The following is a 54,216-nucleotide window of genomic DNA, read 5'->3' on the forward strand; positions in this document are numbered from 1 at the left end:
GCGTAGGACGCCAAAGCCGGAGGCCGGGCGACGGGCGGCGAGGGCCCCGAGCGGACGCCGGACATCAAGGACCCCCAAAGCCGGAGGCCGGGCACCGGGCGTAGGACCCCCGAAGCCGGAGGCCGGGCGACGGGCGGCGAGCGCCCCGAGCCGGATGTCGAGCGCCGGGCGCCCTGATCCGGACGCCTAACGCCACCCCCGACCCTCCCCCCTCAGACCCTCAGGCCCTCAACCCCCGGACCACCAGGTCCACGACGGCCTCGAACTGGGCCTCGATGTCCGGCTGGTCCCAGTCCTGGGCGTAGCCGGGGTCGTGGAAGCGGGCGGTGGCGTGGAAGACGGCGCGGGCGGTGGTCGCCGGGTCGGTGGCGGTGAAGGCACCGGTGTCCGCCCCGTCGCGGATGATCCGGGTCAGCTGCCCGGTCAGGTCGGTGATGTGGGCGCCGACGGCCTCGACGTTCTCGCCGGTCAGCACCAGGTAGGTGGCGAACAGCTCGGGGTCGTCGCCCGCCTTGCGCCGCTTGGCCGTGAAGAGGGCGGCGAGCCAGTCGCGCAGCCGGGCCTCCGGGTCGCGTGCCTCGGCGGCGACGTCGGTCAGGGACGCGGACGTACGGTCCAGCCACCGCTTGGTGACCGCCTCCCGCAGCGCCGCCTTCGTCCGGAAGTGGCGGTAGACGCTGCCGTGGCTGACGCCGAGCGCGCGGGCCACGTCGACCACGGTGGCCTTGGCCGGGCCGTGGCGGCGCAGGACCTCCTCGGTCGCTTCGAGGATCCGCTCGGCGGTCAGGGTCTCGGTGCTGGGCGTCATATCCGGAACCGTACCCGGAGCCGGATTCAGCGCTCGCTGTCGAGGTGTGCCATCTGGGCCGACGGGTAGCGGTCGCCCGCCGCCGCGCCGACCGGGACGGCCTCCTCGATCGCCGCCAGGTCGGCCTGGTCCAGCCGCACCTCCAGCGCGCCCAGCGCCTCGGCCAGCCGGTCGCGGCGGCGGGCACCCACCAGCGGCACGATGTCCTCGCCGCGTGAGAGGACCCAGGCGATCGCGATCTGCGCGACGGTCACGCCCTTCTGCTCGGCGATCTTCCGCAGCGCCTCGACCAGGTCCAGGTTGTGCCGGAGGTTGTCGCCCTGGAAGCGGGGCGAGAAGGAGCGGAAGTCCCCGGCCGCGAGCTGCCGGTCGGGGGTGAAGTGGCCGGAGATCAGACCGCGGGAGAGGACCCCGTACGCCGTGACGGCGACGCCCAGTGCGCGGGCGGTGGGGAGGATCTCGTCCTCGATGCCGCGCGAGATGAGGGAGTACTCGATCTGGAGGTCGGTGATGGGGGCGGTGGCGGCGGCCCGGCGGAGCGTCTCCGCGCCGACCTCGCTGAGGCCGATGTGGCGGACGTAGCCCCGCTCGACGAGTTCGGCGATCGCGCCGACCGTCTCCTCGATCGGGACGTCGGGGTCGACGCGGGCGATCCGGTAGACGTCGATGTGGTCCGTGCCGAGCCGCTGGAGCGAGTAGGCGGCGAAGTTCTTCACGGCCGCGGGCCGGCCGTCGTAGCCGGCCCAGGCGCCGTCCGGGTCGCGCAGCGCCCCGAACTTGACGCTGATCAGGGCCTGTTCCCGGTGCGCGGCCGGCGCGGCGCGCAGGGCCTCGCCGATCAGCAGCTCGTTGTGGCCCATTCCGTAGAAGTCGCCGGTGTCGAGCAGGGTCACCCCGGCTTCGAGAGCCGCGTGGAGGGTGGCGATGGACTCGGCCCGGTCGGCCCCGCCGTACAGCGCGGACATACCCATGCAGCCGAGGCCGAGGGCGGAGACCTGGGGGCCGGTGGTTCCGAGGGTGCGTGTTCCTGTCGTCATGCCACCACCTTGACATGACAGCTGACAGATTTCAATATCTGTCAGCTGTCATTTGTCAGTCGCTGGTCCCACTCTCGGGAAACTCCCCGGCGCGCTCGCCCGCCCGGCCGGCAGGTCACCGTCGGGCCGCGGCCGGGGCGCGCTGCGGGTCGTCGAGGTCGGGGCGGAGGTTCTGCCCGATGTCGCCGATCACCCGGAGCCGGTCGGCTGCCGGGTCGAAGTCGACGCCGTACGAGCGGCCCGGAGGCCGCTGAGAGCCGCGAGACCTTGGCGGCCCCGGCACCCCCCTCGTGAGCCCGACAGCCTTCAGCCCGCCCGACACCCGCGCCACGACGACCACGCCGACCACGACCGCCGCGACGACCATGGTGAGTACGCCGATGACGGTCTGCCTGCGCATGGCCGACGTGCGTAGCCGACCGTCGGCGGGCGCCGGCGAGCCTCGGCGGGCGTCGGCAGGCATCGGCGTCGGGAACCGGTGGAAGTCGCCCTGACGTTCCGTTGGACACGGTTCGTCCGCTCTCCGACAATCGGACCATGCGAAGGGTCGGCGCGCGGTCTCGCGCCCGGCATCGGCCGCGCGGCTCCCTGGAGGGCGCATGACGATCCGCATCGCCACGTTCAACGCCGAGAACCTCTTCCGTCGGCCGAAGGTGTTCGGCCTCCAGGACCCCGAGCGGCGCAAGGAGATCCTGGACGACTTCAACGAACTGGTCGCCCTCCTCGACAAGGACATCTACCAGGAGGCGGACAAGGAGCGGATCGCCGAACTGATCGTGAATCACGGCGCCCACGACCCGTCCGGGAGCGGCGACCACCCGTTCCTCGTCAACCAGCCGCGGGGCGGCGCCAAGTTGTTCACGGTCGGACCGTCGGGCGGCTCAGGTATCCGGATCGTCGCCAAGGGCCGCTCGAAGTGGGCGGGTTGGGCGGAGATGACGCGCGGCGACCTCAGCTGGCAGGCCGTGGAGAACACCGCCCGGGTGATGGCGGAGGTCGACGCGGACATCCTCCTCACCGTCGAGGTGGAGGACCGCATCACCCTGGACCGCTTCAACTCCCGGGTCCTGGGCGGAGCGTTGGGCAACCGCCCCTACCCGTACAACCTGCTGGTCGACGGCAACGACAACCGGGGCATCGACGTGGGCGTCCTCAGCCGGTTCCCGATCACGTCCGTGCGGACGCACATCTTCGACCCGGGCGAGTCCGGGCAGCCGGTGTTCAGCCGGGACTGCCCCGAGTTCGAGATCGACGTCGTGGGCGAACCCCTGTGGGTCCTCGGCAACCACTTCAAGAGCAAGGGCTTCGGCCGCGCCTCGGAGAACGACAGGCGCCGCAAGGCCCAGGCCCGGCGCGTCCGGGAGATCTACGAGGCGGCGCTGGACCGTTCGCCCCGAGTCGTCGTCGCCGGTGACCTCAACGACTCCCTGGACAGCGCCCCCGTCAAGCTCCTCCTCGACGCGGGCCTGCGCGAGGCCATGACCCACGACAGCTACGAAGGGGTCCTGCCGGGCACCCACGGCACCGGCAAGAGTGACGAGCAGAAGCTCGACTACCTGCTGTTCTCCCCGGAGTTGTGGGACACAGTGACCCATGTGGACGTGGAACGCCGGGGCATCTGGGCCCCCAGGACCTTCCCGTCCTTCACCACGGTCACCTCGAAGATCGACCAGGCCTCGGACCACGCGGCCCTGTTCGCGGATCTGGACCTCTAGGACCTGGTGAAACGAACAGTTCCCCGGCCCCGGTAGGGGCGCGGGGAACTGCGCGGCCGGCCACGGGCGAACCCGCGGCCGGCCGAAGTCACGAGCCGGGCGGACGCCGACCCGCGGGAAACGACCTAGCAGCCGATGAGGCGCGCCGCGAGGTACCCCTCGATCTGGTCCAGCGACACCCGCTCCTGCTTCATCGAGTCACGCTCGCGCACCGTCACCGCGTTGTCGTCGAGCGTGTCGAAGTCCACGGTCACGCAGTACGGCGTACCGATCTCGTCCTGACGGCGGTAGCGGCGACCGATCGCACCCGCGTCGTCGAACTCGATGTTCCAGTGCTGCCGCAGCGCCTGCGCGAGCCCCTTGGCCTTCGGGGACAGCTCGGGGTTGCGGGACAGGGGCAGGACCGCGACCTTCACCGGGGCGATCCGGTGGTCGAGGCGGAGCACCGTCCGCTTCTCCATCTTGCCCTTGGCGTTGGGTGCCTCGTCCTCGGTGTACGCGTCGAGCAGGAACGCCAGCATCGTGCGGCCGACACCGGCGGCGGGCTCGATGACGTACGGGGTGTACTTCTCGCCGAGCTCCTGGTCGAAGTAGACGAGGTCCTGGCCGGAGGCCTTGGAGTGCGCGGTGAGGTCGTAGTCCGTGCGGTTGGCGACGCCCTCCAGCTCACCCCACTCGTTGCCGCCGAACTGGAAGCGATACTCGATGTCGGCGGTGCGCTTGGAGTAGTGGGAGAGCTTCTCCTTCGGGTGCTCGTACCACCGCATGTTCTCCTCACGCAGACCCAGGCCGGTGTACCAGTTCCACCGCTCCTGCATCCAGTACTCCTGCCACTTCTCGTCCTCGCCCGGCTTGACGAAGAACTCCATCTCCATCTGCTCGAACTCGCGGGTGCGGAAGATGAAGTTGCCGGGCGTGATCTCGTTGCGGAAGGACTTGCCCATCTGCGCGATGCCGAACGGGGGCTTCTTGCGCGAAGTGGTCTGCACCTGGGCGAAGTTGGTGAAGATGCCCTGGGCGGTCTCGGGGCGCAGGTACGCGATCGAGCCGGTGTCCTGGGTGGGGCCGAGGTGCGTGGAGAGCAGACCCGAGAACTGCTTGGGCTCGGTGAACTGGCCCTTGGTGCCGCAGTTCGGGCAGTTGATGTCCGCGAGGCCGTTCTCCGGCAGGCGGCCCTTCTTCGCCTCGAACGCCTCCTCCAGGTGGTCCGCGCGGAACCGCTTGTGACAGGAGGTGCACTCGGTGAGCGGGTCGGAGAAGGTGGCGACGTGGCCGGAGGCGACCCAGACCTCGGAGGCCAGGATGACGGACGAGTCGAGACCGACCACGTCCTCGCGCGACGTCACCATGTAGCGCCACCACTGGCGCTTGAGGTTCTCCTTGAGCTCGACACCCAGCGGTCCGTAGTCCCAGGCGGCACGCTGGCCGCCGTAGATCTCGCTGCACGGGAATACGAAGCCACGGCGCTTGCTCAGGCTGACGATGGTGTCGATCTTGTCGGCGGCCACGGTGCTCTCTTCATTACGACGACGGGCGACGAAGCGATGCGCTTCAGAGCGAATGCCTCAGGTTACCGGCGGAGACTGCCCTCCAATCAAATCGGTTCGGGGCCAGAACGGACATAGGCCTTACCCAGGGCTTACCAACAGGCTTGTTGACAATCGTTTCCAGAAAAGCTGAAAATGACTGTCATGAACGTAGTACGACGACGACTCCTGATACCCGCGGCGGCGACCGCGGCCGCCGCCCTGAGCCTCACGACCCTTTCGGCCTGCTCCACCGACAGCGCCGCCGCGGGCAACACGGACAAGTTCGACGTCGTCGCGTCGTTCTACCCGATGGCCTTCCTCGCCGAGCAGATCGGCGGGGAGTACGTGAACGTCACCAACCTCACCGAGCCCGGCCAGGAGCCCCACGACCTGGAGATCAGCGCGCGGCAGACCGCGCAGCTCCAGGAGTCGGACGCCGTCCTGTACCTCAAGGGCCTCCAGCCCGCCGTCGACGACGCCGTCGACCAGTCGGAGATCAAGACGAAGATCGACGCCGCCTCCCTGACCTCCCTGGAGGAGCACGGCGACGAGGTCGGCGGGCACGCCGCCGAGCACGACGACCACGAGCACGAGGAACTGTCCGGCAAGGACCCCCACGTCTGGCTCGACCCGGTGAAGTACGCCGAGATCGCCAAGGGCGTCGGCGCCGCCTTCGAGAAGGCCGACCCGGACCACGCCTCCACGTACAAGACCAACACCGAGGCCGTCGTCGAGAAGCTCGGCGCGCTGAACGACCAGTACGAGAACAGCCTGAAGAACACGAAGACCAAGGTGTTCATCACCACCCACGCCGCCTTCGGCTACCTCGCCGAGCGCTACGGCCTCGTCGAGGAGGCCATCTCCGGCCTCGACCCCGAGTCCGAGCCGAGCGGCGCCCGCGTCCGCGAACTGGAGAAGATGGCGAAGGCCGACGGCGTCACCACCGTCTTCTACGAGACACTGGTCAGCGACAAGACCGCGAAGACCATCGCCGCCGACGCCGGGCTGCGGACCGACGTCCTCGACCCGATCGAGGGCATCACCGAGAAGTCCCGCGGCAAGGACTACTTCTCGGTCCAGGAAGCCAATCTCAAGGCGCTCCAGACGGCCCTGGGAGCCAAGTGACCATCCGGAGGATGCAGGCATGACCGAGCCCGTCATCTCGCTGCGCGGGGTACGCGCCGAACTGGGCTCGCGCACGGTCCTGCGCGGCATCGACCTCACCGTGAACCGCGGTGAGGTCGTCGCCCTGCTCGGCGCCAACGGTTCCGGCAAGTCCACCGCCGTGCGCACCGTGATCGGCCAGGTACCCGTCACCGACGGCGAGATCGAACTGTTCGGCACCCCCCGGCGCCGCTTCCGCGACTGGCGGCGGCTCGGCTACGTACCGCAGCGCACCACCGCCGCGGGCGGCGTGCCCGCGACGGTGACGGAGGTCGTCGCCTCCGGCCGGCTCTCCCGCGCCCGCCTCGGCATCCTCCGCAGGGCCGACCACGAGGCGATCCGCCGGGCGATCGACCTCGTCGGCCTCGCCGACCGGGCCAAGGACTCGGTGAACGCCCTCTCCGGCGGCCAGCACCAGCGCGTCCTCATCGCCCGCGCCCTCGCCTCCGAACCCGAGCTGCTGATCATGGACGAGCCGATGGCGGGCGTCGACCTCGCCAGCCAGGAGGTGCTGGCGCGCACCCTGCGGGGCGAGGTCGCCCGCGGCACCACCGTGCTGCTCGTCCTGCACGAGCTCGGTCCGCTGGAGCCGCTGATCGACCGCGCGGTCGTCCTGCGCGACGGCTGTGTCCTGCACGACGGCCCGCCCCCGAAGGCGGTCGGTCAGCACGCGCTGCCCGGCCACGACCACGTACACCCGCACGCGGCGCCCGGCACCGAACCGGTCCGCACGGGTCTGCTGAGCTGAGAAGGCCCCATCATGGAATTCCTGAACTACGCCTTCATGCAGCGGGCCCTGCTCGCCGCCGTCCTCGTCGGCATCACCGCCCCCGCGATCGGCGTCTACCTCGTCCAGCGCCGCCAGGCCCTCATGGGCGACGGCATCGGCCATGTCGCGATGACCGGCGTCGGCCTCGGCTTCCTGCTGTCCTGGTCGCCGGTGTGGATGGCGACCCTGGTGTCCGTGCTGGGCGCGGTGCTGATGGAGCTGATCCGCTGGTACGGCAGGACCCGCGGCGACATCGCCCTCGCCATGCTCTTCTACGGCGGCATGGCCGGCGGTGTGATGCTCATCAACCTCGCGCCCGGCGGCACCAACGCCAACCTGATGTCGTTCCTGTTCGGCTCGCTGTCGACGGTGTCGCAGGAGGACATCACCGCGATCTGCGTCCTCGCCGCGTTCGTGATCGTGATGACGCTGGCGCTGCGCCGGCAGCTGTTCGCGGTGAGCCAGGACGAGGAGTTCGCGCGGGTCACCGGTCTGCCGGTGCGGGCCCTGAACCTGCTCACAGCGGTCACGGCGGCGGTGACCGTGACGGTCGCCATGCGCGTCGTCGGCCTGCTGCTGGTCTCCGCGCTGATGGTGGTGCCGGTCGCGGCCGCGCAGCAGCTCACCCGCAGCTTCGCGGCGACGTTCGCGCTCGCCGTGGCGATCGGGGTGACCGTGACGATCGGCGGCACCGTCACCTCGTACTACCAGGACGTGCCGCCCGGCGCGACGATCGTGCTGCTCGCCATCGCCGCGTTCATGCTGCTCACGGCGCTGGCGACACCGCTCGCCCGGCGGCGCGCGAAGGCGGCGGTGACGGCCGCGGCCGACCCCGCCGAGTGTGTGATCCCGGAGGCCGCCGAGGCCACCGGGGCGGGGGTCGCCAGGGACACGGTTCCGGCCAGCCGGGGCTCCGCCGAGGGGTCCGCCGGGTGACCGGCGTCTGACCGGGGTGCCGCCGGGCTGGCACAATGGCCCGGCAAGACCGCGACGTGAGGAGGCAACGGTGACGACCGCTGGACCTGTACGAGGTCGTTCCACCCGGCAGCGGGCCGCCGTGGCCGCGGCACTCGACGAGGTCGACGAGTTCCGCAGCGCGCAGGAACTCCACGACATGCTGAAGCACCGTGGCGACTCGGTGGGGCTCACCACCGTGTACCGCACGTTGCAGTCCCTCGCGGACGCGGGCGAGGTCGACGTCCTGCGGACGTCCGACGGGGAGTCCGTGTACCGGCGGTGCTCCACCGGCGAGCACCATCACCACCTGGTCTGCCGCATGTGCGGCAAGGCCGTCGAGGTCGAGGGGCCCGCGGTGGAGAAGTGGGCCGACGCGATCGCGGCGGAGCACGGGTTCGTGAACGTGGCCCACACGGTGGAGATCTTCGGCACGTGCGCGGAGTGCGCTCGCGCGTCCGCGGGTGCCGAGTGAGCAGCGTTCGCGTCGTGAGTGCCGAATAAGCACCGTTCGCGACCGCGGGTTCGTGGGGGCTGGGCGCGCAGTTCCCCGCGCCCCTGTCAGGTGGGCGAGCCGAGCCTCTGGTCCAGAAGTGCCCGGAGAGCCTCCACATCTCCTGTGACCCGCTTCGGGAGCAGGATGGGCGCCGGGGCGTACGCGTGCGCGTCCAGGAGGACGAAGGTGCCGCGGGTCTCCGCGTAGCGGGTGATCTCGCTCCAGCGGGACATACGGGGCGCGCCCCGGTCCTCCGTGGTGGTCGTCACGCCCCAGAGGTCCAGCACCGTGCGGTGCACGCCCCTGGCCGCCGCCCGGCGGTGCAGACGGCGGGCCTGGGCCCGGGGCAGGACGACCAGACCGACGAGGGCGGCGGCCAGGCCCACGAGGGCCTGGGCGCCCGGGGTGTCGCCGAGCGCCAGCGAGACCGCCGTGACGAGGGCGCCCGCGCCCGCCGCGAAGATCAGCAGTCCCCGCCCCCAGCGGCCGGCGGCCGAGGCGCGCGTGGCGACGCGCAGCGCCTCACGGAAGTCCCCGACCGTCGCGCGGTACACCAGCTCGACGTGCTCCCCACCGGCCTCGGCCACGGTCAGTCCTCCTGTCGCCCTTCCATGGCCAGCAGTTCCTCGTTCGGGATGGCACCGCCGAAGCGGCGGTCGCGGGAGGCGAACTCCACGCAGGCGCGCCACAGGTCGCGGCGGTCGAAGTCCGGCCACAGGACGTCCTGGAAGACCATCTCCGCATACGCGCTCTGCCAGAGCAGGTAGTTGGAGGTGCGCTGCTCGCCACTGGGCCGCAGGAACAGGTCGACGTCCGGCATGTCGGGGTAGTACAGGTACTTCGCGAAGGTCTTCTCGGTGACCTTGGAGGGGTCGAGGCGGCCGGCCCGGATGTCCTCGGCGAGGGCCTGCGCGGCGTCGGCGATCTCGGCGCGGCCGCCGTAGTTCATGCAGAAGTACAGGGTCAGCAGGTCGTTGCCCTTGGTCTGCTCCTGGGCGACCTGGAGTTCCTTGGCGACGGACTTCCACAGCTTGGGCATCCGGCCCACCCAGCGGACCCGGATGCCGAGTTCGTCGAGCTGGTCGCGGGTCTTGCGGATGAAGTCGCGGTTGAAGTTCATCAGGAAGCGGACCTCGTCGGGCGAGCGCTTCCAGTTCTCGGTGGAGAAGGCGTAGAGGGAGATGTTGCGCACACCGATCTCGATCGAGCCCTGGAGGACGTCGAGGACGCGCTCGGCGCCGACCTTGTGGCCCTCGGTGCGCGGCAGCCCCCGCTCCTTGGCCCAGCGGCCGTTGCCGTCCATGACGATCGCCACGTGCCGGGGGACGAGTTCGCCGGGGAGCTTGGGCGCGCGGGCACCGGACGGGTGCGGCTCGGGCGTCTTGTACTCGCGGCGCTGACGCCCCAGGAACCCGCGTACCACCATGTGCTTCTCGTCTCCTCCGTGATGCTTGCGGCGCTGTGGCCGCTCAGGACTTTTCCACGTACCGAAGGGAGCGCAGACCGCGCTCCAGATGCCAGTGCAGATAGGCGGACACCAGTCCGCTCCCCTCCCTGACGTACCGCGGCTCAGCGGCGTCCGCGGTCGCCCAGTCCCCCGTCAGCAGCGCGCCGAGGAGTTCCAGGGCCTGCGCAGAGGGTACGACGCTGCCGGGCACCCGGCAGTCCACGCAGACGGAGCCCCCGGCCCCCACCGAGAAGAACCGATTGGGTCCGGGCAGACCGCACTTGGCGCAGTCGCCGAAGGTGGGGGCGTAGCCGTTGACGGCGAGGGAGCGCAGCAGGAAGGCGTCGAGGACGAGATGCGGGGCGTGTTCGCCGCGGGCGAGGGTGCGCAGGCCGCCGACGAGCAGCAGGTACTGCTGCACGGCGGGCTCGCCCTCGTGGTCGGTGAACCGCTCGGCCGTCTCCAGCATGGCCGTCCCGGCGGTGTAGCGGGCGTAGTCGGTGACGATGCCGCCGCCGTAGGGGGCGATCGTCTCGCTCTGCGTGCACAGGGGCAGCCCGCGGCCGATCAGCTCGCTGCCCCGCGCGAAGAACTGCACGTCCACATGGGAGAACGGCTCCAGCCGCGCCCCGAACTTCGACTTGGTGCGCCGCACCCCCCGGGCCACGGCCCGTACGCGTCCGTGACCGCGGGTGAGCAGCGTGATGATCCGGTCCGCCTCGCCCAGCTTCTGGGTGCGCAGCACGATGCCGTCGTCGCGGAACAGACTCATGGGCCCATTCTCGCCTACGACGGCGCCGCGGCGGACCGCTCAGGGGCCGTACTTCAAGGGACCTCCCCACAGCTGCGGGCGTTCTCGTGGGCGGTCGCGGCGCACAGCCGCTCCATCGCCGTCGCGGCCCGTACGGACCGGGGCGGGCAGTCCCACTCCCGTCCGCCGCCCACGGGTCGCAGCTGGACATAGGGCCCCTCGTGGCCCATGACCAGGCCGACCTGCCCGGTGCGGGTGTCCACCGCGTAGGTGCCGATCGGCGGCTTCTTGCCGTTGCCGTTCACCGCGGGGCCGCCGCCGGATGCCGGGGCGCGGGCCGTGCTCCCGCGCTTCTCGCGGGTCCCCGCCGCAATTCCTCCACCGTGTCCTCCGCCTCACTCGACGCACCGCGCCGGGTCTCGTCCCCCGAGCCCTTCGCCCATTGCCTTCACGGTGCTACCCCCGCCGCATCGAGTTTCACTCTTCGCATCCTTCCGGTGACCTGCTGTGTCTAGACTCGGCAGGAGTCTGTGCCCCACGCCCGCGGGAGCCGTCGGCGAGGCATGATCGGCGCCGGGCGTGGCACCTCGTCCTCATGCAGACCTCGCGAGTCCGGCGCGACGAGCCCGTCACCACCGTGTTCACCTGGCAGGTCCGGCCGGGCAAGGAGAACGTCTTCGAGGAGTGGACCAAGGGCGTCACGCGCAGCGCCTCCCGGTTCCCCGGCAACGAGGGCGTCGCCTGGCTGCGGCCCGAGGAGGGGCACCGGTTCCACGCGGTGCTGCGCTTCTCCGACCCGCGGCGGCTGGGCGCCTGGCTGGCCTCCGACGAGCGGGCGCGCTGGCATGCGCGCATCGACGGCGTCGCCACGGAGGTGAGCAGTGAACGGCAGTCCACCACCGGCATGGAGACCTGGTTCGATCTGCCGGGCACGAACGGGCCGGCCCCGCCGCGCTGGAAGATGGCGCTGACGACGTTCCTGGGCGCGTATCCGTTCACGCTGCTCATCCAGTGGCTGGTGGCCCCGCACACCGCCGGCTGGCCGCTGCCGTTGCGCGCGGCGATCTTCCCCCTGATCCTGCTGCCGACGCTGACGTTCGTGGTCATGCCGTTCCTCAGTCGGCTGCTGCGCAGATGGCTGTATCCGTCGCCCCAGGGCTCTTCTGACGGATCTCCGCGGCGTCGCGACGCCGGCACGCACTCTCGCCGCACGAACGCCGCTCCTTCACCCACGGAGATCCGTCAGAAGGGCCCTAGTCCGCACGATGACGCACACTGGCCCGCGTGACCGCCGCCGATCCGCTGACCGTCGCCGCCGAGCCCGCCCTGCGGCCCCTGCCCGAGCGGGCCGCCGCCCTGCTGCGCGACCTCGGGGCGCCGCCCCGGCTCGCCGCGCACCTCCGGCTCGTGCACGATGTGGCGTTCGAGCTGGCCGACTGGGTGGAGCGGCGGTACACGGGGCTGCCGTTCGACCGGGCGGCCGTGCTGTTCGGGGCGGCCACGCACGACATCGGGAAGACGGCGCACGTCGAGGAGTTGTCCGGCCCCGGCTCCGCGCACGAGGAGGCCGGACGCCGGATGCTGCTGGAGCGCGGGGTCGAGCCGGAACTGGCCCGGTTCGCGGGGACCCATGCCGCGTGGGCGGCGGACCCGGACGTGGGGTTCGAGGACCTGCTGGTCGCCCTGGCCGACAAGGTGTGGAAGAACAAAAGGGTGTCCGGGCTGGAGGACCTGGTGGTCGGCCGGCTGGCCGGGGCGAGCGGGCGTCCCGTGTGGGAGGAGTTCCTGGCCCTCGACGACCTGCTCTCGGCCCTGGGCGCCGACGCGGAGCGGAGGCTCGCGTTCCAGGCGGCGTATCCCGTACGCCCGTAATCCCCGCCTCCGCCACATCACTCGCACAGCTCGCCCACGAGGACATGTCGAATCTCCGTGCCGTCCACCTAAGATTCCCTGTGCTCGCCCCGTTTTACGACAACTCTCTGGCGCATCATGCGTCCTGGGAAACCACTCGGCGTACATGAGCGTCGAACGTTGCGTGAGCAGCCGCTGTCCCGGCGGTCCGACGGCACGGAAGATGGGGACCCGTGGAGCTGGAATTCCGACTGCTCGGCCCGGTCGAGGCGTGGCATGCGGGGAGACCTCTGCGGCTGGGCGGCCCCAAGCCGCGTGCGCTGCTGGCCGTGCTGCTGCTGCGGGCCGGGCAGGTGGTGCCCGCGGACGTGCTGGTGGACGCGGTGTGGGGGGAGGACCCCCCGGACACCGCGCGGGCGCTGGTGCAGACGTATGTGTCGGCGCTGCGGCGGGCACTGCCCGCGGACGCGGCGGACGCGATCGAGACGCGGCCGCCCGGGTATCTGCTGCGGCTCGGGGTCGGGCGGGTCGACCTGGCGGAGTTCGAGGCGCTGACGGCGGAGGGCCGGCAGGCCGCCGCCGCGGGCGATCACGAGGGTGCGGCGCTGCTGCTGCGGGCGGCGGCGGCGCTGTGGCGCGGTCCGGCGCTCGGCGGGGTCGGGGACGCGCTGCGGGGTGAGGCCGGGCGGCTGGAGGAGGCCCGGCAGGCGGCGCTGGAGGAACGTATCGCCGCGGAGCTGGAGGCCGGGGGCCACGAGGCGGAGCTGGTCACCGAGCTGACCGCGCTGGTGGGGGCGCATCCGACATGGGAGCGGCTGCGCGGGCAGCTGATGCTGGGGCTGTACCGGCTGGGCCGGCAGGCGGACGCGCTGGCCGTCCACGCGGAGGGGCGGGCGGTGCTCGCCGAGGAGCTGGGCCTGGACCCCGGCCCGGAACTGACCGGGCTGTACGCGGCGATCCTGCGGGCCGATCCGGAGCTGTTGGCGCCCGGCACCACGGCCGCCGCCTCGCGGGGCGCCGCCGTGCCCCGGACGGTGTCCCTCCTGCCGCCCGCCATCGGGGACTTCACCGGGCGCGAGGAGGAACTGGCGGCGGTCGTCGCGGGGTTGTCCGGGGAGCGGGAGGCCATGCCCGTCGTGGTGGTGTCGGGGGCCGCCGGGGTCGGGAAGTCGGCGCTCGCGGTGCAGGCCGCGCACCGGGTGGCGGGCGCGTACCCCGACGGGCAGCTCTACGCCGAACTCCACGGTTTCAGCGAGCCCGTGCCGCCCGCCGAGGTGCTGGGCCGGCTGCTGCGGGCCCTCGGCGCCGATCCGCCGGAGGACACCGCGGAGCGCGGCGATCTGTTCCGCTCCCTGGTCGCCGGGCGGCGGATCCTGCTGGTGCTGGACGACGCGGGCGGCGAGGCGCAGGTCCGGCCGCTGCTGCCGGGCAGCGCGACCTGCGGGGTGCTGGTCACCTCGCGGGCCCGGCTCGGCGGCCTCATCGGGGCGCGGCGCACCGACCTAGGCGTGCTGGACGACGTGCGCGGCCTGGAGCTGCTGACCCGGGTGACCGGCCCGGAGCGCACGCCGGGCGAGCCCCGCGAGGAGGCCGCCGCCCGGCGCATCGTCGAGCTGTGCGGCGGGCTGCCGCTGGCGCTGCGGATCGCGGGCGCCCGGCTGGCGACGCGGCGGCACTGGACGCCCCGGGTGCTCGCCGAGCGTCTCGCCGACGAGCACCGCAGGCTCGACGAGCTCTCGGTCGGTGACCTGGCGGTACGGGCCAGCCTCGGCCTCAGCTACGAGGCGCTGGACGAGTACGCGCGCCGGGTGCTGCGGCGCATCGCCACGCTGGGCTCGGCCGATGTCGCCGTGTGGGCGGTGGCCGCGCTCGCCGACACTTCGGAGGACGAGGCGGAGGAGATCCTGGAGCGGCTCCTCGACGCCCAGTTGATCGACTGCCCCGGTACCGACCATGTCGGGCAGCCCCGTTATCGCCTCCACGATCTGGTCCGGGTCTACGCCGCCGAGCGCGCCGAGGCGGAGGATCCGCCGGGCGACCGCACGGCGGCGGTGGGCCGGGCGCTGTCCGCGGGGCTGTGGCTGATGGACCGGGTGACGAAGGCGGCGCCCTCGGGCGCGGTGGTCCTCCGGCAGAGCCTCGCCCTCAAGGGGCGTGGGACCGTCCCGTGCGCGACCCCGTCGCGGGGGCGCCCGCAACCCGGTGCCGGCGAGCAGGCCGAGGCGCCTCCCCCCGTGGGCGCCCGCACCACCCGGCTCGCCCTGGAGGACCCCTTCTCCTGGTTCGACGCGGAGGCCGACGCTCTGACCTCAGCGGTCGAGCGGGCGGCGGCGATGGGCCTGCACACCCTCGCCTGTGAGGCGGCGGCGGCCCTGTGCTCCTCCTCGTTCGCCATCAAGAACCGCTTCGACGCGTGGTGGCGCAGCCATGACGCCGCGCTCGCCGCGGCCCGCCGCGCCGAGGACCGCTCGGGCGAGGCCCTGCTGATCATCGGCCTCGGGCAACTGCGGTACGAGCAGGACCGGATCGCGGAGGCCCAGGAATACTTCCGCACCGCCGAGCGGATCTGCACCGAACTCGGCGATGTCCGGGGCCGGTCCGCCGCGCTCGCCGGGCTGGGCAGCGCCTGCCGTGAGGTCGGCGAACTCCGCGAGGCGGAACGCGCGTTGACCGACGCGGCCGACGGCTTCCGGCGGGTCGGCGACGACACCGGGGTCGGGGTCGCCTGCCGTTACGGCGGTTCCGTACGGCTCGAACTCGGCGACCAGGAAGGGGCGTTCCCGCTGCTCGACGAGTCGCTGCGGGCCTACCGGCGGCTCGGCAGCCGGCGCGGTGAGGCGCTGGCGCTGCGCACCCTCAGCCTGGTGCACCGCTCGCTCGGCGCGTACGAGGAGGCGGCGCGGGTGGCCGAGCGGGCGCTGGAGATCCTGCGTGCCCTCGGTGACCCGCACATGGCGGCGTACGCCCTGCGGGCCCGCGCCAAGGCCCGGCTGCGGCTGGGGCACACACGGGAGGCGGAGGCTCAGCTGCGGGAGATCCTGGAGGTCTGCCGGGTCCACGAGGACCGGTTCGGTGAGGCGCTGACACTGCGCACCCTCGGCGAGTGCGCGTTCGCCGAGGGCCGGGCGGCGGACGCGGACCCTCTGCTGACCGCCTCGGCGGCCCTCTGGGAGGTTCTCGCCCTGCCCCTGCCCCGAGCCCGCGCGCTGCGGAACCTGTCCACGGTGCGGGCGGCCCTCGGCGACCCGGAGGGCGCCGCCGCGCTGCGCGCGGAGGCCATGGCGGTCTTCGAGGCGTGCGAGGCCCGGGAGCGGTACGAGCCGTGGCCGGGGGCGCCGGCGTAGCCCCGTCAGGGCCGGTCGGGGCGGTGGCCGCGGGGCCGGGCGGCTGCTTCGGCGCGGCTTGAACTCGCTTGCGGCCGACTTGCAGAGAACTTCCAGCGGAGCCCGGCATTCTCGTGGTTCTCGGGGGAACAACGGATCGGCCGGGCGACCACCGCCCGGCCGGTCGGCCCACCGGAACGCACAGGGGACGGACCGGCGGGAACATGAACACAGTGGGATCGGAACGGCAGAACGGGCGGGTCGCACCACCGTCGCCAGGCCACAGACCACCACTCAAGGGGGGAAGCCCCCGGGGAGGGACATCAGGGGATCAGGTCCCTCCCCGGGGCGCAGCCTCATCCCCCGCGACACACCTCCGGTACGAGGACCAGGAAGCACTCGGGACTCGTGGACCCTGTGGAAGACGACGCATGCCTTCGATCATCCTGATGAGCGACCCCGAGGTCGCCCGCGTCCCGGTCCGGGACTGCGGTGAACCCCTCGTCGATCTGAGGGAACTGCCCTTCGTGGTGGTCGACCCGCGCCAGGCCGACGCGGCGGGCGCGTTCGCGCACCTGCGCGAGGGTGTGGCCTGGCGGCTGGCCAGGGCCGCCCGGCTGCTGCCGGACGGGCTGCGGCTGCTGGTGACCGAGGGGTACCGGCCGCTGGCCCTGCAGATCGAGTACTTCGAGGCGTACGCGGCCGAGTTGCGGCTCGCCAACCCGGACTGGCCGGAGGAGTATCTGCGCGAGCAGACCAGCCGTTCCCTCTCCCCGCCGGAGATCGGGCCGCATGTCGCGGGGGCGGCCGTCGATCTGACCCTGTGCACCGCCACCGGCGAGGAGCTCGACATGGGGACGGCGGTCGACGCCAGCCCCGAGGAGAGCGACGACGCCTGCTACACCGACGCGCCGCACATCTCCGAGGCGGCCCGCGGCAACCGCCGTATCCTCTCGGCGGCGCTCACCACGGCCGGACTGGTCAACTACCCCACCGAGTGGTGGCACTGGTCGTACGGCGACCGCTACTGGGCGCTGATGACCGGGGCGCCCGGCGCGCTCTACGGGCCGGCCGAGTTCGGCGGCCCGTAGCCGGGAGGGTCCGGGGACCTGGGGGCCCGGGACCCTCTCCCGCCCCCGCCGTCCCTACCCGTCCCATCCCCGAGGGCTGTACCCGAACCCCTGTTGTCGCCTCGGCGGCAAACCCCGTAGCGGGGGCTCATGGGCAGCACCCTGCGGATGGGGCGGGCAGGGACGGCGGGGGCCTCGCCGTGTGCGGAGCCCACCCGGCGCCACCCGACACCACCCGACACCACCCGACGCCGACCGCCGACGACCGGCCCGCGACGCGGGTGTCGCGCTCCGCGCGCACGGCTCAGCGGCGCACGGCTCAGCGGCGCACCGGGAAGTACTCACGCGGGGTCACACCGATGGTGCGGTGGAAGGCGCTGGCGAAGGAGCTGGCGGAGGCGTGGCCGACCCGGTGCGCGACGGACTCCAGGGGGAGCCCTCGGCGAGCAGGGGCATCGCGGCCCGCATCCGGGCCTGTTCGCGCCACTGGCCGAAGGCGATGCCCGGCCGTCCCGCGCGACGGCCGGCACCCGACCGCGATCCGCGGCGGGCGACGCGGTCTCCACGCCCGGCTGGAGGCGGCGGGCTTCACGGATGTTGCCGTGGCCGTGCACGAGGGCGGCGGCAGCCTCCGCTTCCGCGCCCGGCGGCCCTGACCGCGCCGCCGCCCCTCGTGTGCGTCAGGGTGGGAAGCGGCGTACGTAGCGCCGCTGCCACGGGGTCTCCACGGCGTGCCGGTCGTAGTGCCGGCGCACATAGGCGACGGCCTCCTCGGGCGGTACGCCGTCCAGGACCGCCAGGCAGGCGAGCGCGGTGCCGGTCCGGCCCCGGCCGCCGCCGCAGGCGACCTCGACGCGCTCCCCGGCCGCCCGCTCCCGGACGTCCCGGAACACCTCCGCCGCCTCCGCCCGGTCCGCGGGCAGCCGGAAGTCGGGCCACCGCAACCAGCGGGCCTCCCAGGGGACTTCGGGCGGCTCCTTGCCGAGCAGATACACCGCGTACGTCGGCACGGGACCGCCGGGCAGCGGATGCCGCAGCCCCCGCCCGCGCACGAGCCGCCCGGACGGCAGCCGCAGCACGCCGGGGGCGTCCGGGCTCCAGGGTTCGATGGAGTCGGTCATCCGGTCAGCGTCTCAAATCAGCTCGGCCGGTGTCGGCTGGATGGGGGTCGCCCCGGCGAATGGCCGGTGATGGGTGTGCTGATCGTCGTCACGCCCTGGTGCCGGTGGGCCGCGCGAGGCTGACCGCGTTCCGTGCCCGGCCGGTACTGAGACTCCGGAGAAGGCCGCGGCGTTCGGCCCGTGGCCCGTGGCCCGGAGATTTCCACGCCTTCCCCGCTCTCACCTCTTCCGTCATGTTCCAAGGGTCGTGCGGGGGTTGCGCCTCTTGAGCCTCGCCCGTCTCTGGGGGCCGCGGGCGGCCGGGGTCAGGCGCCAGTAGCCGTACGGGTTGTGGAAGAAGTCGTCGTCCTCGAACCGTTCGCACTCCACACGGTTCATGATCCAGCGCGGGGCGTCCTGGGTGATGCGGAAGCCCTCGCCGTTCTGGACCCCGTGCTCCGGCTGTTCCGTCAGCAGGTAGTATGACGCGATCTGCATGGTGGCCATCCAGTCGAGCAGCAGCTTCGGCTCGGGCACCCCGGTGGTTCCGTGGGCCAGCTCCACGTCGGCCTCGCCCAGGAGGTGCATGCCGCAGCTGTAGTAGACCTCCCCGTCGTAGATCATCGGCACGACCCAGGCCCGGACGAGGGCGCCGGCCAGGTCGTCCACGGTCTCGGCGGCCGCCGCCTCGCTCGCCAGGTCCAGCCACCGCTCGCGCCCGCAGGCCACCCCGCTGGACTCGTTCTTCACCGCGGTGGCCCCGTTGGCCAGCAGGGCCGCGGTCACGGCCAGCGCCCGGCGGGACACGTCGAGACCGGTGGCCTGGGAGATCGGCGGCGACAGGACGTAGGCGACCGAGTCCTGCGCGTCCACCGCGGCCCAGTCACTCTCGCCGAACCCGTCGTCGCCGGTGACCTGGCGGGAGGCGAGCGCCGCGTCGAACGCCTCCCGCATACGGAGGTCCGGCTCCTGCTGGAACTGGTCGAGTTCGAAGTCCCCTCCGCCCGCCTCCTCGACCACCCGGCTGATGACATCGGGATCCAGGCCCACGCCGACCGCGCACAGCACGTGCCTCGGCGTCACACCGGACGCCGGGACCACGAAGCGCGTGCCCTCGATGACGTGTCCTTGCCACACCTTGCTCATCTGCCCAGCATCGCAGATGTGCGTACGACGTTGAGATCTCTTCGGCACCAACAGACATGCTGGTCCGGCCCGTTCACGCGGTTCCCGGCACCCCCGGGAAAGCAGGGGCGCCGGGAACGTGCCTGGGCCTTCTGATGGATGTCCGCGGAACGAGCGGTGCCCTAGGGCCGCGCGTCGTGGCTCGCGGTGGGCTCGGGGGAAGCCGTCGCCGTGCGGGCCTCGATGCCGCGGAAGTGCTCGGACATCGCCCGCTGGGCGCCCTCGACGTCGCGGGCGCGCAGGGCGGCGACGATGTCGCGGTGGCGGCGGACGGTCAGCTCCGGGGTGGGGTCGTCGGTCCAGCCGCGGGCCCCGGCCACCCGCAGGAAGACCGTCCAGAAGGCGCCGAGCAACTGGGGGACGAGCGCGTTGCCGAGGGAGGCGTAGAGCAACTCGTGGAAGTCGCGGTCGAGTTCGGCGACGGGCTCGCCCGCCCGGCCGGCCGCCTCCATCCGATCGACGACCGCGGCGAGGCCGTCCAGCTCCTCCTCGGTGAGCGTGCCCGCGACCCGGCGAACGAGCCCCTCCTCCAGCACCTCACGGATCTGGAGGACCTCCGCGAGCGCGGCGGTGTCGCCGTCGGGCCGGGCGAGCGCACGGAAGGTCAGGCCGTCGACGAGGGGCGTCAGGGACGCCTCGCCGACATAGGTGCCGTAGCCGTGCCGGATGTCGACTATGTCGAGGGCCTGGAGCGCCTTGAGGGCCTCGCGGACGGAGTTGCGGCTGACGCCGAGGTCCTCCATCAGCTGCGTCTCGGTGGGCAGCGGCGCCCCCGCCCGCAGTTTGCGGTCGAGGATCAGCTGCGTCACCGCCCGCTGGACCTGGCCGCTCACCCGCCGCTCGGGCCGGCGCCGGCCGCCGCTCTCCTCTGACATGCGCCGCATCGTACGCTCGCCGGACATCCGACGACCCACCTCCGGACGGGAACCACGGGAAGGGACCGGGGGAACACCGGGTGAACACCGGGTGGTCGCCCCGGCGAATTCTCTCCCAACAGGGCCCCAACCCGCCTTGTTTCCTACCGGTGTTGCCCCGGCATTGGTCGAACCTGTGGCGGCTACGCCATTCGTGTGCGAGCCCTTGACCGCCCCCACGGGCGCTCCTAAGGTCACGCTGCCCCCTGTAGGACGTAGGACGTCGTACCTCTGTCATCGAGCCCCCACCGCTTCGCTCCCCCGCTGCCTCCTTGGAGGAACCGTGCGCGATGTGACCCATGACGCCCCGGCACCGGCCCGACGGTCGTTCCTGAAGCACTCCGGCGCGCTGGGCGCCGCCGCGGCCCTGTCCCCCGCGCTGGCCGCCTGTTCGGCCGGGCCGGAGTCCACCAACGACACCGGCGGTGGCGGCGGGCGCAACGGCACCCTGACCGCCGTCATCGGCTACGGCAACGACGGCAGCTGGGACCCGACCCAGACCGCGTCCGCGTTCTGCATGGCCGCCAACAACCACATCTACGAGGGCCTCCTCGACACCGACCCGCTGTCCCGCGAGCCGTACGCGGCGCTCGCGACGGCCGTACCCGGCGACCTCGGCGGCACGTCGTGGACGTTCGAGCTGCGGCCCGGCGCCACGTTCCACGACGGGAAACCGGTCACCGCCGACGACGTGGTCTTCGTCTACGAGCGGATCCTCGACCCCGGCACCCAGACCCTCGCCAAGGGGTTCTTCGCGAGCTGGCTGAAGGAGGTCCGGAAGGTCGACGCGCGCACCGTCGAGCTGGTCCTCAAGTTCCCCTTCCCCGACGGCGTCTCCCGGCTGACCCTGGCGAAGATCATGCCCCAGCACGTCTTCTCCCGGCCGGGCGCCTGGGAGGAGGCCGTCAAGGGCAAGGCGATCGGGTCGGGGCCGTACCGGCAGACGGCCCACCACCCGAAGTCCAACACGACGTTCGAGGCGTACGCCGACTACAACGGGCCCCGTCCGGCCGCGTTCGGGAAGATGAACTGGCTGACCATCGTGGACGCGGCGCCCCGGGTCGCGAAGATCTCCGGGGCGAGCGCGGGCGCGCAGATCGCCGACAACATCCCGTACGCCAACATCGGGCAGCTGGAGAAGGGCGGGATGACCGTCCAGGGCGGCTCCGGCATGAACAACCTCTTCCTGATGTTCAACACCCGGCACAAGCCCTTCGACGACGTGCGCGTCCGGCAGGCCCTGCACTACGCCGTCGACCGCGACAAGATGATCGAGGTCGCCCTCAAGGGGCACGGGAAGCCCGCGAGTTCCTTCCTCGACGAGGGGAACCCCAGCTACCGGCCGGCGAGGACGGTGTACGGGTACGACCCGGAGAAGGCGAAGGCGCTGCTGGCCGAGGCGGGCGTGCGCGACCTGCGCGTCGACATCCTCGCGGTGAACGTGAGCTGGATCGTCGACTGCCTGCCGACCCTCAAGGCGTCCTGGGACGCGATCGGCGTCGAGACGACGCTCTCGCCGCAGGAGACGACCGCCGTGTTCACGAAGATGGACCAGAAGCAGGACTACCAGGTGGTGGCCGCCGCCTCCAACCCCAACCAGTTCGGCCTCGACGCGGACCTGATCATGCGGTACAACTACGGCCCGCAGAACCTGTGGATGCGCTACGCGCGCTGGGCCGACGCCCCGGTGGCCAGGAAACTCTTCGCGGACATGGACCGGGCCACGAAGGAGCCGGACGCCGACCGGAAGAAGGCGATGGTCCAGGACTACCTCGACGTCGTCGCCGAACAGGCCGTGCTCTACCCGGTGGTGCACAACGAGCTGATGACGGCGTGGGACCCGAAGCGGCTGTCGGGGATAAGGGCGCAGCCCTATCCGGGGATCAACCTGCTCCAGGCCAAGTGGGTCTAGCGTGATCGTCGTCCTGCGCGTCCTGCTGCGGCGGATCGCCCTGCTGGTCCCGCTCCTGCTGGGGATCGTGCTGTTCGTCTTCGTCGTCATGCGGTTCTCGGACGTCGACCCGGCGTCCGCGTTCTTCCAGGGCGCCAATCCGACCCCCGGGCAACTGCACGAGTTCCGGGAGGAGAACGGGCTCCTCGACCCGCTGCCCGTGCGGTACGTCGGCTTCGTCGGGGATCTGCTCCACGGCGACATGGGCACCAGCGCGCTCACCCGGGCCCCGGTGGTCGAGCAGGTCACCACCGCCCTTCCGCTCACCCTCCAGCTGACCTTCCTGGGGCTGGGGATCGCGGTGGTGCTGGCCCTGCTCGGCGGGATCACCGCGGCGATCCACCGGGACCGGCTGCCGGACCAGATCATCCGGGTGGTGTCGCTGACCGGGGTCGCGGCGCCCGGCTTCTGGCTGGCGCTGCTGATGATCCAGTACCTGGCGGTGGACCTCGGGTGGTTCCCGACCGGCGGTTACGTCAATCCGGCCGACTCCTTCACCGGGTGGCTGCGGACGATGACCCTGCCCGCGTTCGCCCTGTCGCTGCCGATGGCCGCGCAGCTCACCCGGATCGTGCGGACGGCCGTGGTGGAGGAGCTGGACAAGGACTACGTGCGGACGGCGATCGGGAGCGGGCTGCCGCCGCGGGTCGTCGTGGGCCGCAACGTCCTGCGCAACGCGCTGATCAACCCGCTCACGGTGCTCGGGCTGCGCGTCGGCTATCTGCTGGGCGGCGCGGTCGTGATCGAGACGATCTTCTCGCTGCCCGGTATGGGCAAGTTGATGATCGACGCCGTGAAGAACGGCGACCCGGCGGTCGTCCAGGGCGTCGTCCTCACCACGGCCGCGGGGTTCGTCGTGGTGAACCTCGTCATCGACGTCCTCCATCTGCTGGTCAACCCGCGACTGAGGGATGCGAGCTGATGCGCTGATGTTCGGCCTGATGGTGACCACGCGCCGACGCCTGACGGACGCCCTGTCCCGGCCGGGCCTGCGGCTGCGCGCCTGGCGCGGGCTGCCGGTGCTGTCGCGGATCGCCGTGTGCTTCCTCGCGCTCGTGGTCCTCACCGCCCTGCTCGCCCCGGTTTTCGCCCCGCACGACCCGCTCGACCAGCGGACCCTCGTCGGCGGCACCGGAGCGCCCTCCGCCGCTCACTGGATGGGCCAGGACAGCCTCGGCCGGGACATCCTCAGCCGGCTGATGCACGGGGCGCGCTGGTCGCTCGCGATCGGGCTCGGAGCCACCGCGCTGGCCCTGCTCGTGGGCGCGTTCGTGGGGGCCGTGGCCGCGACCTCGCGCAAGGCGGTCGACGAGACCCTGATGCGCTGTCTGGACGTCGTCATGGCGTTCCCCGGCATCGCGCTCGCCGCCGTGCTCGTCGCGGTCTTCGGCGGCGGCATCGAGGTGCTGATCTGCGCGATCGCGTTCCTGTTCACGCCGCCGGTCGCCCGGGTCGTACGGGCCAACGTCCTCGACCAGTACGGCGAGGACTATGTGACCGCCGAGCGGGTCATCGGGGCCCGCACCCGGCACATCGTGGTCCGGCACGTGGCCGTCAACTGCGCCGCCCCCGTCCTGGTGTTCTGCACGGTGCAGGTCGCCGAGGCCATCGTGTTCGAGGCGTCCCTGTCGTTCATCGGCGCGGGCGTACGGCCACCGGACCCGTCGTGGGGCAGCGTCATCGCGGACGGCAAGAACATGGTGCTGACCGGCGGCTGGTGGGCGACCGTGTTCCCCGGTCTGCTGATGCTGGTCACCGTGCTGTCCCTGAACGTCCTCTCCGAGGGTGTCTCCGACGCCTGGGCGGCACCGGCGGGCCGGGACACGGAGCGCCCGACGGAGGACGGCGGCGGGGAGCGGCGGACGGACGGCGGCGGGGAGCGGCGGACGGAGGGCGGCGACGAGGAGCCGGCCCGCCCGGCGGCCCCCAAGGCGGGGCCCGGCGCTCCGGCGGAGGACCACCGGGAGGCCGTGGGCGGCGAGGCCGCGCTGCCGGGGCTGGCGGAGGCGGCGCGGCGGCTGCGGGCACGGGCGCGACCCCTGCCCACCGGGCGGCCGGTGCTGGCTGTGGAGGACCTCTCGATCCGCTTCGAGAAGCGGCACCGGGGCGTGGACATCGTCGACGGGATCAGCTTCGAGGTCCGCGCCGGTGAGGTCCTCGGCCTGGTCGGCGAGTCGGGGTGCGGCAAGTCGCTGACCGCGCTGACCGTGATGGGGCTGGAGCCGAAGGGGGCACGGGTGCGCGGCCGGGTCGTGTTCGGGGAGCGGCAGCTGGTGGGCGTGCCGATGCGGGTGCGGCGCCGGCTGCTCGGCCACGACATGGCGATGGTCTACCAGGACGCCCTGTCGTCGCTGAACCCGGCGATGACGATCCGCGCCCAGCTGCGGCAGGTCGTCCGGCGGGGCGGCGGGCGCACCCCGGCCGCGCTGCTGGAGATGGTCGGCCTCGACCCCGGCCGCACCCTGCGCAGCTACCCGCACGAACTCTCCGGGGGTCAGCGCCAGCGTGTGCTGATCGCGATGGCCCTGTCCCGCGCCCCGAAGCTGATCGTGGCCGACGAGCCGACCACGGCCCTGGACGTGACGGTCCAGGCGCAGGTCATCGAGCTGCTGCTCGGGCTGCGCGCAAAACTGGGCTTCGCGCTCGTCCTCGTGTCGCACGACCTGGCGCTCGTCGCGGACGTCACCGACCGGGTGGCCGTGATGTACGGCGGGCGGATCGTCGAGACGGGGGTGACGGCGGACCTCGTGGAGTCACCGGCCCATCCCTACACGCGCGGTCTGCTGGGCAGCGTCCTGTCGCTGGAGTCGGCGGCCGAGCGGATGACGCAGATCCAGGGGGTCGTCCCCTCTCCCGCCGACTTCCCGGCGGGCTGCCGCTTCGCCGACCGCTGCCCCCGCGCGAGCGAGGTGTGCCGTACGACCGTCCCGGCGCTGCTGGGCTCCCCCACCCACACGGCGGCCTGCCACCACCCGGCGGTGGACCTGACCGCGACGGAGAACGAGGTGCCCCGGTGAGCGACGCACTCAGCGACGCACTCGTACAGGTCTCCGGCGCCCATGTGGTCCACCGGGCGCGTGGCGGCGGCCTGTTCACCCGGGACCGGGTGTACGCCCTGACGGGCGCCGATCTGACGATCGCGCCCGGCGAGACGGTGGGCGTGGTGGGCGAGTCGGGGTGCGGGAAGTCGACGCTGGCGAAGGTGCTGGTGGGCGTGGAGCGGCCGACGGCCGGGACGGTCGCCTTCCGGGGGCGGGACCTGTGGTCGATGTCGCCTGCCGAGCGGCGGGCGACCGTGGGCGGCGGCACCGGCATGATCTTCCAGGACCCCTCCACGGCCCTGAACCGCCGGCTGACCGTCCGCCGGATCCTGCGCGACCCGCTCGATGTGCACCGGCGCGGCACGCCCGCCGAACGCGAGGAACGGGTGCGGGAGCTGATGGCGCTGGTCGGTCTGCCCGCCGTGCTGGCCGACGGGCTGCCGGGCCGGCTGTCGGGCGGGCAGCGGCAGCGGGTCGCGATCGCCCGGGCGCTCGCCCTGGACCCCGGCCTGGTCGTGGCGGACGAGCCGACGAGCGCGCTGGACGTGTCGGTGCGCGCGCAGATCCTGAACCTGCTGCTCGACCTGAAGGAGCGGCTCGGGCTGGCGTTGGTCTTCGTGTCGCACGACATCCAGACGGTGCGGCGGATGAGCGACCGGGTGATCACCATGTATCTGGGGCGGATCGTGGAGGAGGCGCCGGCCGACGCCGTCACCGGGCGGTCGCGGCACCCGTACACACGGGCGCTGTTCTCGGCGACGCCGGGACTGCTGGACCCGATCGCCCCGATCCCGCTGACGGGCCCGGTGCCGTCGGCCACGCGGCCGCCGAGCGGCTGCCCGTTCCGCACCCGCTGCTGGCGGGCGGACGGGGTGTGCGCGGAGGTGATGCCGGACTTCGCGGCCGCGTCGGCCCCCGGACACCGTTTCCGCTGCCACCATCCTGTGCAGGAGACGGAGTGGACGGGGGACCTGGTCGCCGAGGCCGCGTCCCGGTCGGCGTCCGTGTCCCCGGCCACCGCCGGGGCCGTGCAGGAGCGCGCCGTACGAGATACCTAGGGAGCAGCCCATGACCTTCCCCGCCCCGCTGACCGGTGTCATCCCGCCCGTCTGCACTCCCCTGACACCGGACCACGAGGTGGACGTCGCCTCGCTGGTCCGGCTGGTCGACCATCTGGTGGCGGGCGGGGTGGACGCGCTGTTCGTGCTGGGGTCGTCGTCGGAGGCGGCGTTCCTGACGGACGCGCAGCGGCGGACGGTGGTGGAGACGGTGGTGGGGCACGTCGGCGGTCAGCTCCCGGTGCTCGCCGGCGCGATCGACATGACGACGCCCCGCGTCCTCGACCACGTCCGGGCTGTGACGGCGGCCGGGGCGGAGGCGGTCGTGGCGACCGCGCCCTTCTACACGGCCACCCATCCGGCGGAGATCTCCCGCCACTACCGTCTGCTCGGCTCCCGTTCCCCGGTCCCCGTCCTCGCGTACGACATCCCGTCGGCCGTGCACACCAAGCTGCCCGCCGAGGTGGTGCTGGAGCTGGCCGCGGACGGGGTGATCGCCGGGCTGAAGGACTCCAGCGGGGACCTGGCCGGTTTCCGTACGGTCGTCACGGGCGCCCGCGACGACGCCCGTGTCACCGGCTTCGCCGTCCTCACCGGGTCCGAGCTGCTTGTCGACGCGGCGCTCGCCATGGGCGCGGACGGCGCGGTCCCGGGCCTCGCCAACGTCGACCCCGCCGGCTATGTCCGGCTGCACCGCCTGTGCGGGGCGGGCGACCGGGACCGGGCCCGCGCCGAGCAGGAGCGGCTGTGCGCCCTCTTCGGCATGGTCCGCACCGGCGACCCGCAGCGCATGGGCACCGGCTCGGCCGCGCTCGGCGCCTTCAAGGCGGCGCTGCATCTGCGGGGCGTGATCGCGTGCCCGGTGACGGCGGAGCCGCAGGTGCCGCTGTCGGACGACGAGGTCCAGCGGGTGGGCAAGTTCCTGGCGGCGGCGGGACTGCTGTAGCGCGGCGGGTGTCAGGACGGGGTGCGGGCCGCCGCCAGCAGCCGGGTCACCTCGTCCGCGCAGATGGTGAGCGCCGCCCCGACGGTGGACAGGACGTCGCGTTCGGCGGGGGTGTAGGGGCCGTCGGCCAGGGCGATCCGGGCGCCCTGGAGGAGGATCGCCTCGCGGCCCGCGGGGGCGAGGTGCGGGGCGAGCGGGTCGAGGGCCTCGTGCAGCTCTATGGACAGCCCGGCCGCCCCGCAGGGTTCCCCGAAGAGGCGGCCCGTGTCGGCGGCGAGCGCCTCGACGAGGGCGTCGAGCTGGTCCTCGGTGCAGTCGTCGAAGCCGGCGGAGCGCACGGCGCCCGCGGCGACGCTCAGGGAGGTCCGGGTGCGGGTGCCGCCGGCCGCGAGGACGGCCAGGGCAACGGTGTGGACGGCGTCGCGGAGCATCGCGGAGAGGCGGACGGTGGTGGGGTGGTCGAGGACCTCCGTGCCGTAGTGGTGGCGGCAGGCCGCGCACTCCACGACGGGGCCGGTCTCGCCGCGCGGCAGCACGGGGACCCCGAGGAGGGTGAAGCGGCGGCGTCCGGTGAGGCGCTGGTAGTTGCGGTCGCCTCCGCAGCCGGGGCAGAAGAACTCGCCGTCGCCGACACCGGTCCACGCGATCCGGGTGCCCATGAGACGCGTGAGTCGCGCGGCGCCTCCGGTCGGTCCGGCGCTCCCGGCCTCCCCGCCGCGCGCGAGCCCGGCGGCACGGCCGATTGGTCCCCGTCCTGGCAGCACGTCGCACCTCCGTAGCTCCACGGCAACATCGCCGCGCTTGCGTGATGTTAGCCACATCGGTGAGGCGCAGTCAGTACTCCGGACGATGCCTTCCCGTGACCTCCACAGGGTTTGGCCGGTAAACGACGGGCCCCGCCCGCCGGAATTCGGCGAACGGGGCTCTCAAACCGCCGGTGAGGCTGGTCAGCGCGCCGCGCGGTTGACGGCGGAGACGACGGCCTTCAGGGAGGCGCGGGTCGTGTTCGCGTCGATTCCGATGCCCCACATGACCTTGCCGTCGATGGCGACCTCGATGTACGAGGCGGCCTGCGCGGAGGCGCCCTCGCTCATCGTGTGCTCCTGGTAGTCCAGCAGCCTGGCGTCGACGCCGATGCCCTGCAGCGCGTGGAAGAACGCGGAGATCGGGCCGTTGCCGGTGCCGACCAGGGTGGTCTGCGCGCCGTCGACCTCGGCCTCCACGGTCAGCGTGTCCACGCCGTCCTTGTCGGTGGTCGACTGGTTGTTGCGGACCTGGATGCGGCCCCACGGGTTGTCCGGGTTCGGCAGGTACTCGTCCTGGAAGACCGCCCAGATGTCGGACCCGGTGACCTCGCCGCCCTCGGCGTCCGTCTTCGCCTGGATGATCTTCGAGAACTCGATCTGCATCCGGCGCGGCAGGTCCAGCTTGTGGTCGTTCTTCAGGACGTACGCGATACCGCCCTTGCCGGACTGCGAGTTGACGCGGATGACGGCCTCGTAGGAGCGGCCGACGTCCTTGGGGTCGATCGGCAGGTACGGCACGGCCCACTCGATGTCGTCGACGGTGACGCCCTTGGCGGCGGCGTCGGCCTCCATGGCGTCGAAGCCCTTCTTGATGGCGTCCTGGTGGGAGCCGGAGAAGGACGTGTAGACCAGGTCGCCCACGTACGGGTGGCGCGGGTGGACCTCCATCTGGTTGCAGTACTCCCACACGCGGCGGATCTCGTCGATGTCGGAGAAGTCGATCTGCGGGTCGACGCCCTGCGAGAACAGGTTCATGCCCAGGGTGACCAGGTCGACGTTGCCGGTGCGCTCGCCCTGCCCGAACAGGCAGCCCTCGACGCGGTCGGCGCCGGCCATGAGCGCCAGCTCGGCGGCGGCGACGGCCGTGCCGCGGTCGTTGTGGGGGTGGATCGACAGGCAGACGTGCTCGCGGCGGGACAGGTTGCGGCCCATCCACTCGAAGCGGTCGGCATGTGTGGACGGCGTCGAACGCTCCACGGTGGCGGGCAGGTTGAGGATGATCTCGCGGCCCGGGCCGGGCTGCCAGACGTCCATGACGGCCTCGCAGACCTCCAGCGCGAAGTCCAGCTCGGTGTCGGTGAAGATCTCCGGCGAGTACTGGTAGCCGAACTCCGTCTCGGGGCCCAGCAGCTTCTCGGCGTACTCCATGACCAGCCGCGTGCCGTCGACGGCGATCTGCTTGATGTCGTCCTTGGAGCCGCGGAAGACGACCCGGCGGAAGACGGGGGCCGTGGCGTTGTACAGGTGCACGGTGGCCCGCTTGGCGCCCTTCAGCGACTCCACGGTCCGCTCGATCAGGTCCTCACGGGCCTGGGTCAGTACGGAGATCGTGACGTCGTCCGGGATGGCGCCCGGCTCCTCGATGATCGACCGTACGAAGTCGAAGTCGGTCTGCCCCGATGCCGGGAACCCGACCTCGATCTCCTTGTAGCCCATCTTGACCAGCTGGTCGAACATCCGGCGCTTGCGCTCGGGCGACATCGGGTCGATCAGGGACTGGTTGCCGTCGCGCAGGTCGGTGGAGAGCCAGCGGGGGGCGACGGTGATCCGGTTGTCCGGCCAGGTGCGGCCGGGGATGTCGACCTGCTCGTACTGCCCGTACTTGTGGATCGGCATGGACGTGGGCTGCTGGCGGTTCGCCATGATGCGTGGGCTCCTCGATGGTCCGAAAGGACGGCCGACAACGCAACGCCAGAGCACCGCGGGGAGGGGGTCGGCCTCGACTACAGGCCCTCGCCGCGGCAGCTAAGGAGAAGCAGCCCGAAACGCATGATGCGGAGCAGCGTAGCCGAGTCTCTTCTGTCGCGCGGGGTCGTATCAGTATGCGGGACCAAGGAAGCAACCTGGACAAAAGGTGCGCAAGGCCTCACCGGCCGCCCCTGAAGGAGTGCGGGGAACCGCGCGACCAGCCACACGCGACCGGCAACCCGAAGCGCACCCTCCGTAACACGGCGGTGACGACTCGCAACCCATACGGCGACATTTCACCAATCATGGTTGCCCCTAGTGACACACCCCTAACGGAGTGCAATCGTGCGACTCATGACGACAAACGGGGGCCAAGAGCCCGTCTTCTGCACAGTCGTACCGCCCCACGTCCTCGACAAGCTCGCCCAGGCCGAGGACTCCGCGCTCTCCGGCGCCGCCCGCCGCACCCTGGAGCGCGACGCACTCGAACGCACCCGCCGCCGGCTGACCACCGTCATCGGCGCCCCGGCGATCACCGCGCCCGTCGGCGCCGAGCCCGGCACACCCCACCGCACCGTCTACGACGCCCGGCACGGCACCACCCTGCCCGGCCACCAGGTGCGCGGCGAGGGCGAGGAGCCCGGCAAGGACGCCACGGTCAACCGCGCCTACGCGGGCCTGGGCGCGACGTTCGAGCTGCTGCTCAAGGCGTACGGGCACGACTCGATCGACGGCAGCGGGCTGCCGCTGGACGCGACCGTGCACTACGACCGCGACTACAACAACGCCTTCTGGAACGGCGAGCAGATGGTGTTCGGCGACGGCGACGGCGAGATCTTCCTCGACTTCACCATCCCGATCGACGTCATCGGCCACGAACTCAGCCACGGACTCACCCAGTACTCGGCGAACCTGACGTACTTCGGCCAGCCGGGCGCGCTGAACGAGTCGATGTCGGACGTCTTCGGCGCCCTCATCAAGCAGTACACGCTGGGCCAGACCGCCGCCGAGGCGGACTGGCTGATCGGCGCGGGGCTGCTCGCGCCCCGTGTCACGGGGGTCGCCCTGCGCTCGATGAAGGCCCCGGGCACCGCGTACGACGACGACGTGCTCGGCAAGGACCCGCAGCCGGCGACGATGGACGACTATGTCCGCACGGGCCGCGACAACGGCGGCGTGCACATCAACTCCGGTATCCCCAACCACGCGTTCTACCTGGTGGCGACCGCGCTCGGCGGCTACGCCTGGGAGCGGGCCGGGCAGATCTGGTACGACGTGCTGACCGGCGGCGAACTCAAGCAGCAGGCGCTGTTCGTGGACTTCGCGACGCTCACCGTGAAGGCCACGAAGGACCGGTACGGGCAGGGCGACGAGTTGACGGCCGTGCTCAAGGCCTGGGAACAGGTGGGCGTGCGCACGCTGTAGTTCCGTACTAGACATGACCCATGCGGATTGAGGTGCGGCGCACGGGCGGTTTCGCGGGCATCGAGCGGCACGCGGTGGTGGACACCGCGGGGCGGCTCGATGCCCTGGAATGGCGCGCTCTGGCCGAGGGGGCACTCGCCGGCGGCCGGGGCGCGGCCCCGCCGGGGGTGCCGGACGGGTTCTCGTACGCGATCACGGTCGACGGGCGGACCGTGTACTGCGCGGATCCCGGGCTGTCGGAGGAGCAGCGGGAGCTGATCAGAAGGGTGCTCAAGGAAGGGGCGTGAGTGCGGGCCCCTGCTGATACCCGGCGGTAACAGGGCAATCGTTCTCGGCCGTTGACTTCCGTTACCCGTGGTACGGATGATCCGCGCATGGCGACGAACCCGATACCCCAGTTCCCGGCCGGCTTCCTGTGGGGCGTCTCGACCTCCGCGCATCAGATCGAGGGGGCCGCGGACCGGCGCGAGCCCTCCGTGTGGGACGCCTTCACGGCCGAGGAGGGCCGCGTCAAGGACGGCTCGAACGCGGCGGTGGCGTGCGACCACTTCCACCGCTACCCCGAGGACGTGGCGCTCCTGCGCGAGCTGGGCGTGGACGCGTACCGCTTCTCGGTGTCCTGGCCCCGGGTGAACGCCCCCGGCGGACTGGACTTCTACGACCGGCTGGTGGACGAGCTGGCCGGGGCGGGCGTACGCCCCGTGCCGACCCTCTTCCACTGGGACCTGCCGCTGTCGCTCCAGGAGGCGGGCGGCTGGCTGAACCGGGACACCGCCGAGCGGTTCGCCGAGTACGTCGCCGTCGTCGCCGACCGCCTCGGTGACCGGGTCACCAAGTGGATCACCCTCAACGAGCCCGCCGAGCACACCCTGCTGGGCCATGCGCTGGGCACCCACGCGCCGGGCAAGCAGCTGATGTTCGACGCCCTCCCGGCCGCCCACCACCAGCTGCTGGGCCACGGTCTGGCCGTACGGGCGCTGCGCGCGGCCGGGGCCTTCGACATCGGCATCGCCAACTCGCACGGGCCGACGTGGGCCGCGTCCGCGGAGCAGCCGGACGTGGAGGCGGCGGCCTTCTACGACCTGCTGCTGAACCGGTTGTTCGCGGAGCCGGTGCTGCTGGGCGAGTACCCGGACGGAATCGGCGAGCTGATGCCGGGCGGCGACGTCTCGGCGGACCTGAAGGTGATCTCCGAGCCGATCGACTGGTACGGCGTCAACTACTACGCGCCGACCCGGGTGGGCGCCCCCGAGGGCACCGACATCGAGTTCGGCGGTGTGACGATCCCGGCCGAACTCCCCTTCACCGTCAAGGAGATCGAGGACGTCCCGACGACGGACTTCGGCTGGCCGGTGGTGCCGTCGGGTCTGACCGACCTCCTCACCGCCTTCCGGGACCGCTACGGCGACCGGCTGCCGCCCGTGGTCATCACCGAGAACGGCTGCTCGTACGAGGGCGTCGACGACCAGGAGCGCATCGCCTACCTGGACGGCCACGTCCGGGCGCTCCACCGGGCCGTGGAGGCGGGCGTCGACGTCCGCGGGTACTTCGTGTGGTCGCTGCTCGACAACTTCGAGTGGGCGGAGGGCTACGCCCGCCGGTTCGGGCTCGTGCACATCGACTACGCGACGCTGGAGCGGACGCCCAAGGCGTCGTACGGGTGGTACCGGGACCTGCTCAGAGCGCAGCGCCGGGCATGACGACGACACAGCCGGTCGACGCCCTGGCCGAGCCCGTCGCCCGGGTCGGCGGGGGCTGGACCGCCTCGCTGGCCCTGGCCAACGCGGCGATCTGGGTGGGCTGGTACGGCCCGCTGCAGATCCTGCTGGCCTCCCAGGCGGAGCACTTCGCGCCGGGTGCCGGGATGTCGAAGGAGACGATGCTGGCCTGGGTGACGGGCGCCGGCGCGGTCGTCTCCCTGGTCGCCACACCGCTGTTCGGCGCGCTGTCGGACCGTACGACGTCCCGCTGGGGGCGCCGTACGCCGTGGATCGTGGCGGGCGCGGCGGGCGGCGCGGTGGCGCTGCTGCTCCTCGCGGGCGCGGGCGGGCTGTGGACGATGGCGGCCGGCTGGTGTCTGGTCCAGCTGACCCTGAACGCGTCCTGGGCGGCGGTCACCGCGGCGGTGCCGGATCGGGTGCCGAGGCTCCAACGGGGCGCCGTGGGCGGCTGGTTGGGTGCCGCGCAGATCCTGGGCGTGGTCGGCGGCACGGGGCTCGCGACGTTCGGCGGGGGCGTCGGCACGGGGTACGCGGCGTGCGCGGTGTTCACTCTGGCGGGCGTGCTGCCGTACGTCCTGCGCCACCCCGATCCGCGGCTGCCGGTGACGGACCGGCCGGTGTGGTCGTGGCGGGGCTTCCTCGCCGGGTTCTGGCTGAGCCCGCGCCGCCACCCGGACTTCGCGTGGGCGTGGCTGACGCGTTTCCTGGTGAACCTGAGCAACGGCATCGGCCTGCTCTACCTGCTCTTCTACCTGCGGGACCGCGTCCGGTACCACGACCCCGAGCAGGGGGTGCTGATCCTCACGGCGGTGAACGCGGCGATGCTGCTGGCGACGGTGGTGGTGGCCGGGGTGTGGTCGGACCGGGTGGGGCGCCGCAAGCCGTTCGTGTACTGGTCGGGGCTGCTGATGGCGGTCGCGACGGCGCTGATCGCCGGCTGGCCGACCTGGCCCGGCGCGATCGTCGCCTCGGCGCTCCTCGGGCTCGGCTTCGGTGTGTTCGCCTCCGTCGACTTCGCCCTCATGACCGATGTGCTGCCCGAGGCGCGTGACCGGGGCAAGGACCTCGGTGTCATCAACATCGCCAACTCCCTTCCCCAGGTGGTCGCGCCGGTGATCGCCGCGCCGATCGTGACGTACCTCGGCGGCTACCGGACGCTGTACCTGGTGGCCGCGGTGATCGGGCTGGCGGGGGCGGTGTTCGTGGGGCGGATCCGGGGAGTGGAGTAGATCACCCGACACACAGTCGGCGCACAGGCAACTCATTCACGCGTTCGACCCTCTTCTGTGACGACCACCCCCGTCGCTGAAGGGACGCCCTGTGCCCACGCGTTCACCGAGATCCGCCCTCACCCGCCCCGCACGCCGTGCGATGGCCGTGCTCGCCGTCTCCGGCACCCTGCTCGCCCTGCCGTCGCTCGCGGCGCCCGTCGCCTTCGCGGACGGGGCGCCGCCGACCGATCTGCGGGTCGACGCGAACCGGGACGGCCAGGTCGACGTCACCGGCACGACGGACAACGCCGGTGAGAACGGCTGGACGGTCGGCCGCGGCGCGCTGATGCTGCCCAACATCGACGACGACACCAAGCGCTGCCCCACCAAGGGGTCGGGCGGCAAGCCGCTGTCCGACGCCAAGCTGGCCGCCTGCAACGACGCCTCCGACACCAAGGTGAACGGCTCGGCCGACGCCGCCGACCTGGCGCGGATCCGCTCCGTGCCGATGAGGAGCCTGCCGGCCGGCGCGCAGGGCACGGTGAAGGTGACCGCCGGCGCCGACAAGGCCCGCGTCTTCCTGAAGCGGGCCGACACGTGGGTGCCGGTCACGTCGAAGACCCGGCTGACGCGTGCCGAGCTGCGGGCGGGCGTGGAGTTCGGCGTCGAGGCGCGGGACGTCATCCGGGACACCGCCAAGTGGGACGGCACCGCCCGGATCCGGCTGACCGTGAAGTCCTCCGCGGGCACGTCCTCCGACACGGTGACCCTGCGGGTGGCGCCGGTCCTCACCCACCACCACCTGCAGAACGCACAGCAGATGCTGGTCACCAAGATCCCCGGCACGGACGACTACGCGAAGCTCAACCGCGACTTCCGCGAGGGCCTGGACAAGGCCGCGCGGGCCGCCGGCATCACCAAGCCGACGATCAACTTCACCAAGTACCAGGACATCTGGGCGCAGGACTTCGTGGAGCCCGGCTACGTCAGCATGACCGGCGCGGACGGGCGGCGGCACGTCATGCGGGTGCTGCTGCGCTCGGCGCAGATGGACCGCGAGGCGGGCCGGGAGCTGTTCGAGAAGCTGCGCGGCCCGAACGTCGGCGCCGTCCAGGTGACCGGCGCCCGCCCCTCCGAGGAGTGGACGCTCAACTCCATGGGCAACGTGGAGACGATCCCGCCCTACGCCCACGGCGACCGTTCCTTCCCGGCGGGCCGGATCATCATGGGGCACCGCCCCGACAGCGGCTCCAAGCCGGCCAAGGTGATGCGGACGTTCCTGAAGTCGCAGGGCCTTCAGGACCCGCTGTTCCTGGACACCTCCTGGCTGCACGTGGGCCACGTCGACGAGTTCGTGCAGTTCCTGCCCGCCGACACCCCGCGCGGCTGGAAGCTCGCCGTCGCCGACCCCGAGGCGGGCCTGAAACTGCTGCGGGACGCCAAGGCCGCCGGGCACGGCTCGAAGCGGATGTTCTCGCTGCCGGTCGGCCCGACCGAGACGATCAACGAGGCCCTCGCCTCCAAGACGCTGGTCTCCGACAACAACCTCGCCACGCGCCGCATCGAGGCCAACCTCGCGATCCTCAAGCGCGAGACGGGCGTCACGGACGCCGAGGTCGTGCGCGTGCCGGCTCTGTTCACCCAGGGCCGGGAGCAGCGGGGCGAGTCGGGCGACGAGAAGCTCCGCCTGCCCCGGCTGAGCCGCCTCGGCGCGGGCGCCGAACTCCCCGACGTGGCCCGTGACCACGGCCAGCAGCGGCAGCTCGACCGGGCCGTGCCGGGCAGCGCCGCCCCGTCCGCGAACGGCGCCGTCGGCAGCCCCGCCGCGCCCGCCCCGTCGGTCATGACCAGCGCGTACGTCCCCGGCGCCGTCAACGGCATCGTCCTCAGCCGGACCCACTACCTGGCGCCGCGCCAGTGGGGCCCCGTCATCGGCGGCAAGGACATCTTCACCGAGGCGGTGACGGCCGCGTACACCGCCGCCGGCATGAAGGTGTCGTACATCGACGACTGGGAGACGTACCACATGGGCATGGGCGAGATCCACTGCGGTACGAACACCCTGCGCGACGCGTCGGCCGCCTGGTGGACGCGATAGCGGACCCCGCGCACCCGGCCTGAACGTGCCGTCGCCCCCGGTCGCCGGGGGCGACGGCACGTCCGTGTCCCGGAACCTGGGGGAAGGTGAAGTGGGTTGCCGCTGGGGGCTCCTGATGCGAGGTCACTAGGATGGGCGCGCACGGTGACGGGGTGACGGAGGGCGGGTCATGGCGAGCGGTGGTCGCGACGAGGACTGGCTGGACCTGGCCGATGCCGTCGAGGTGCTGCGGACGCAGCTCGCGGAGGCGCAGCGGCGCGGGCAGGGGTCCCCGCTGCGGTTCGTGGTGGGGGAGATCACCGCGGAGTTCGAGGTCGAGCTGGTGCGGACCCGCAACGGCGGCGGGGCGCTGCGGTTCGGTGTGGTGGAGGCCGACGCCCGCGCGGAGCGCGCGACGCGGTCGGTGCAGCGGGTCACGCTGACGCTGAAGCCGGAGCGGCACGACGGCGGTGACGTCGCCGTGGGCGACGTCGAGTAGACCGGGGCGCGCGGGGGCCGAACGGTGGAGGAGACGCAGGTCGTCCAGGTCCGCGGTGGCGCGGGCTTCGGCAGCGGCTATCTCGTCGCGCCCCGGCTGGTGCTGACCGCCGCGCATCTGGTGCCCCCGGAGGCGGACGGCGCGATCACGGTGTCCCTGCCCGGCGGGACGGAACGGTTCCCGGTGGTGGTGCGGTGGCGGCGGGACGACGGGGAGACCGTGGACGCCGCGCTGCTGGAGATCCCCGCCGACGACGGGCGCTGGTCGCCGCCGAGCACGCTGCGCGGGGCCTTCGGTCGCCGCCCGCAGCGCTGGGGCCGGTGCGTCACCGTCGGCACGGAGATCCCGGTCGCCGCCCTGGGCTTCCCCCGCCAGCAGCGGACCGCGGCCGGCCGCCGGGACCGGGAGGTGCTGATCGGCCGGGTACGGCCGCACGCCGGCCCGCCCCACGAGATCCTCGACGACGCCGGGCCCCTCCGGGCGGACCTGTCGGGGCTCGACGGTTCGACCGCCGCGCGCACCACGTCGTGGTCCGGGATGTCGGGCGCGGCCGTCTTCGCGGACGGCGGGGCCCTGCTGCTCGGGGTGGTGCAGTACGACCGCCGGCCCGGCCAGGGCACCCGGCTGACGTACACGCGCAGCGAGGACCTGCTGGCCTGCGACGGGTTCCGGGCGGTGGTGAGGCAGGCGGCCTCCGTCGACCCGCAGGCCGAACCCGCCGAGCTGGCCCGGCTGTTGGAACAGGCGCCGCCCAAACGGGAGATCGGCTCCCCCAGCATGCTGCTGCGGGCCGACGCCGAGGTCGTGTCGTTCCACGGCAGGGAGGACACCCTCGAACAGCTGGAGCGGTGGTGTCTGACGGACTCGGGCGGTTTCCCCGCCGTCCGTGTGATCACCGCCCCCGGCGGCCAGGGCAAGACCCGGCTGGCCCGGCGGCTGACGGCCCGTATGCGGGACCTGGGCTGGGTGGCGGGGCAGGTGGTCCACGACCCGCCCGACCTCGACGTGCTGCGCGGTGTCCGGCATCCGCTGCTGCTGGTCGTCGACTACGCCGAGACCCGGCCCGAGCTGGTCAGGCAGCTGCGGCAGCGCACCGAGCAGGCCCGGCACCCGGTGCGGCTGCTGCTGCTCGCCCGCTCCCTGGGCACCTGGCAGACCCGGGCCGCCCGCGGTCTGCGCGAGATCCGGCTGCACGCCCTCAGCCCCGCCGCACCCGACCGTGAACACGCCTTCCGTACGGCGGCCCGTGACCTGTCCCGCCGGCTGGCCGAGGCCACCGGCGACCCGGACGTCGACTGGGCCGGGCTCGCCGAGACCCTCCCGGCCCGCCGCGCCACCGCCGCCCCGGGCGCCGAGACGGCGCTGACCGTGCAGATGGCGGCCCTCGCGGCGCTGCTGCGCCGGGTCCGGCTCCCCTCGCAGGACGGGGAGAGCCTGGAGGCGGAGCTGCTGGAGCACGAGACGAAGTACTGGCACGAGAGTGCCGACCGCCGGGGTCTCGGCCGGCTCGGCGACGGGCTGCTCGCGCGGGCGGTGGCGGCGGCCGTCCTGTGCCCCGCGCTCGGCGAGGCGGAGGCGCACACGACCGTGGCGCGGCTGCTGCCCGCCGAGTCGCCGCTGCTGATCGCCGAGGTCGCCGCCTGGCTGCGCGACCTGTACCCGTCGGCCGACGACCGCTACTGGGGCCAGTTGGAGCCCGACCGGCTGGCGGAGACCCACGCCTGCGAGCAGATCCTCCTCGACCCCCGGCTGCTCGGGCTGCTGTTCGACCGGGCGCCGGACCACCAGCGGGTGCAGACCCTCACCGTGCTGGCCCGCGCGGCCGTCGCCCACGCCAACGCGGGCCGCGCGGAGGAGGCGTACACCGTCATCGACCGGCTGCGGGCGACGCTGCGCTCGGTGCCCGCCGACGCGCCGCTGACCGCGGCCGTGCTGCGCGCGCACTCCGACACGCTGCCCGAACAGTCCCATGTGCTGCGGGAGTACGCCCTCGACGTCGCCCGCGCGCTGAGCGGGCTGTGCGGGGCCGCGGGGGACGACCCGCGGGCCCTGCGAGACCGGGCGTGGGCGCTGCACAACCTGGCGGAACGACAGTCGGCGGTCGGCGACTGGGCTCAGGCCCGGGAGGCGGCCGCCGCGGCGGCGGAGCTGCGGGAGCGGCTCGCGGCCGACGGGACGGCGACCCACCGCACGGAGTGGGCCGACTCGCTGCTGATGCTCTCCCAGGCCCTGCGGATGACGGGGAGCCCCGCGCGGGCGTACGACGTCGGCGACCGGGCGCTGGACCTGTTCCGCGCGCTCGCGGAGGAGGCGGACGAAGCGGGCGGCGAGGAGGGCGGTGAGGAGGTCGAGCGACGCGGCAGCGGACTCGTGCGGGCCCTCATCCACCAGTCCCAGGTGGTCTGGCGGCTCGACCCGAGCGCGCTCGGCTTCGACCAGGTCGCCCGGTCCGACGACCACAGCGCCGAGGCCGTCCGCCGGGCCCGGGACCTGGTGACGCGGCGGCCCGATCTCGATCCGCTGCTGCTCACCCGGGCGCTCACGGAGCGGGGCGCGAACCTGTGGCGCTTCCAGCGGCATCCGGAGGCGGTGTCGCTGAGCGAGGAGGCGGTCGAGGCGTCCCGGCGGCTGGCCGGTGAGAACCCCGACGCGTACACCGCCGACCTCGCGCGCGCCCTGATGAGCCTCGCCGTCGACCTGGACTCCGCCGGACGCCCGCACACCGAGTGCATGGCGCTGCTGCGGGAGGCCATCGCTCTGATGCGCCCCCTGGCCGAGGAGCTTCCCGCCGTCCACCGGCCCACCCTGACGCAGATGCTGCACAACCTGGCCTGGGAACACCACCTGGCGGGCGACGACACCGCCGCGCGGGCCCGTGTCGACGAGGCGATCGAGCACCGCCGGGCGATGGCGCGGGAACCGTACGGGACGACGATGCCGGCCCTCGCCCAGTCGCTCGGCACCCTCGCCACGTTCCTCTCCCGCGCCGGCGCCCACGAGGAGGCGGCCGAGCGGGCGCGGGAGGCCCTGGAGGTCTACGCGCGCGCCGAACCGCTCAGCGCCAGCGACCTGAACTCGCGGTCCGGCACGGCTCTGGGGCTGGCCCGTTCCTACGACGTCCTGGGCCGCCCGGCCGACGCGCTCGACGCGCTGAACGAGGGGCTCGCCGTCCGGCGGCGGCTGAGCGAGTACGCCCCGAGCCTGTACACCGAGGGCTACGCCAACGCGCTCCACGACCTGTCGGACCTGTACTGGCGCCATGACCGGCAGATCGCCGTACGGATCGTGCTGCGCCAGGCGCTGCCGCACTACCGGCGGCTGGCCCGGGTCGACGAGGGCGCGCGCCGGGGGCTGGCCGAGTGTCTGCACGACCTCGGCTCCAGCTACGGGACGTCCTGGGCACTGGCCGACCGGGCGGTGACCGCGCTGCGCGAGGCGTACTGGCTGCGGGGGGAGCTGGCGGCCGCCGACCCGGCCCAGAAGGAGCAACTGGCCGCGACGTGCGCGGCGTTGTGCCGGGCCCTGCTGAAGGCGTGCGTCTTCCCCGAGGCCGCGCGGGTCGCGGAGCACGAGGTGCGGCTGCGACGCGGGTTGCTCGCCGCGGACCTGGACGGCCAGGAGTGGCCCTTCTGTTTCGCCCTGCTGCGGCTGGCCAACAGCCGGGCGCGGGCGGGCGAGGACGCGGCGGCCTGGCGGACCGCGCTGGCAGCGGAGGAGGCGTGCGCGGCGCTGCTCGCGCGCCCAGGTCAGCCGCCGGAGGACGCCGCGTGGCTGCTGCACGGGCTGGGCGAGACGCTGAGCCTGTGCGGGCGGCACGACGTACGGCGGGCCGCCCGGGCGCTGCGGCCGGCCCGGCGGGCCCTGCGCCTCTACCGGGACGTGGTGGCGGGGGACCCGAGCAAGGAGAACGCGCTCAGGTGGATCGTCGACGGGCTGGCGAAGGCCCTGGAGCGGGTCGGCCACCATGCGGAGGCCGTCGACGTGCAGATGCGAAGAGGAGTGTGACGCGATGACATCACCGTCGGACGACACCGGGCGGACCGGGCGGGAGGAGTTCCGGGAGGAGTCCGTCGAGGACATCCGGCGGGACGAGGAGAGCGCCGCCCGGCCGGCGGAGCTGTTCTACGGCAACGTCGGCGAGTTCGTCACGGACCGCTTCGTCCACTTCGTCTCCCGCCCGGCCCCGGGCTCCGGACGGGTGTGGTGTCCCGAGTGGTACCGGCACGCCGAGGCGCTGTCCCGGCTGGACTCACTGTGGCGGGCCTGGGAGGCGCTGCGCTGGGACGCCGGACCCGGCATGTCCAACTGGTGGGTCCACCACCTCGACCCGACGGTGCGGGCCCTGCTCGACCCCGTCGCCGGCCCCTTCGGGCGGTGCGTGGACGGGCACAGCCCGCAGGAGCCGCTCCCTGTCGAGACGCCGCCGGCCGGGCTGTTCGACGACCAGCGTCTGCCGACGTCGAGGAACCCGTTCGCCCTCGACTGAGGGTCGGGTGGCTCAGAAGCCGAGGCGGCGCAGCTGCTTGGGGTCCCGCTGCCAGTCCTTGGCGACCTTCACATGGAGGTCCAGGAAGACCGGGGTGCCGAGCAGTGCCTCGATCTGCTTGCGGGACTTGATGCCGACGTCCTTCAGGCGCTTGCCCTTGGGGCCGATGATGATGCCCTTCTGGCTGGGGCGCTCGATGTAGACGAAGGCGTGGATGTCGAGGAGGGGCTTGTCGGCGGGGCGGCCCTCACGGGGCAGCATCTCCTCGACGACGACGGCGATGGAGTGCGGCAGCTCGTCGCGGACGCCCTCCAGCGCGGCCTCCCGGATGAGCTCGGCGATCATGACCTGCTCGGGCTCGTCGGTGAGGTCGCCCTCGGGGTAGAGGGCGGGGCCCTCCGGCAGGAGGGGGACGATCAGGTCGGCGAGCAGGTCCACCTGCTGGTCGGCGACGGCCGACACCGGGACGATCTCGGCCCACTCGAAGCCCAGCTCCTTGCCGAGCTGGTCGATGGCGATGAGCTGCTCGGCGAGCCGCTGGCCCTCCACGAGGTCGGTCTTGGTGACGATCGCGATCTTCGGCGTCTTCTTGATGGACGCCAGTTCCTTGGCGATGAACCGGTCACCGGGGCCGAGCTTCTCGTTCGCCGGGAGGCAGAAGCCGATCACGTCGACCTCGGCCCATGTGGTGCGGACGACGTCGTTGAGGCGCTCCCCCAGCAGCGTGCGCGGCTTGTGGAGGCCCGGGGTGTCGACCAGGATCAGCTGGGCGTCCGGGCGGTGCACGATGCCGCGGACCGTGTGCCGCGTGGTCTGCGGCTGGTTCGCCGTGATCGCCACCTTCTGGCCGACCAGAGCGTTCGTGAGGGTGGACTTGCCCGCGTTGGGGCGGCCCACGAAGCAGGCGAAACCGGCGCGGTGGGCGGCCTCGGCCGGCTGCTCGGATGACTGGGTACGAACGCTCATGGCGCCCATTGTCCCTGATCCCCGGAGCCGCCCCGTACCGGACGTGTCCGGTGAGCTTTCCGAAACCCTCACGCAACGAAACGTCACGGAAACACACCTGTACGCAACCGGAAACGCATGCCGGTGAACCTCTGACGAGCCCCGCACCCGTACCCGCTGGAGAAAGGCCGTGACGACCGTGACCCTGGCCGCGCCCCTCGCCGCGCCCGTCGCCGGGCCCCTGGCCGCGAAAGGCATCGACACCGGCGACACCGCCTGGCTGCTCGCCGCCACCGCCCTCGTACTGCTGATGACCCCGGGCCTGGCCCTCTTCTACGGCGGCATGGTCAGGACGAAGAGCGTCCTCAACATGCTGATGATGAGCTTCGTGTCGATCGCCCTGGTCACCGTGGTGTGGCTGGCGGCCGGGTACACGCTCGCGTTCGGCGACGACGCCTTCGGCGGCCTCGTCGGGAACCTCGACCACCTCGGCATGGCCGGTCTCGGGCCGGACAGCGTCCAGGGCACCGTGCCCACCCTGCTGTTCGCCACCTTCCAGCTGACCTTCGCGATCATCACGGCCGCCCTCATCAGCGGCGCCGTCGCGGACCGGGCGAAGTTCGGGGCGTGGCTGGTCTTCGTACCGGTGTGGGCGCTGCTCGTATACGTTCCGGTCACCCACTGGGTGTGGGGGCCGGGCGGCTGGATCGTGAGCGACCTGGGAGCCCTGGACTTCGCGGGCGGTCTGCCGGTGGAGATCACCTCCGGTGCCTCGGGCCTCGCGCTGTGCCTGGTCCTCGGCCCCCGCCTGGGGTTCAAGAAGGACGCCATGCGCCCGCACAACCTGCCCATGGTCGTGCTGGGCGCGGGTCTGCTGTGGTTCGGCTGGTTCGGCTTCAACGCCGGCTCCGCCCTCGGTGCGAACGGTCTCGCGGCCGCCGTGTTCCTCAACACCCTCGCCGCCGGCTGCACCGGCCTGCTGGGCTGGCTGTTCGTGGAGCAGCGGCGCGACGGCCATCCGACGACGCTGGGCGCGGCCTCCGGCGCCGTCGCGGGTCTCGTCGCGATCACCCCGTCCTGCGGCTCGGTGTCGCTGCTCGGCGCGCTGGTCGTCGGCCTCGCCGCCGGTGTCGTCTGCAGTTACGCGGTGAGCTGGAAGTTCCGGCTGAACTACGACGACTCCCTCGACGTCGTCGGCGTCCACCTGGTCGGCGGGGTCATCGGTACGGTGCTCATCGGTGTCTTCGCCGTCGAGTCGATGACCGGCGGCCCGCAGGGTCTGCTGCACGGCGGCGGGCTCGGCCAGTTGGGCAGGCAGCTGGTGGCCGTGGTCGCCGTCGGGGCGTACGCGTTCCTCGTGACGTACGGCGTCGGCAAGGTGATCGACCGGCTGCTGGGCTTCCGCGCGGACGAGGAGCACGAGCACACCGGCCTCGACCTTACGGTCCACGCCGAGACGGCATACGATCACGGCGTCCTGGGCCACGGCGCCCCGGTCGGCGCGTCCGTTCCGTCCTCCACTTCCTCCACGCAGAAGGCCAAGGCTTAAGGCATGAAGCTCATCACCGCGATCGTCAAGCCGTACCGCCTCGACGAGGTCAAGACCGCCCTCCAGGAGATGGGCGTGACCGGTCTGACCGTCAGCGAGGCCAGCGGCTACGGGCGCCAGCGCGGCCACACCGAGGTCTACCGCGGCGCCGAGTACCAGGTCGACCTGGTCCCCAAGGTGCGGATCGAGGTCGTCGTCGACGACGCGGACTCCGAGGCCGTGATCGAGGCGATCGTGAAGGCCGCGCAGACCGGCAAGATCGGCGACGGCAAGGTGTGGGCGCTGCCCGTGGAGACGGTGGTGCGGGTCCGCACGGGCGAGCGGGGCCCGGACGCGCTCTGACGCGCGGGGCCGGGAGCGAGGGTGAGGGGTGGTGCCGCCGGACGGGCGGCACCACCCCTCAGCCGTTCACGTTCGCGATCAGTCGAACACGAACGGGCCGGGCGACTGCGGTCCGCTCGCCGTGCAGTTCACGGGGAAGCCGAAGACGACCATCTGCAGGGAGCCGCCGTACGCCTCCAGGCTGTCGCCGGGGGCGACGGTGCCGGTGAGCGGGCCGACGACCATGCCGTCGCCGGCGGCCAGCGCCGGGTTCTCGGTGCCGGTGAAGGAGGTGGTGCCGCCGCCCGCCTTCACGAAGGTGAGCGTGGACTGGATGGAGTCCTCGGCGAAGGCGATCGGTGCGGTGATCTCCGAGGAGGAGAGGGTCACGGTGGCGGACGTGCCGTCCTGGGTGGCCGTGAGCGTGGCCGCGCCGGAGCCGCCGATCGCACAGGTGGCGTTGATCGTCGCGGACTGCGGGGTGACGGCCGCGGCGCTGGGTGCGAGAGCGAGGCCGGTGACGGCGAGCGTCCCCGCGGCGAACGCCGCGCCGACTCCGAGTCGTATGCGTCTCATCGAGCGATTTCCCTTCCCTTGCACGGGAGTTGCACGGGGCTTGGGGACAGCCCCGTGCGGCCCGGTACGGGCATTGCCATGTGGGGGCGGAACAACGCGCGGCCGCGCGGCGGAATCTGACGGTCCGCCATAGGAACGGCTCCATTGAGACGCGCGGCGCCTGAGATTGCAAGAGAAGCTGTGCCAGTCGCACTCAGGGTCGACCAAAGTGGCCGAAGGCTTACGTCGGTTGCATACTCAACCACTGCGGGAGGGGCGAACGCGCGGGCGTTTGGTCCCGTCCCGCGCGGGATGTCGGCGGCCGGAACCGGGTGTCCACTCGCCCGCGCGTGGAACTCGCACCGACCCGGACGACTGTTACCGGCCGTAACACTAGGGTGGGGACGGCCCCGGCGGGGCTCAGCCCGCCGTCACCGTCGCCCGCACCGTGCCGTCCGGACCCGCTAGCAGTACCGGGGTCCCCGCGCCGCCGAGGTCGCGCACGGCCGCGCGGTCCTCCTCGGAGACGGCCTCGGAGTCGCTCACCACGGCCGCCGCCTCCAGGGACTTCGCGCCGGAGGCCACCGCCATCGCGACCGCGGTGCGCAGCGCGCTGAGCCGCAGGGAGTCCAGTGCGACGGTTCCGGCGACGTACGTCCGGCCCGTCTCGTCGCGTACGGCCGCGCCCTCGGGCACGCCGTTGCGGGCCCGCGCGGAACGGGCCAGGGTGACGATCTTGCGGTCCTCGGGGTCGAGCGTGCTGCTGTCGGTCATGAGCCGAGCATACGTAGCCGCGCGGCCGGCACCCGCGCTCACCCCGCCACCGGGTACAGGACCCCGCGCCTGCCCTCCGGCGAGACCAGCCGCTCCAGCTTGGCCGCGGTGTCCGCCTCGTCCAGCGGGGTGTGGAGCACGATGGTCAGATCCGGGCGGGCCGGCATCTTCATCACACTGGACTCCAGGCAGAGCAGCCCGAGCACCGGATGGTCCAACTCCTTGCGGATCTGCCCGGCGTCCTCGATGTCCCGCCGCTCCCACAGATCCGTGAACTCGGGGCTCGCCGCCATGAGCCGGGCCAGCAGCTCGCGCAGCCCCTCGTCGTCGGGCGTCGCCGAGCACGCCGCCCGGAACTGGGCGACGACCGAGCAGGCGTTCGCCTCCCAACTCCGGGACCGGGAGCGGTACATCGGGTCGGTGAAGAAGTCCAGGAGGCAGTTCTGGGTGACACCGGGCCGCATCCCGAGGACGAGGGCGGCCGCGTCGTTGTGGAGGACGCTGTTGTAGTACCGGTCCATGATGTGCGCCGGGTACGGCATCCACGCGTCCAGCATGCGCCGCAGCCCGTCGCACATGTCCCTCCGCTCGAGCTCCGCCTCGGGGACGGGCGGGTTGAGCCCGGCGAGGAGGTACAGGTGCCGCCGTTCGGCGCCGCTGAGCCGCAGCACCCGGGCGACGGCGTCCAGGACCTGCGGGGAGACGGAGATGTCCCGCCCCTGCTCCAGCCATTGGTACCAGGAGGCGCCCACGCCCGCGAGGACGGCGACCTCCTCACGGCGCAGACCGGGCGTGCGGCGCCGGGCCCCGCCGTCGGGCAGCCCGGCGTCGGCCGGGGAGACCCGGGCCCGCCTGCTCATCAGGAACTCACGCAGTTCGGTGCGGCGGTGCGTCCTGCCCGCCGCGGTCCCCGCGACCACTGCCACGTCTCCTACTCCCCCGGTTCGACTCCATGCCGACACCCGCCCTGCCGCCGAGCGCCGGCTGGTGGTGCCACCACCAGGACAACTGCCCGCTCCCCACGGCTATTCCGGCCGCCGCACTGTCTTCCCATGGCAATCGACACCAAGTCCCCGCCCGCCGCCGGCGGACGCACCGCCCTGTCCCCACGCGACCGTCTCGTCCTGTTCGTGCTGTGCGCCGCCCAGTTCATGGTCGCGCTCGACTTCTCCGTCCTGAACGTGGCGCTTCCCCTCCTCGGCCCGGACCTCGGCATGAGTCCGTCGGCGCTCCAGTGGGCGGTGACGGCGTTCGCGCTGCCCTCCGGCGGTTTCCTGCTCCTCTTCGGCCGGGTCGGCGACCTGTACGGCCGCCGTCGGCTGTTCCTCGCCGGGCTGGCCGTGTTCGGCGCGGCCTCGGTGCTGGCTACGTTCGCCTGGGACCCTGCGTCGTTCCTGGCGGGCCGCGCGCTCCAGGGCCTCGGCGCGGCGGCGATCGTGCCGACGGGCATGTCGCTGCTGACGACCACGTTCCCGGAGGGGCCGGCCCGTGACCGCGCCCTCGGTGTCTCGGGCACCGTGCTGTCGCTGGGCTTCACCTTCGGGATGGTGGCCGGCGGGGTGATGACCGACGTGCTCGGCTGGCGCTCCACGATGGGTCTGCTCGCCGTCTTCGCGCTGCTGGTGCTGCCGCTGGCCCCCGGTCTGCTGCCCGAGTCCCGCACCCCGGAGCGCCCGCGGCTGGACGTGCCCGGCGCGATCACGGTCACCGGTGGTCTGCTGGCCGTCATCTACGCCCTGTCCACGGCGGCGGAGCGCGGCTTCGGCGGTGCCGACGTGATCGGCACCCTCGTCGTGGGCCTCGCCCTGCTGGTGGCCTTCGTCCGGATCGAGTCCCGTGCGGAGGAACCGCTGGTGTCCCTGCCGATGCTGCGGCGCCGGACGGTGGCGTGGGGCAACCTGGGCGGTCTCGCCACCTTCTCGATGATGTCGACGGTGGTCTTCGTCCTGACGCTCTACCTCCAGGAGACCCTGCGGCTGTCGGCGTTCGAGACGGGCCTGGTCTTCGGCACCCAGGGGGTGCTGTCGGCGGTGGCCGGCACGTACGCCCCCCGGGTCATCGGCCGCCTCGGCGCCCGCCGCACCCTGGTCGTCTCCCTCGCCGGCCAGGGCCTGCTGACCGCCGTCCTGCTGGGGGTCGGCGAGGCCGGCTGGTCGGTGTGGCTCGCGGTGACCGCGGTCTCCCTGGCGAGCATGTGCCACCTGGGCGCGATCATCTCCTACGGCCTGACCGTGACCTCCGGTGTCCCCGACCACGAACAGGGCCTCGCCACCGGCCTGGTCACCTCCACCCAGCAGGTCGGCATCACCGTCGGCATCCCGCTCCTCGGCGTCCTCGCCACCACCTCGGGCGATCTGCTCGCCGGGGTCCACCTGGTCCTCTCCCTGGACACGGCGATCGTCCTGGCGGCGGCGGTTCTGGTCGCAGTGGGCCTGCGCGCGCGGCGCGGCGCGTCAGGGACGGTCGAGGCGCAGCCGCTCGGCTCGCGGTAGCCCGGCCACGACCAGGTCGTAGGAGTCCTCGATGAGCTCCCGGACAACGGCGTCCGGGAGATCGCCGTCGACCGTCACCGTGTTCCAGTGACGCTTGTTCATGTGGTAGCCGGGGGCGATCAGGCCGGGGTGTTCACCGCGCAGCCGGACCGCGTCCTCGGGGTCGCACTTGAGGTTGACCTTCAGGGGCCGCTGCTCCGTCCAGCTCAGCGCGAACATCTTGCCGAGGACCTTGAAGACGGAGATCTCCGGCCGGAACGGGAAGTCCTCGACGGCCTCCTCGAAGGACAGGCAGAAGGCGCGCAGGTCGTCGGGGCTCACTCCGCCTTCGCCTCCTCCTCCGCCGGCCCGACCGGGCCGATCGGCTCCACCAGCACCGTGACGATCTTGTTCCGGCGGCCGGCCGCGGCCTCCGCGGTGAGCCGCAGTTCCCGCCCGTCGGGCAGTTCCACGACCGAGGAGGCACCGGCAATGGGCACCCGCCCCAGCGCCTTGGCGAGAAGACCGCCGACGGTCTCCACGTCCTCGTCGTCGTAGGCGTCGAGCCCGTACAGCTCGCCGAGGTCGGTGATGTCGAGGCGGGCGGTGACCCGGTGGCGGTCGTCGCCGAGCTCCTCCACCGGGGGCAGCTCCCGGTCGTACTCGTCGGTGATCTCGCCGACGATCTCCTCCAGGATGTCCTCGATGGTGACGATGCCGGCGGTGCCGCCGTACTCGTCGATGACGACGGCGACGTGGTTGCGCTCCTGCTGCATCTCGCGGAGCAGGTCGCCGGCGTTCTTGGTGTCGGGGACGAAGACGGCGGGGCGCATGGCCGTGGAGACCAGTTCGTTCTCGGCGTCGCGGTTGATGTGCGTCCTGCGAGCCATGTCCTTGAGGTAGACCACGCCGACGATGTCGTCCTCGCTCTCCCCGGTGACGGGGATGCGGGAGAAGCCGGACCGCAGGGCGAGGGTGAGCGCCTGACGGATCGTCTTGTACCGCTCGATGACGACGAGGTCGGTGCGCGGGACCATCACCTCACGGACGAGGGTGTCGCCGAGTTCGAACACCGAGTGCACCATGCGGCGCTCCTCGGCCTCGATCAGCGACTCCTGCTCGGCGAGGTCGACCAGGGCGCGCAGCTCCGCCTCGGAGGCGAAGGGGCCGCGGCGGAAGCCCTTGCCGGGGGTGAGCGCGTTGCCGATGAGGATCAGCAGGGCCGGGACGGGGCCCATGATCCGGGCCAGCGGCAGCAGCACGTACGCCGCCGCCGTGGCCGTGTTCAGGGGGTGCTGGCGGCCGATGGTGCGCGGGGAGACGCCGACGGCGACATAGGAGACGAGGACCATGACGCCGATGGCGACGGCCAGCGCCTGCCAGGTCGCGTCGAACTCCTTCAGGCACGCATAGGTGACGAGGGCCGCGGCGGCCATCTCGCAGGCCACGCGCACCAGGAGCGCGACGTTCAGATAGCGGGTCGGGTCGGCCGTGACCTGGGCGAGCTTGGCGCTGCCGCGCCGCCCGGACCGTACGGCCTCCTCGGCCCGGAAGCTGGAGACCCGTGCGAGGCCCGCCTCCGCGCAGGCGGCGAGCCAGGCGACGACGACCAGGGCGACGGCACCGCTGACGAGGGATGCGCTCATGACACGGTCGGGGCCGGGGACGGGCCGGTGAGGCCCTTCTCCGCGCGCCAGCCGTCCACGATGGCCGCCTGGAGACCGAACATCTCGGCCTTCTCGTCGGGCTCCTCGTGGTCGTAACCGAGGAGGTGCAGCACTCCGTGGACGGTCAGGAGCTGGAGCTCCTCGTCCATGGAGTGCTGCGTGGCCGCTTCCTTGCCCTGCTTCTCGGCGACCTCGGGGCACAGCACGATGTCCCCGAGGAGGCCCTGCGGCGGCTCGTCGTCGTCCTTCGACGGCGGACGCAGCTCGTCCATGGGAAAGGACATGACATCCGTCGGGCCGGGCAGGTCCATCCACTGGATGTGCAGCTGCTCCATGGCGTCGGCGTCCACGACGATCACCGACAGTTCGGAGAGCGGGTGGATGCGCATCCGCGCGAGTGCGTAGCGGGCGATGTCGAGGATCGCCTGCTCGTCGACCTCGGTTCCGGACTCGTTGTTGACGTCGATCGACATGGCGCTGTGCTTGTCTACTTCCCCTTGTGCCCGGCCCTGCCGCGGCTCTTGTGGGAGCCGTTCTGGGTGCCGTGCTGGCTGTCGTACTGCTCGTACGCGTCGACGATACGGCCGACGAGCTTGTGCCGGACGACATCCTGCGACGACAGCCGGGAGAAGTGCACGTCGTCGACGCCGTCCAGGATGTCCTGGACCTGGCGCAGACCGGACTTCGTGCCGTCCGGCAGGTCGACCTGCGTCACGTCACCCGTGATCACGATCTTCGAGTCGAAGCCGAGGCGGGTGAGGAACATCTTCATCTGCTCGGGCGAGGTGTTCTGGGCCTCGTCGAGGATGATGAAGGCGTCGTTGAGCGTGTTGTGCGTCAGCAGGTAGTCCTGGGTGACGTACAGGGAGTCCTCGGCTGCCACCTGGATGCAGACGGTCTCCTCCCTGCCCGCAGGCTCGATGCTGTCGATGAATCGCATCGGCCGTCCGCCACCTCCGGCCGCGTGGTACTTGTCGCGCTTCCGCGTGAGACGGAAGGGCTCGATACCCTCGGGGAGGCGGATGTCGATGACGTGCGCGTCGTGTCGATAGGCGACCTCTCGCCCCCTGGCAAGACCAGGGGCACGCCCTTCGGCCGGCCTGCGCCGGGCATACGCGACGCCGCCCAGCGACTGCACGAGCGAGATCACATCGTCGCGAAGCAGGAGGGACGTAGTCGAGAACTGGACCCGGCAGGTGCGATTCCGCTGGGCCACGGGACCGCCGTCGGAGTCGAGCAGGCCTTGCAGAATCGCCAATCGAACGTCGGCGGAGTTGTGCAGGTAGTCGTCCGGAACGAACTTGGTGTGCGAACGGGTGCGCAGCAGGTCCAGTTCGCGCAGGACCCGAGTGACCGGATTCTCCAGAGTGATGACGTCACCGGGTGACTTGGTCCTGTTGAGAACATAGTCGGGCCCGCCCCTGTGCCGCACGGTGACACCGGGCAACGCGGATCCCAGTGCTGCGGCCAGCTCCGGGTCCTCCGTCGCGAACGACGGCGTGGTGGACCCGGTGAGACATCCGTCGCCCAGCAGCAGCCCCAAGGCGTACGGATCCATCGGGACCGCACGCTCCGGGAAGCAGACCGGCGCCGTGAGCATGGGAAGCTCATACCGGCGGGCGTGGGCGGCCCGCAGATTGCCGATCATGTCCTGGGTCTCCAGAACCCGCCATGGCTTGTCACGCCGCCTGCCGGACGCCGTGCGCACCGTCCACAGGTGCTCGCCGCAGCACAGGGTCCAGGAGCCGTCCTGGGCCATGACGCGATAGACGTCCTTCTCGCCCTGGGGGTAGACACCGAGGACTGGCGTCGGTTCGCCGTTCGAGCCGATGACCAGGTCCCCTACCTGGAGATCGCCGATGGGCCGCCAACCGTCCGGCGTGAGGACGTTGGTGAAGACGGGTTGCGCTCGGCCGCGCATGTATGCCAGGGGCGCGACCTCGATGGTTCCGGCGGCCATGAGCCGCGGGATCGAGTCGGGGTCGAGCATGTCGTGCAGCGCGTCGTACAGCGGGCGCAGGTAGGGGTCGATCTTCTCGTAGAGGGTGCCCGGCAGGAAGCCGAGCCGCTCGCCGGCCTCGACGGCGGGGCGGGTCAGGATGATGCGGTTGACCTGCTTGGACTGCAGGGCCTGCACGGCCTTGGCCATGGCCAGGTAGGTCTTGCCGGTGCCGGCGGGGCCGATGCCGAAGACGATGGTGTGCTTGTCGATGGCGTCGACGTACCGCTTCTGGTTGAGCGTCTTGGGGCGGATGGTGCGCCCGCGCGAGGAGAGGATGTTCTGCGTGAGCACCTCGGCCGGGGTCTCCTGGCCGTCGCTCTTGCCGTTCTCACTCGCTCTCAGCATGGCGATCGAGCGTTCCACTGCGTCCTCCGTCATCGGCTGTCCGGTGCGGAGCACCAGCATCATCTCGTCGAACAGGCGCTGGACGAGAGCGACTTCCGGGGCGTCGCCGACCGCGCTGATCTCATTGCCCCGGACGTGGATGTCGACCGCCGGGAATGCCTTCTCGATCACGCGCAGGAGGGAGTCGCCGGAACCCAGCACGGTCACCATGGGGTGCGCCGCGGGGACGGTGAACTGCGCTCTCGCCTTGCCCTGCGCGGGGGTGTGAGCTGTGGGTGTCTGAGTCATGGGCCGGCTCTGGGGCCGCACGTCCTCCTTGTAACGGCTCGCAGGCCCTGTGCGGGGGCTGCGCTTGCGATTCAAGGGTACGCCGGGGCACCGACAACACCGTAGGAGTTTTCGATGGTGCGGATGAGCTCCGGGGGGGGCGGTGGCTCAGCGCCAGAGCGGGGCGCCCGCCGTGCTCCCCGTCGCGGCCTCGATCCTGGCCCTGGTCTCCGTCATCACCCGCACGATGCGGTCCTCGTGGGCCGGGGTCAGGCGGGTGGTCGGCACCGAGCAGCTGATGGCGTCGCGGGCCGGGGTGTCGTAGCGCAGGGCGAAGCCGAAGCCGACGATGCCGGGGACGCCCTCCTCCCGGTCGACGGAGTGGCCGCGGGCGCGGGTGGCGGCGAGGTCGGCGACGAGGGACGCGCGGGTGGTGCGGGTGCGGGGGGTGAGCGCCTCGTACGGGCCCTCGGGCAGCTCCTCGTCGGGGCGTTCGGCGAGGAGGGCCTTGCCGAGGGCGCCGGCGTGGGCGGGGAGGCGGCGCCCGACACGGCTGATCGTGCGCAGGTACTCGTGGGACTCGCGGGTGGCCAGATAGGCCACGTCCATGCCGTCGAGGCGGGCCAGGTGGATGGTCTCGCCGAGCGCCTCGGACGCCTCGTCGAGGTACGGCCGTACGGCGCGGACGCGCGGGTCGGAGTCGAGGTAGCCGGTGCCGGTGAGCAGGGCACGGATGCCGATGCCGTAGAGGGAGCCGGTGGTGTCCGTCCGGACCCAGCCCCGGCCGATCAGCGTCTGGAGCAGCGCGTACATCGAGCTGCGCGGGACCCCCAGCGCGTCCGCCAGTTCCTGGAGCCGGGCCGGCCGGTCGCCGCGCGCGGCCAGCAGCTCCAGCAGGTCGAGGGTGCGCGCGGCCGATTTCACCTCACGGACGCCCCCCGCGCCCTCTGTCTCCGCCATGCGCCGATCGTAAGCGGCCGGGCCCTGCCCATTGACGCCCGTCATTCATGTACCTAACCTCCATCCTCATACATGGAGGACGTCTACATAGGGAGATGGCTTCAGGTGGGCCTCGACTCCGACCTCTCCACGGCCACGGTCCGGCGGCTGCGCGACGGCATGGCGAGCGGCGTCCTGTCGTTCCCGCTCACCAGCTTCCGCGCCGACGGCTCCCTGGACCTCGACGGCTTCGTCGTGTACCTCGACGGGCAGGTCGCCACCGGCCCCGGCGCGGTCTTCCCCGCGTGCGGCACGGGCGAGTTCTTCTCCCTGGACGAGGACGAGTACCGGCAGGTCGTGACCACCGCCGTGGAGGTGACGGCCGGGCGGGTGCCGGTGGTGGCCGGGACGGGCTACGGGTGGGCGCAGGCCGTACGGTTCGCGCGGATCGCCGAGGAGGCCGGCGCCGACGCGCTGCTGGTGCTGCCGCACTACCAGGTCGCCGCCCCGCAGGACGGGCTGGTCGGCCAGGTGGAGGAGATAGCCGCCCGGACCCGGCTGCCGCTCATCGTCTACCAGCGCGACCAGGTCTCGTTCACCGCCGACTCGCTCCGCCGGATCGCCGACATCCCGAACGTCGTCGGCCTGAAGGACGGGCACAGTGACCTCGACCGGCTCCAGCGCCTCACCCTCTCCGCCCCCGAGGGCTTCCTCTTCTTCAACGGCGCCGCGACCGCCGAGGTCCAGGCCCGCGCGTACGCCACGGTCGGTGTCCCGGCGTACTCCTCCGCCGTCCACGCCTTCGCGCCCGAGATCGCCGGGGCGTTCTTCGGCGCGTTGCGGCGCGGCGACGACCCCGCGGTGGAGAGGCTGCTGCGTGCGTTCTACGTCCCCCTCGTCGAGCTGCGGGACCGGCGGCCCGGGTACGCGGTGTCGCTGGTGAAGGCGGCGGCCCGGCTGCGCGGCCGCCGCGTCGGCCCGGTCCGCGCCCCGCTCACCGACCCCTCGGCCGCCGACCTCGCCGACCTGGAACGGCTGCTGGCCACCGGCCTCGCCCTCGCCGCGGACCTCGCCGCCACGACACCCGCCGCCCCCACCGACGCGGTGCCCGGCGGCACCGCGTCGGTGGGGGCGGCGGG

General features: G+C 72.4%; 48 protein-coding genes. 26 read left to right on the forward strand and 22 right to left on the reverse strand.

All coding sequences use genetic code 11. The features are described from left to right. Window positions 1-220: 220 nt before the first annotated feature. From AOK15_RS13360 to AOK15_RS48785, 3 genes are all read right to left on the reverse strand, one after another. Window positions 221-808: a TetR/AcrR family transcriptional regulator gene (locus AOK15_RS13360; RefSeq protein WP_055516215.1), complete on the reverse strand. Its 588-nt coding sequence runs from the start codon at window positions 806-808 to the stop codon at window positions 221-223. A 26-nt stretch (window positions 809-834) separates the two neighbouring features. Then, complete coding sequence (locus AOK15_RS13365) at window positions 835-1,845, reverse strand: aldo/keto reductase (RefSeq protein WP_055516217.1); 1,011 nt, start codon at window positions 1,843-1,845, stop codon at window positions 835-837. A gap of 115 nt (window positions 1,846-1,960) precedes the next feature. Then, complete coding sequence (locus AOK15_RS48785) at window positions 1,961-2,245, reverse strand: DUF4394 domain-containing protein (protein WP_420876895.1); 285 nt, start codon at window positions 2,243-2,245, stop codon at window positions 1,961-1,963. Window positions 2,246-2,444: 199 nt separating this feature from the next. Here AOK15_RS48785 and AOK15_RS13375 point away from each other — a divergent pair, with 199 nt between their 5' ends. Further along, window positions 2,445-3,560 (forward strand): endonuclease/exonuclease/phosphatase family protein, encoded by a 1,116-nt coding sequence (locus AOK15_RS13375; RefSeq protein WP_055516220.1) that lies wholly within the window; start codon window positions 2,445-2,447, stop codon window positions 3,558-3,560. 125 nt (window positions 3,561-3,685) lie between these two features. Here the strand turns inward: AOK15_RS13375 and AOK15_RS13380 are convergent, their stop codons facing one another. Further along, window positions 3,686-5,068, reverse strand: a complete 1,383-nt coding sequence (locus tag AOK15_RS13380; RefSeq protein WP_055516221.1) for a glycine--tRNA ligase — start codon at window positions 5,066-5,068, stop codon at window positions 3,686-3,688. A 183-nt stretch (window positions 5,069-5,251) separates the two neighbouring features. Here AOK15_RS13380 and AOK15_RS13385 point away from each other — a divergent pair, with 183 nt between their 5' ends. The 4 genes from AOK15_RS13385 (at window position 5,252) to AOK15_RS13400 (ending at window position 8,451) form a co-directional block, all read left to right on the forward strand. Further along, a complete protein-coding gene (locus AOK15_RS13385; protein WP_055516222.1) occupies window positions 5,252-6,214 on the forward strand; it encodes a metal ABC transporter substrate-binding protein in 963 nt (320 codons plus the stop codon). Between the two features lie 19 nt (window positions 6,215-6,233). Continuing rightward, the gene (locus AOK15_RS13390) at window positions 6,234-7,001 is read left to right on the forward strand and encodes a metal ABC transporter ATP-binding protein (protein WP_055516225.1); all 768 of its coding nucleotides are present in this window, start codon (window positions 6,234-6,236) and stop codon (window positions 6,999-7,001) included. A gap of 12 nt (window positions 7,002-7,013) precedes the next feature. Continuing rightward, the gene (locus AOK15_RS13395) at window positions 7,014-7,958 is read left to right on the forward strand and encodes a metal ABC transporter permease (protein WP_055516227.1); all 945 of its coding nucleotides are present in this window, start codon (window positions 7,014-7,016) and stop codon (window positions 7,956-7,958) included. 70 nt (window positions 7,959-8,028) lie between these two features. After that, a complete protein-coding gene (locus AOK15_RS13400; protein WP_055516229.1) occupies window positions 8,029-8,451 on the forward strand; it encodes a Fur family transcriptional regulator in 423 nt (140 codons plus the stop codon). A gap of 86 nt (window positions 8,452-8,537) precedes the next feature. Here AOK15_RS13400 and AOK15_RS13405 read toward each other — a convergent pair whose 3' ends face one another. The 4 genes from AOK15_RS13405 to AOK15_RS13420 are packed head-to-tail and all read right to left on the reverse strand — an operon-like array spanning window position 8,538 to window position 10,975. Beyond that, window positions 8,538-9,059 carry a YcxB family protein gene (locus AOK15_RS13405; protein ID WP_055516231.1) on the reverse strand — a complete coding sequence of 174 codons (522 nt, stop codon included), beginning with the start codon at window positions 9,057-9,059 and terminating at the stop codon, window positions 8,538-8,540. 2 nt (window positions 9,060-9,061) lie between these two features. Beyond that, window positions 9,062-9,898, reverse strand: a complete 837-nt coding sequence (locus tag AOK15_RS13410; RefSeq protein ID WP_055516233.1) for an isoprenyl transferase — start codon at window positions 9,896-9,898, stop codon at window positions 9,062-9,064. A 43-nt stretch (window positions 9,899-9,941) separates the two neighbouring features. Further along, window positions 9,942-10,691 (reverse strand): DNA repair protein RecO, encoded by a 750-nt coding sequence (gene recO / locus AOK15_RS13415; RefSeq protein ID WP_055516234.1) that lies wholly within the window; start codon window positions 10,689-10,691, stop codon window positions 9,942-9,944. A gap of 53 nt (window positions 10,692-10,744) precedes the next feature. Further along, a complete protein-coding gene (locus AOK15_RS13420) occupies window positions 10,745-10,975 on the reverse strand; it encodes a hypothetical protein (protein ID WP_055516236.1) in 231 nt (76 codons plus the stop codon). A 290-nt stretch (window positions 10,976-11,265) separates the two neighbouring features. Between AOK15_RS13420 and AOK15_RS13425 the strand changes: the two genes are divergently transcribed. From AOK15_RS13425 to AOK15_RS13440, 4 genes are all read left to right on the forward strand, one after another. Continuing rightward, window positions 11,266-11,958: an antibiotic biosynthesis monooxygenase gene (locus AOK15_RS13425; RefSeq protein ID WP_079058464.1), complete on the forward strand. Its 693-nt coding sequence runs from the start codon at window positions 11,266-11,268 to the stop codon at window positions 11,956-11,958. After that, window positions 11,955-12,542, forward strand: a complete 588-nt coding sequence (locus tag AOK15_RS13430) for an HD domain-containing protein (protein WP_055516238.1) — start codon at window positions 11,955-11,957, stop codon at window positions 12,540-12,542. Before AOK15_RS13425 ends, AOK15_RS13430 begins: the two co-directional genes overlap by 4 nt. A 212-nt stretch (window positions 12,543-12,754) precedes the next feature. Then, window positions 12,755-15,865, forward strand: coding sequence for an AfsR/SARP family transcriptional regulator (locus AOK15_RS13435; RefSeq protein ID WP_055516240.1), 3,111 nt, complete (start codon window positions 12,755-12,757; stop codon window positions 15,863-15,865). A 410-nt stretch (window positions 15,866-16,275) separates the two neighbouring features. Next, window positions 16,276-16,935 carry a M15 family metallopeptidase gene (locus AOK15_RS13440; RefSeq protein ID WP_055516242.1) on the forward strand — a complete coding sequence of 220 codons (660 nt, stop codon included), beginning with the start codon at window positions 16,276-16,278 and terminating at the stop codon, window positions 16,933-16,935. 659 nt (window positions 16,936-17,594) lie between these two features. On the opposite strand, the gene AOK15_RS13445 is transcribed toward AOK15_RS13440, so the two are convergent. From AOK15_RS13445 to AOK15_RS13455, 3 genes are all read right to left on the reverse strand, one after another. Further along, window positions 17,595-18,035: a protein-tyrosine phosphatase family protein gene (locus tag AOK15_RS13445; protein ID WP_055516244.1), complete on the reverse strand. Its 441-nt coding sequence runs from the start codon at window positions 18,033-18,035 to the stop codon at window positions 17,595-17,597. Window positions 18,036-18,266: 231 nt separating this feature from the next. Then, window positions 18,267-19,160, reverse strand: coding sequence for a hypothetical protein (locus tag AOK15_RS13450; RefSeq protein ID WP_157870235.1), 894 nt, complete (start codon window positions 19,158-19,160; stop codon window positions 18,267-18,269). Between the two features lie 161 nt (window positions 19,161-19,321). Continuing rightward, complete coding sequence (locus AOK15_RS13455; protein WP_420876896.1) at window positions 19,322-20,083, reverse strand: FadR/GntR family transcriptional regulator; 762 nt, start codon at window positions 20,081-20,083, stop codon at window positions 19,322-19,324. Between the two features lie 313 nt (window positions 20,084-20,396). Here AOK15_RS13455 and AOK15_RS13460 point away from each other — a divergent pair, with 313 nt between their 5' ends. The 5 genes from AOK15_RS13460 to AOK15_RS13480 are packed head-to-tail and all read left to right on the forward strand — an operon-like array spanning window position 20,397 to window position 27,109. Beyond that, window positions 20,397-22,025, forward strand: coding sequence for an ABC transporter substrate-binding protein (locus AOK15_RS13460; RefSeq protein ID WP_055516248.1), 1,629 nt, complete (start codon window positions 20,397-20,399; stop codon window positions 22,023-22,025). Window position 22,026: 1 nt separating this feature from the next. Beyond that, window positions 22,027-22,986 (forward strand): ABC transporter permease, encoded by a 960-nt coding sequence (locus tag AOK15_RS13465; RefSeq protein ID WP_055516249.1) that lies wholly within the window; start codon window positions 22,027-22,029, stop codon window positions 22,984-22,986. Between the two features lie 19 nt (window positions 22,987-23,005). Further along, window positions 23,006-25,081: a dipeptide/oligopeptide/nickel ABC transporter permease/ATP-binding protein gene (locus tag AOK15_RS13470; RefSeq protein WP_079058466.1), complete on the forward strand. Its 2,076-nt coding sequence runs from the start codon at window positions 23,006-23,008 to the stop codon at window positions 25,079-25,081. Next, on the forward strand, window positions 25,078-26,163 hold the full coding sequence (locus tag AOK15_RS13475; protein WP_055516251.1) for an oligopeptide/dipeptide ABC transporter ATP-binding protein: 1,086 nt from the start codon (window positions 25,078-25,080) through the stop codon (window positions 26,161-26,163). Before AOK15_RS13470 ends, AOK15_RS13475 begins: the two co-directional genes overlap by 4 nt. Window positions 26,164-26,173: 10 nt before the next feature. Beyond that, a complete protein-coding gene (locus AOK15_RS13480) occupies window positions 26,174-27,109 on the forward strand; it encodes a dihydrodipicolinate synthase family protein (protein ID WP_055516253.1) in 936 nt (311 codons plus the stop codon). A gap of 11 nt (window positions 27,110-27,120) precedes the next feature. Here the strand turns inward: AOK15_RS13480 and AOK15_RS13485 are convergent, their stop codons facing one another. Then, window positions 27,121-27,873, reverse strand: a complete 753-nt coding sequence (locus AOK15_RS13485) for a tellurite resistance TerB family protein (protein ID WP_372503937.1) — start codon at window positions 27,871-27,873, stop codon at window positions 27,121-27,123. Between the two features lie 183 nt (window positions 27,874-28,056). Then, window positions 28,057-29,778 carry a 2-isopropylmalate synthase gene (gene leuA, locus AOK15_RS13490; RefSeq protein ID WP_055516257.1) on the reverse strand — a complete coding sequence of 574 codons (1,722 nt, stop codon included), beginning with the start codon at window positions 29,776-29,778 and terminating at the stop codon, window positions 28,057-28,059. A gap of 399 nt (window positions 29,779-30,177) precedes the next feature. On the opposite strand from leuA, the gene AOK15_RS13495 reads away from it, so the two are divergent. The 8 genes from AOK15_RS13495 (at window position 30,178) to AOK15_RS13530 (ending at window position 41,242) form a co-directional block, all read left to right on the forward strand. Next, window positions 30,178-31,248 (forward strand): M4 family metallopeptidase, encoded by a 1,071-nt coding sequence (locus AOK15_RS13495; protein ID WP_055516259.1) that lies wholly within the window; start codon window positions 30,178-30,180, stop codon window positions 31,246-31,248. A 20-nt stretch (window positions 31,249-31,268) separates the two neighbouring features. Continuing rightward, a complete protein-coding gene (locus tag AOK15_RS13500) occupies window positions 31,269-31,535 on the forward strand; it encodes a protealysin inhibitor emfourin (protein ID WP_055516260.1) in 267 nt (88 codons plus the stop codon). An 87-nt stretch (window positions 31,536-31,622) separates the two neighbouring features. Further along, a complete protein-coding gene (locus AOK15_RS13505; protein WP_055516262.1) occupies window positions 31,623-32,948 on the forward strand; it encodes a GH1 family beta-glucosidase in 1,326 nt (441 codons plus the stop codon). Then, window positions 32,945-34,198, forward strand: a complete 1,254-nt coding sequence (locus AOK15_RS13510; RefSeq protein ID WP_055516264.1) for an MFS transporter — start codon at window positions 32,945-32,947, stop codon at window positions 34,196-34,198. The genes AOK15_RS13505 and AOK15_RS13510 overlap by 4 nt, the downstream gene beginning before the upstream one ends. A gap of 142 nt (window positions 34,199-34,340) precedes the next feature. Next, the gene (locus AOK15_RS13515; protein ID WP_205632120.1) at window positions 34,341-36,278 is read left to right on the forward strand and encodes a protein-arginine deiminase domain-containing protein; all 1,938 of its coding nucleotides are present in this window, start codon (window positions 34,341-34,343) and stop codon (window positions 36,276-36,278) included. Between the two features lie 169 nt (window positions 36,279-36,447). Further along, complete coding sequence (locus tag AOK15_RS13520; RefSeq protein WP_055516266.1) at window positions 36,448-36,756, forward strand: trypco2 family protein; 309 nt, start codon at window positions 36,448-36,450, stop codon at window positions 36,754-36,756. A 24-nt stretch (window positions 36,757-36,780) separates the two neighbouring features. Then, on the forward strand, window positions 36,781-40,761 hold the full coding sequence (locus AOK15_RS13525) for a S1 family peptidase (RefSeq protein ID WP_055516268.1): 3,981 nt from the start codon (window positions 36,781-36,783) through the stop codon (window positions 40,759-40,761). Between the two features lie 4 nt (window positions 40,762-40,765). Continuing rightward, a complete protein-coding gene (locus AOK15_RS13530; RefSeq protein ID WP_055516270.1) occupies window positions 40,766-41,242 on the forward strand; it encodes a DUF4913 domain-containing protein in 477 nt (158 codons plus the stop codon). Between the two features lie 12 nt (window positions 41,243-41,254). Here the strand turns inward: AOK15_RS13530 and era are convergent, their stop codons facing one another. Continuing rightward, entirely contained in the window at window positions 41,255-42,217 is a 963-nt protein-coding gene (gene era / locus AOK15_RS13535; RefSeq protein ID WP_107099400.1) for a GTPase Era, read from the reverse strand. Between the two features lie 160 nt (window positions 42,218-42,377). On the opposite strand from era, the gene AOK15_RS13540 reads away from it, so the two are divergent. Beyond that, window positions 42,378-43,736, forward strand: a complete 1,359-nt coding sequence (locus AOK15_RS13540; protein WP_055516272.1) for an ammonium transporter — start codon at window positions 42,378-42,380, stop codon at window positions 43,734-43,736. Between the two features lie 3 nt (window positions 43,737-43,739). Then, window positions 43,740-44,078 carry a P-II family nitrogen regulator gene (locus tag AOK15_RS13545; protein ID WP_055516274.1) on the forward strand — a complete coding sequence of 113 codons (339 nt, stop codon included), beginning with the start codon at window positions 43,740-43,742 and terminating at the stop codon, window positions 44,076-44,078. 78 nt (window positions 44,079-44,156) lie between these two features. On the opposite strand, the gene AOK15_RS13550 is transcribed toward AOK15_RS13545, so the two are convergent. From AOK15_RS13550 to AOK15_RS13560, 3 genes are all read right to left on the reverse strand, one after another. After that, on the reverse strand, window positions 44,157-44,633 hold the full coding sequence (locus AOK15_RS13550; protein WP_055516276.1) for a hypothetical protein: 477 nt from the start codon (window positions 44,631-44,633) through the stop codon (window positions 44,157-44,159). A gap of 399 nt (window positions 44,634-45,032) precedes the next feature. After that, entirely contained in the window at window positions 45,033-45,386 is a 354-nt protein-coding gene (locus tag AOK15_RS13555; protein ID WP_055516279.1) for a cytidine/deoxycytidylate deaminase family protein, read from the reverse strand. Window positions 45,387-45,424: 38 nt separating this feature from the next. Next, window positions 45,425-46,246 (reverse strand): helix-turn-helix transcriptional regulator, encoded by an 822-nt coding sequence (locus AOK15_RS13560; protein WP_055516301.1) that lies wholly within the window; start codon window positions 46,244-46,246, stop codon window positions 45,425-45,427. 192 nt (window positions 46,247-46,438) lie between these two features. Between AOK15_RS13560 and AOK15_RS13565 the strand changes: the two genes are divergently transcribed. Then, window positions 46,439-47,878 carry an MFS transporter gene (locus AOK15_RS13565; protein WP_055516281.1) on the forward strand — a complete coding sequence of 480 codons (1,440 nt, stop codon included), beginning with the start codon at window positions 46,439-46,441 and terminating at the stop codon, window positions 47,876-47,878. Here the strand turns inward: AOK15_RS13565 and AOK15_RS13570 are convergent. The 5 genes from AOK15_RS13570 to AOK15_RS13590 form a co-directional block, all read right to left on the reverse strand. Next, window positions 47,840-48,199: an MmcQ/YjbR family DNA-binding protein gene (locus AOK15_RS13570; protein ID WP_055516283.1), complete on the reverse strand. Its 360-nt coding sequence runs from the start codon at window positions 48,197-48,199 to the stop codon at window positions 47,840-47,842. The two genes, AOK15_RS13565 and AOK15_RS13570, sit on opposite strands and share 39 nt — an antisense overlap. Continuing rightward, window positions 48,196-49,503, reverse strand: a complete 1,308-nt coding sequence (locus AOK15_RS13575) for a hemolysin family protein (RefSeq protein ID WP_055516285.1) — start codon at window positions 49,501-49,503, stop codon at window positions 48,196-48,198. Before AOK15_RS13575 ends, AOK15_RS13570 begins: the two co-directional genes overlap by 4 nt. Then, the gene (ybeY, locus tag AOK15_RS13580) at window positions 49,500-49,997 is read right to left on the reverse strand and encodes an rRNA maturation RNase YbeY (protein ID WP_055516287.1); all 498 of its coding nucleotides are present in this window, start codon (window positions 49,995-49,997) and stop codon (window positions 49,500-49,502) included. Before ybeY ends, AOK15_RS13575 begins: the two co-directional genes overlap by 4 nt. A gap of 14 nt (window positions 49,998-50,011) precedes the next feature. Then, the gene (locus AOK15_RS13585; RefSeq protein WP_055516289.1) at window positions 50,012-52,159 is read right to left on the reverse strand and encodes a PhoH family protein; all 2,148 of its coding nucleotides are present in this window, start codon (window positions 52,157-52,159) and stop codon (window positions 50,012-50,014) included. A 147-nt stretch (window positions 52,160-52,306) separates the two neighbouring features. After that, a complete protein-coding gene (locus AOK15_RS13590) occupies window positions 52,307-53,098 on the reverse strand; it encodes an IclR family transcriptional regulator (RefSeq protein WP_055516291.1) in 792 nt (263 codons plus the stop codon). 72 nt (window positions 53,099-53,170) lie between these two features. Here AOK15_RS13590 and AOK15_RS13595 point away from each other — a divergent pair. Beyond that, window positions 53,171-54,216 (forward strand): 5-dehydro-4-deoxyglucarate dehydratase (locus AOK15_RS13595; protein WP_079058467.1); only part of this gene is annotated, 1,046 nt, incomplete at its 3' end.

Origin of the sequence: Streptomyces ossamyceticus, assembly GCF_001418475.1 — a bacterium.
GTDB classification, from domain to species: domain Bacteria; phylum Actinomycetota; class Actinomycetes; order Streptomycetales; family Streptomycetaceae; genus Streptomyces; species Streptomyces ossamyceticus.

Excerpts from the sequence above, each read along its gene's own strand:
- AOK15_RS13360 (WP_055516215.1), bottom strand. The coding sequence starts at position 808 with ATGACGCCCAGCACCGAGACCCTGACCGCCGAGCGGATCCTCGAAGCG.
- AOK15_RS13365 (WP_055516217.1), bottom strand. The coding sequence starts at position 1,845 with ATGACGACAGGAACACGCACCCTCGGAACCACCGGCCCCCAGGTCTCC.
- AOK15_RS48785 (WP_420876895.1), bottom strand. The coding sequence starts at position 2,245 with ATGCGCAGGCAGACCGTCATCGGCGTACTCACCATGGTCGTCGCGGCG.
- AOK15_RS13375 (WP_055516220.1), top strand. The coding sequence starts at position 2,445 with ATGACGATCCGCATCGCCACGTTCAACGCCGAGAACCTCTTCCGTCGG.
- AOK15_RS13385 (WP_055516222.1), top strand. The coding sequence starts at position 5,252 with ATGAACGTAGTACGACGACGACTCCTGATACCCGCGGCGGCGACCGCG.
- AOK15_RS13390 (WP_055516225.1), top strand. The coding sequence starts at position 6,234 with ATGACCGAGCCCGTCATCTCGCTGCGCGGGGTACGCGCCGAACTGGGC.
- AOK15_RS13395 (WP_055516227.1), top strand. The coding sequence starts at position 7,014 with ATGGAATTCCTGAACTACGCCTTCATGCAGCGGGCCCTGCTCGCCGCC.
- AOK15_RS13410 (WP_055516233.1), bottom strand. The coding sequence starts at position 9,898 with ATGGTGGTACGCGGGTTCCTGGGGCGTCAGCGCCGCGAGTACAAGACG.
- recO (WP_055516234.1), bottom strand. The coding sequence starts at position 10,691 with ATGAGTCTGTTCCGCGACGACGGCATCGTGCTGCGCACCCAGAAGCTG.
- AOK15_RS13425 (WP_079058464.1), top strand. The coding sequence starts at position 11,266 with ATGCAGACCTCGCGAGTCCGGCGCGACGAGCCCGTCACCACCGTGTTC.
- AOK15_RS13440 (WP_055516242.1), top strand. The coding sequence starts at position 16,276 with ATGCCTTCGATCATCCTGATGAGCGACCCCGAGGTCGCCCGCGTCCCG.
- AOK15_RS13445 (WP_055516244.1), bottom strand. The coding sequence starts at position 18,035 with ATGACCGACTCCATCGAACCCTGGAGCCCGGACGCCCCCGGCGTGCTG.
- AOK15_RS13450 (WP_157870235.1), bottom strand. The coding sequence starts at position 19,160 with ATGAGCAAGGTGTGGCAAGGACACGTCATCGAGGGCACGCGCTTCGTG.
- AOK15_RS13455 (WP_420876896.1), bottom strand. The coding sequence starts at position 20,083 with ATGCGGCGCATGTCAGAGGAGAGCGGCGGCCGGCGCCGGCCCGAGCGG.
- AOK15_RS13470 (WP_079058466.1), top strand. The coding sequence starts at position 23,006 with ATGGTGACCACGCGCCGACGCCTGACGGACGCCCTGTCCCGGCCGGGC.
- AOK15_RS13480 (WP_055516253.1), top strand. The coding sequence starts at position 26,174 with ATGACCTTCCCCGCCCCGCTGACCGGTGTCATCCCGCCCGTCTGCACT.
- leuA (WP_055516257.1), bottom strand. The coding sequence starts at position 29,778 with ATGGCGAACCGCCAGCAGCCCACGTCCATGCCGATCCACAAGTACGGG.
- AOK15_RS13495 (WP_055516259.1), top strand. The coding sequence starts at position 30,178 with ATGACGACAAACGGGGGCCAAGAGCCCGTCTTCTGCACAGTCGTACCG.
- AOK15_RS13500 (WP_055516260.1), top strand. The coding sequence starts at position 31,269 with ATGCGGATTGAGGTGCGGCGCACGGGCGGTTTCGCGGGCATCGAGCGG.
- AOK15_RS13505 (WP_055516262.1), top strand. The coding sequence starts at position 31,623 with ATGGCGACGAACCCGATACCCCAGTTCCCGGCCGGCTTCCTGTGGGGC.
- AOK15_RS13510 (WP_055516264.1), top strand. The coding sequence starts at position 32,945 with ATGACGACGACACAGCCGGTCGACGCCCTGGCCGAGCCCGTCGCCCGG.
- AOK15_RS13515 (WP_205632120.1), top strand. The coding sequence starts at position 34,341 with ATGGCCGTGCTCGCCGTCTCCGGCACCCTGCTCGCCCTGCCGTCGCTC.
- AOK15_RS13520 (WP_055516266.1), top strand. The coding sequence starts at position 36,448 with ATGGCGAGCGGTGGTCGCGACGAGGACTGGCTGGACCTGGCCGATGCC.
- AOK15_RS13530 (WP_055516270.1), top strand. The coding sequence starts at position 40,766 with ATGACATCACCGTCGGACGACACCGGGCGGACCGGGCGGGAGGAGTTC.
- era (WP_107099400.1), bottom strand. The coding sequence starts at position 42,217 with ATGGGCGCCATGAGCGTTCGTACCCAGTCATCCGAGCAGCCGGCCGAG.
- AOK15_RS13545 (WP_055516274.1), top strand. The coding sequence starts at position 43,740 with ATGAAGCTCATCACCGCGATCGTCAAGCCGTACCGCCTCGACGAGGTC.
- AOK15_RS13550 (WP_055516276.1), bottom strand. The coding sequence starts at position 44,633 with ATGAGACGCATACGACTCGGAGTCGGCGCGGCGTTCGCCGCGGGGACG.
- AOK15_RS13555 (WP_055516279.1), bottom strand. The coding sequence starts at position 45,386 with ATGACCGACAGCAGCACGCTCGACCCCGAGGACCGCAAGATCGTCACC.
- AOK15_RS13560 (WP_055516301.1), bottom strand. The coding sequence starts at position 46,246 with ATGAGCAGGCGGGCCCGGGTCTCCCCGGCCGACGCCGGGCTGCCCGAC.
- AOK15_RS13565 (WP_055516281.1), top strand. The coding sequence starts at position 46,439 with ATGGCAATCGACACCAAGTCCCCGCCCGCCGCCGGCGGACGCACCGCC.
- AOK15_RS13575 (WP_055516285.1), bottom strand. The coding sequence starts at position 49,503 with ATGAGCGCATCCCTCGTCAGCGGTGCCGTCGCCCTGGTCGTCGTCGCC.
- ybeY (WP_055516287.1), bottom strand. The coding sequence starts at position 49,997 with ATGTCGATCGACGTCAACAACGAGTCCGGAACCGAGGTCGACGAGCAG.
- AOK15_RS13585 (WP_055516289.1), bottom strand. The coding sequence starts at position 52,159 with ATGACTCAGACACCCACAGCTCACACCCCCGCGCAGGGCAAGGCGAGA.
- AOK15_RS13590 (WP_055516291.1), bottom strand. The coding sequence starts at position 53,098 with ATGGCGGAGACAGAGGGCGCGGGGGGCGTCCGTGAGGTGAAATCGGCC.